The following is a 44,228-nucleotide window of genomic DNA, read 5'->3' as shown; positions in this document are numbered from 1 at the left end:
CATCCAGTAGAGCCGGCTGCAATGGTTTCTCTGTTACCGCGTCATGGCATTCGGATGACTTTATCCCAGAGGATATAACTTTGGTTTTAAGATTTATTGACAGCGAAGCGATCGCAGTAATTTGCTCGTTTCCTTTTGAGTTGAGCTACTTTACTCCATACAATAACCAATGGCACAATTCCCAATTCTACTCTCTAACTCTCACGGTGTAGCAGCGTCTACAAAGGAGTTGCATACATGAAAAACGCTACTATGCACACTAATCATAAGGAGCGACCATCCACAGTGTCCTTACCTAAACTAACTGCTCTGTTTCTAGTGCTGGAAGTTATCCTTTTTATGACTGCTTTTAGAGTGCTGTCTAACGCAGTCAATTGGCCAGCAGGTTTGGATGAACCCGCGGCTGTGGTCTTACCCTTAGTTGCTCAACGGCAAAGTGCTGTAATCGCGGGTTATTACAGCTACATGCTTTCAGCAATTTTGGTAATCCCGCTCTCCCTGTTGCTGCATCGCGTACTGGCTAGCGAGAATGGCCCATTATTGGCGATCGCTACCACATTTGGTGTGTTTAGCGGCGTCATGAAGAGTCTGGGAATCTTGCGCTGGCTTTTTCTTATGCCATTTCTGGCAAACACGTATGTCAATCCGGGAACAAGTCCCGCCACACGCGAGACTATTGCACTGGTTTACGACGCCTTCAATTTGTATGCAGGTAAAATTGGCGAGCATCTTGGGACGCAGATGTTCACCGCCTTATGGGTTGGATTGATTGGGATCGTGCTGGTGCGGTCTGGGTTAGTGTCACGCTGGATTGGCTGGATGGGCATGGTTGTTGCGATCGGATGGCTCGTGAGTTTAGTTAAAGACTTTGGCATATATGTGGGGCCAGTGGTGTTCATCAGCATGACGCTGTTAAACATTTGGTATCTCTCCTTGGCTGTAGGACTTTTCAAGTTAAGAAATGTCAAGTAATATGCATAAGAAGCAGCACTTTGTCAAATGTAATTCTCAAAACGCAAAATCTTTTAATTTCTTCTGCTCTGCGTTTTTCATTTTCTAGATTCATTTAATTTCATACAGCAATGCTCAAAAATAGAGCTTTCCATGAGAAATATTCAATAAAATTAAGTATTTCTTATAGTTTCTATAGCAATCAGATTTTAAATTTGAACAGAGAAAATTTGTAATGGTTATGAATAAAGCATCCTACAGAATGTACTATTTATAATTCATTTAGGATTGCTATAGAAAATAAATAAACTTTTCTATAAGATATACTGTAAAATTAACTCTGTTAACCGTAATTTTTGCTAAAAAAACGTAATAAAATGCTAGAGTGTTAAAAATTTCTCAGCATTTATTTAATCAACTCAAAAATAAACTAGCAAAGCAATTTTGCAGATTCTCTAAAAGCAAGATACGTTCTTTCAAACTTTTTCAAACTTAACCTATGCTTAACTACAACCCGCTAATAATTTTGGGGCTGACTACCACTATTTTAGTATCCGCACCTCTAGCTGTTCATGCTGAGTCCAGAGTCTATAGAGAAATAGGTGGCAAAGAAAGTATTAGGTTTGATCCTAATGGACTCGCTGTCCTAGAATCTCTAGGCTTATCTTTAGGCGAATCAGAAAATACAATTGAGCCAGATCCTGGTTTTACCTATGGCTTGGCTTTACTTCCTCCCAGTTCAGATCCTAATGTTCCAGGCACTGATTTTCAGTTCAGATATGATCCTGAAACAAAAGTCTATATCCCTCTGGGTGAAATAGAAAGGTTTTCAGGTAGGGTAGCTTTCAATGTAGATACAAGTAAGCTGGCTTTACCTTCTCAACGTGTCGATTTCAATGGTTTCGATATCGACTTTGATTCCGGATTTAATTTTTATGTAGAATCTAATGGTTTACGTTTGTTTGATGTAGAATCATCAGGTTCTCCTACTTTTGATCTTAATACTAATACTTGGACTCTCCAAAACATAGATTTGATAGCAAGTCAAGAGTTCAGCGATTTGCTTGTAGCTGCTGGAGCTAGTACACCAATTGTAGGTTTGAAGCTGGGCGAAGCTCAAGGAGAAAGAGCTTTCATAGATGTTGCTGCCACTCAAGTTCCTGAGCCTGGAAGTACATTGGCAATCTTAACTGCTGCCAGTGCAGCGCTAGCTGTAGGTAAACGGCGTAATCGTTCCACATTATAAGTTTGTATTGTCAATTTGTAAGGATTTAGGTATTTATGCGTTCCTTCAAGAGTTACTTTCAGAATTGACTTCAACCTATCAATACACTTGAAAGAATTTGGCATCACCTAAATTCTTACATAAGGCTTTATTTTATGTGTAGCTATCAATGCACTACGCCAAAGTCGAACCTATCCAAACGTGTTCAAAGGAGTTTGTTCAAACTATGGCTAATTCTAGACTTTCCGTATTTATAGGACTGATGGTTACTGCTGTAGCCTTGATCTGAGAAACAGTCTTTGATAATTACAGGCAAAAGAAAAATATTTCAGATTACTCAAACACTTCAAACTTGATTACAGAGATGCTTAATCACAAACTTTCAATATTTATTGGTTTAACCACCGCTTTTGCAGCGATCGCGCCTTTACCTGCTCAAGCTGTAAGCTTTAACTACGACTCAGCCCAGAATATTTCTGCACGACCAATTGAATCTAACAACAAGCTATTCTTTTTTGGAACTCCTTCCGATAACCAAGGATATACAGCTTTTTTCAACCTAAATCCCGATGCCGCAGATCGTGGTCACACTGAATTTAGCCTGAATTCACCAGGCAATATTGCCCCCTATTACACAACAGGTCGGGATAAAAGTCCTGAAGAGCCTGCAAGCGGTGCTACCAGATCGGCTACTTTGCAAAATATCACCGCCGGCTTCTCTAACTTTTCCAATTACCTGACCAATAATAATCTTTCCCTAGATGGCATTGGCTTTAGCTACGGACAAAAAAACGATCGCGATTTTACTACTACCTGGAACTTAGGGGATGACAAGCTAGGAAAGGATTGGTTTTCCAGCCCCGATTCATCACTTGAAGAAAGAATTTATACCGCCAATCCAGATGATGTCGAGTTATATCTAACTTATGACACCACCAAGATAATTGATTTCGGATATACTCCTTTTTATTCATTTCTCGAATACGGCGCTACTCCTACAACGGTGGATGATAGCGAAGCCATTCTTACTGACCTATTTAATGCGAGTAAACCTACTGGATTAACTTCCTTAACGGCAGGTTTAGCAGATGCTTTTTTACAAGATGTCGCTAGTGCTGGTGGCGCACTTCAAATAGTTTATGAAGACGTTCAAGTTGAAGATGTTGGCTCTACAAGTGGTAATGGATACGGTGTCATACGTATTCCCTTTCCATTATCTTTAAATGCCGTTCCTAATACAAAAGTGCCTGAATCTTCTTTAGCCATAGGTCTATTGATCTTTGGAGCTTTAGGTGCAGTTACTTCTCGTCTCAAGAACCAGAAAAGGGGATACATCTCTAGCCTTTGGGGGAGCGGGAACTAGTGTGTCAGGCTGCGAGTATATCTGTGTGGCTAAGACCTCAGCTTCTAGGTTTTCATTCTGGACAACGAGTAGATCGTAAAGAGTCCAATAATTAATCGTGCCAATAATGCTGTTGATAGCAATTTGAATATTAAGCGCAGGTGGATTGAGAAATGGTTCTCAGGGCATTCCGAAATTCCTGTTGCTTAAAATGATGGTAATTCCCATCGGTAAAGGGATGGCCATTTTGGAGAGAGGAAGCGATCGCCTCCTCTTTTTTGCATATTTAATCGATCATACTTGTCAGAAAACTTTTTATGAATTTATGCGAAAAAGTTGAACTTGAGTTTGATAACTAGATAATAAGCTCTAATAATCTAGGTATTAAACATCAAGTTATGGATTCGTATATTATAAATTTAAACAGTCAGAGGCATCTCTAGACTACTTCTGCAAGTATTCCATCAGGGGATTTTCTATGACAAACATCCACACGGTAAGTAATCTAAACCAACAACTCCAGCATCTCGTTGCCCAAGCTTGCTCGTATCCAGCAAAGAGTTTGATGCGGCGACAAAAACTTAGTGAGATAGTTAGAGTTGTAATGAAATCGGGCAAACTCTGGAAAGAGAACACACCTTATTATAATGATGCTCTGCAACAAACTTGGTTATATTTCTGCCGGAACCCAGAGCAGTATAACCCGGAGAGTTGTAGTGTAATCACCTGGCTTGACAATTGTCTCAAGTGGCGACTGCAAGATTTTCGCTCTAGAGAAGCCCAAATTCAAGCTAAGACTATTCCCCTATTTAGCTTTGAAATTGAAAATACAACCGGAGCAATCGAAAACTTGCCAGCAGCAGCTGATATTCCACCAATTTTGCAAGAGACTTACCAATGGGCTTCTACAGATCCAGACAATGACTTAGCTAGCACTTATGTTAAAGGACGCCCTGATGTAACTTGCCAAATATTAATCCTGCGACGCCTACCTCCAGAAACCCCCTGGAAAAACATTGCGAAGGAATTCAATTTACCCCTATCAACTGCGCCCAACTTCTATAAACGTGAATGCTTACCTCGCTTACGAAATTTTGCTCTCAGGCAAGGATATCACGAAATTTAGAATTAAAGCAGAGATATCTAAAGTAGAAAACTATCTATAAAATGGAAGGAAACTTATGATTCATAGCACTAAAAACTTAATAGAAAAATCTATTCCGGTAGCTATTACCCAAGCAGCACTCAAGGTAGCAGGCTTTTTTGCTGATGAACAGGTAACACCAGAAAAGAAAAAGCAGGTATTTCTTAATACTTTAGCTGTATGTGCGGTAAATGATTACATGGAAATGATGAACATTGCCACAGATCCAAGGACCAGCGATAGTTGGAATTGTGCCATGCGCTATTATGCAGATGTGGCAGACCTGAAGTTGAGTGGATTGGGTTACTTAGAATGTCGCCCTGCAAGCCCTCGCAATCTCTGCTATATTCCACCAGAAGTCCCGGATGATAGAATCGGCGTAGTTGTAGTTGAGCTAGATATAGAACATCAACAAGCAACTCTAATCGGGTTTGCTAAAACAGTAAAAACTGGTGAACTTTTATTGAATGAGTTACAGACTATTGAGGATTTACTTGCATATATTGATTCACTTGAAAGCAATGCCAGGGAAGTCAAGTTGAGCTACTGGTTACAAAATATAATTGATGCAGGTTGGCAGCCGATAGAGAAAATTTTAGCATCAAAAACACCACAATTAGCTTTTCGTTATCGAAACGGAGTGACGCGGGGTAAGCTGATTGACATGGGGATAGAACTTCCGGGACAATCGCTGGCATTAGTTGTTACACTCACACCTAAAAATTCCGTAGAAATCCAATTGAAATTGCAGGTGCATCCATCCGATGAGCAAGCCTACTTACCCACTAATCTTATCGTGAAAGTGTTAGATGAGAAAGGCACTAATGTTATGGAAGCCCACGCTAGAAGTGGCAGTACTCATGTAACATTAGAGTTTAATGCTCAAATAGGAGAACGTTTTAGCGTTAACTTAGAACTGGGAAACACTAATATTATTGAAAATTTTGTTATTTAAACACATACATTGGTTGATTCCTACCCATGCAGAAGTTGGTTGTGTTGAAGCTAGATGGTGATTTGAGCCAGGGGGTAAAAGTCACACTCGAAATTGGAACAGAAGGCGATCGCGCCAGTATAGAAGTTCAAGGCTATCTGACCCCAAAACCAGAGATCATTGCAGATTATGAGCTTTGGCGAATCACCTATCGCAGTTTATCAAATTTTCGCCTTACACCTGTGAATATTCATGTCGGAAGTTCTCTTAGTGAGCATCTTAAAAAATGCCGCGAGTTAAACGAAAAGTTAAGTCAGCAAATGAATAGTTGGCTCAACTGTAACTCATTTCGCCCACTCAAAGAGAAGTTACTTAAACAGCTAACATTAGATGATACAGTTCGCGTACTAATCAAAACGAGTGATATTTCGCTACGTCGTCTCCCGTGGAATTTATGGGATTTTTTTGAGGATTACTCTCAAGCAGAAGTTGCCTTAAGCGCACCAGAGTATGAATATCTGTCAAAATTAAAGACAAGGACTACTGGAGGGAAGGTAAAAATATTAGCAATTCTGGGTAATAGTGAGGGAATCTTAATTGATAAAGATCGAGAGCTATTGGAGATGTTACCAGATGCAGAAACAACTTTTCTGGTACAACCACAGCGCAACCAGTTAAATGAACAAATTTGGGAGCAAGACTGGGACATCTTATTTTTTGCAGGTCATAGTGAGAGTCTTGAGGATGGTAAGAGTGGCAATATTTATATTAATAGAACAGATTGCTTGACAATTGATGAGCTAAAGTATGGTCTTTTGAAAGCTGTCAGCAAAGGGTTGCAGTTAGCGATTTTTAATTCTTGTGATGGTTTAGGACTAGCACATCAATTAGAAGACTTGCACATACCACAAATTATCGTGATGCGGGAGGCGGTGCAAGACTTAGTAGCACAAGAATTTTTAAAGAATTTCCTCAAAAAATTTTCCAGTGGTGAGTCTATGTACTTAGCAGTACGAGAATCAAGGGAAAAATTACATGGCATTGAAGATAAATATCCTTGTGCGGTTTCCTTACCTGTAATTTGTCAAAATCCAGCAGCAATGCCACCGACTTGGAAAGATTTTCTGAGAAATCCCCAAACAGAAATTAGCAAGCCTCAAGTAAATAAATATAGAACTCAAGCGCAGTTACGATGGCGTAGTATTAAAGTAATACTGTTATCAAGTTTGGTTATTACTGGTTTGGTAATGGGGGTGCGATCGCTTGGATTATTGCAACCATCAGAATTAAAAGCTTTCGACCACATGATGGGGCTACGTTGGGAGGAAAAACCAGATTCGCGTTTTGTAATCGTCACTATTGATGAAGCGGATATCCAGTATCAGAACGACATGAATATGAACATGCGATGGTCACTTTCAGACCAAGCACTTGCAGAGTTATTAAAAAAACTAGATCAGTATCAGCCAAGCACTATTGGCTTAGACATCTATCGTGATTTTCCTGTAGACTCTAATAGTGCAGATTTAGCAACTAGGCTACAAAAAGATAAACGCCTTTTTACCGTATGCAAAGTTTCTGCGGCTCTTGATGGTGCGCCAGAAGGCATTTCTCCACCCCCTAAAGTTCCAGAAGAACGCCAAAGCTTTAGTGATTTTGTTGCAGATGATAATGACATAGCCCGCCGTCAGCTTTTGCATTTAACACCTCCTTTAACATCTCTCTGTGCCGCAGAATATGCTTTTAGCCTCCAACTCGCGCTTCATTATTTAGAGGCTAAAGGTATCAAATCATATATCAACTCACAAGGTAACTTGCAGATAGGCGACGTTGTATTTAAGCAATTAAAATCTCATACTAGCGGCTACCAAGGAATCGATGCATCGGGTTATCAAGTGCTAGCAAATTACCGTTCGCTTTCTTCTCCTCAAAACATTGCTCAACAAGTATCTCTCAGAGATATTCTTAACAATAAAATTAATTCGGAATTAGTCGAGTTATTGAAGGGGCGGATTATTTTGATTGGTGTTACTGCTCCAACTACTACTGATTACTGGAAAACTCCTTATAGTGCTAAAGCAGAGTCAAATCAAAAGCTGATACCAGGGGTATTTGTCCAAGCTCACATGAGCAGCCAGATCCTTAGTGCTGTTTTAGATCATCGACCTCTGCTTTGGTGGTGGCCGACTTGGGTTGAAGCACTCTGGGTATGGGGATGGTCATTATTAGGAGGAATTCTAGCATGGTATATTCGGCATCCTATACGTCTGGGAGCAGCTGGGATAATAATGCTATTTTCATTATTTACTATATGTTTTGCGATTTTTACTCAGGCGGGGTGGATACCACTTATCCCACCAGCATTAGCATTAATATGTACACAAGTAGCGGTTGTGTCTAGAGATATTCGTAATCAATAACTTTCGCAAAAAACTTTTTATGTATTTACATTGATAATGTTATTATATCAGTATTAACACGCTAAAAACCTTAGAATAACACTATGCAAAATTGTAAACAAATATATAACTTGTGATTCCCAACCTAGTAATATTATGTCTGCTTAAACACTGATCATTAAGACCGTAGGAGGCAGGAGCAGTTAAAAATAGGGTTTTCCGATTATTGCATAGATGTCGTAACCCTAACTTATTAACATGACATAATATAAAGAATATTTACAATTCTTTGCTTCGCTCAAAATTATATATTTGAGTGGAAATTACATGAAGCATTTTATAGTTTATATCTACCTACTAGTACATCAAGTTTAAATTGATGGATGAGCAATTACACTACCTCTGATCAAGATGATCATCTTCGTGTCAATAAAGCTGAAAGTAATATTAATAATGCTTACTTGTTGATATTATTTTAGGCGTACTTATTTATTGTGCAGCGTGAATCTAAGTGTGATAATAACATTTTTTTATAGGACAAGTGCTTGGACATCGCTTTAATCAGTGGGAAACAAACCAAACAGGAAACTTTAATTATTCGCATATCACAACTCATTGTTTTTGTCAAGATTAATTTAGATAAACTTACTTTCCGCAATCTTATATCTTTCTAGTGTAGTTAAGATTAGTAAATTACTGCAATGTCTTTCATAATCACGGTAAACGCATCTCAATAATAAAACCCCTTTAGTTTGGGCATTTTATGGTTTCGACTAGTTTAAATCAATATCCTTACACATTAAGGATATCCAAAATTACGTGTGTTTGCCCTGCTTTCATAGCTGTTTATTTTCTATTAGTGACGTTTATATTACTTTTGTCAAAGGAGTATATTGTTGATGAAACTTACTTACATTATGACATTAGTACTTCTTGGATTGGTAAGTTACCCCACAAGAGTTTCGGCACAGGTAGATCAATTACTTAACCAATCCTTTGTTAATACACCTAGCCAGACTAACCGTCCAAAATTTCCAGATAACGGCGCACCTATTGGACGTCGTAAAGGAGGTACAAGCCGTGATGGTTGCACTCCCTTGAACACGCCAATTACTGCTTTAGTTCCTGGTGAAGAAATTGGAGATGAATCAAAATCTTTTTTGGCATTCACAACTTCTGAATATCCAACTTTTTGGGTTTTTGTACCGGAGTTACCAAAGAATGCTGTTCTTGGAGAATTTCAATTTCAAGATGAAAATGGCAAACCCATCTACACGACATCTCTATCACTCCCACGAAAGGCTAGTGTTATTGGTATTAAGTTACCGCACAATTCACAGTATGCTCTAAAAGCAAACAAAAACTATCAGTGGTATTTTAAAGTTTTCTGTGGCAATCCCCAGCTAACATCAGAGTATTTTTATGTGAATACATGGATACAGCGTGTGCCGTTAAATTTTGATCTTGTGAAAAGGACACAATCACAAGAATATACTACCTATGCTCTTAACCAAATTTGGCAAGATGCTTTAACTAATTTAGCTACTCTGCGTCTTTCTAATCCCAACTCACGCATTTTTACAGAAGATTGGACACTTTTGTTAAAAGATGTTGGTTTGGCAGAACTTGCAACAGCACCGATTGTAGAACTTGAGAGTGACGAAAAGACCGTCACTCAATCAAATTAGTATAAGAGGGATGGTGAAATTGCCAGCATTATTGCGTATGCTACAATCTTGTTCGAGATTCTTAAAATTTTTCTTGCTGCTATTAGTAACAGCTATACTGTGCATTTTTAGTCCACCTGTTTTAGCAAGTTTTTCTCATATCAGCCTAAATATTCCACAAACTAAGATTCAAAACTCACCTGCCTTAGATATAAGCTTAGTAGAACAGGGTAAAACTTTGTATGAGGCTGGTTTATTTACTGAAGCACTTCAGGTTTTAGAACAAGCTGCTATTGGCTTTTACAACACAGGAGACAAACTTAACCAAGCTGTAGTGTTAAGCAATCTTGCCTTGATTTATCAACAGCTTGGCAAACAGACAGAAGCAGAACTTGCAATTAGTCAAAGTCTCGATCTGCTACAGAATTTAGATAACTCAAAAGATCGTGCTGCAATTGTAGCGCAATCTTTAGATGTACAAGGTAAGTTACAATTAGCCCAAGGAAAAACTGAAATTGCGTTGTCCACTTGGCAAAAAGCTGCTGATATATATAAGCAAGTAGGCGATCGCGCCACACTAACTCGTAATCAGATTAACTCTGCTCAAGCTATGCAGGCTTTAGGGCTTTATCGCCAAGCAGAAAAAACTTTAACTGAAGTTCAACAAAACCTTACTACTCTTCCAGATTCATCGCTCAAAGTTGCTGGACTAGATAGCCTTGGTAATGTCCTACGAGTTATTGGTGATTTCAATGAATCACGAAAAGTTTTAGAGCAAAGTTTAGCTCTAGCAACAGCTATAAAATCTCCAACAGGTATAGGTGATACCTTCCTCAGTTTAGGTAATACAGCCTCTGCCGAAGCAAAAACTCAACATGAGGTAGGGAATACAGACCTTGCTCAACAAGAATTTCAAGCTGCTTTAAACTTTTATCAGCAAGCGGCCAGAAACACATTAGGTACTACGCATATACAAGCACAGTTAAATCAACTTAGCCTACTTCTAGAATTTTTCTCTAAAAAAGAAGCCGCAAACACGTTTAAACAAGCTTTATCCTTGTCTGAGCAAATTCTGACTGAAATTAATAAATTGGTTCCTAGCCGAAACTCAATATATGCTCGGATTCAATTCGCCTCTATTTTAATGGATTTAAAACAAAAAACCAATACACCTATTTTATCAAATTTAAATATTGCCCAACTCTTGTCTACCGCAATACAGCAAGCCCAAAGCTTAAAAGACCAGCAAGCCCAATCTTATGCTCTTGGAACTTTGGGTCGTCTTTATGAAAAGAATAAGCAGTTAGGTGATGCTCTAGAACTAACAACAAAAGCTTTATTTATTGCTCAAAGTATTAATGCATCAGACATTCTTTATCAGTGGCAATGGCAGCAAGGACGTTTACTCAAGCAACAAGGAAATCTCAATGCTGCACTCAAGGCTTATGATACAGCTTATAAAACTTTAGAATCTCTTCGCGGTGATTTAGTTGCTACTAATTTAGATGTTCAGTTTTCTTTCCGAGAAAGTATAGAACCTATCTATCGAGAGTTAGTTGAATTACAGTTACTCACAGAGAATACTCAAGGGGATCAACAGAGTAGTCAATACAATCTTAAACAGGCACGTAAAGTCATTGAGTCACTTCAGGTTGCAGAACTGAATAACTTTTTTCGCTCACCTTGTTTAGAACCAATTGTAGAGATTGACAAAGTGGTGGAGCAGGATAAAAAGGCAGCAGTTATTTATTCAGTTATTTTGCCCGATCGTTTCGATATTATCCTTACCTTACCTAATCAACAATTACAGCACTATACCACTAAGATACCTCAAGAAAAAGTAGAGAGTACTGTTACTTCATTACGTAAATCTTTAACAGATGTCGCGGGTACTTATGAAGTAAAAGAACAGTCCCAAAAAATATATGACTGGTTAATTCGACCAGCCGAAACTGAATTAGTTAAAAGTGGCATCACTACTTTAGTTTTTGTATTGGATGGGGAATTAAGAAATATTCCAATGGGGGTTCTTTATGACCCGCAGCAAAATAAATATCTTATAGAGAAATATGCGATCGCTTTAACTCCTGGTTTACAATTGTTTAATCCTAAACCTTTGCAAAAAGTACAGTTAAATGTTTTAACTGCTGGAGTGGGAGAAGCGCGTTCTATAGGAGGTCAGAAATTTTCAGCCCTGAAAAATGTAGCACGGGAACTTAAAGAAATTCAAACTGAGATTCCTAGAAATGAAGAACTGTTAAATCAGCAGTTTCTCGATAGCAACCTGCAAAAACAATTGCTTGCAACTCCTTTTTCTATAATTCACTTAGCAACTCACGGTGAGTTTAGTTCAGATCCCGAAAAAACTTTTCTTCTCACTTGGGATAAGCTACTGAAAGTTAAGGAATTTGATAGTTTATTACGAGTTAGCGATAGAAATAGGTCTGGTAAGATAGAGTTACTTGTCTTGAGTGCTTGCAAAACTGCTCTTGGCGATCAGCGAGCTGCTTTAGGATTAGCTGGCATAGCTGTACGAGCAGGCGCACGCAGTACGCTAGCAAGTTTATGGTCAGTAGATGACCAATGGACTGCTAAACTTATGAGTGAGTTTTATCGAAACTTAAATACTGGGATCAGCAAAGCCCAAGCACTCCAGCGTGCTCAATTAACTGTATTTGCTAAACAAAAAAGCCCTTATTTCTGGGCACCTTATGTCCTAGTAGGAAATTGGCTTTGATAAACAAGTTGTAAATTTTTCCGCCCACCTACTTAAGTTAAATTTTAAGAGAGATTAGAAAACGATCGCAACCATGTAAATTTAGTCTAGTGAATGACAGACTTCAATACAACATTTGTCTTTTAACAAGAGCATGGCCAGATTGAACATCAAACCAGTGAATATCCTCAGGGGGCAATACTAGTGTAATATCTTCGCCACTCCAATTTTGGTCTGTTGGCAACAAAGCCCGTACTGTAATCGTTCCCGTTTGTGAACCCTCAATCTTGACACTGACCAAATAGTGCATACCCAAGTTTTCGACTAAAAACACTCTCCCTTGGATAGTCTGGGTATCACCTGGTTGAGCAATGCGGACATCTTCTGGGCGGATTCCCAAAACAATCTGCGGTGGTACTGTTGGTATATCTGGGAGAAGAACTTGGAAGTTACCTGCGATCGCATATTTTCCCCTACAAGGTAAAGTTAGCAAATTCATTTGCGGACTACCAACAAATCCAGCCACAAATAGATTAGCTGGATGGTTATAAATGCGGTCAGGCGGGTCAAGTTGCTGGACATAGCCATCGTTGAGCAATGCAACTTTCGTAGAGAGCGTCATTGCTTCGGTTTGGTCGTGGGTGACGTAGACAACTGGCACTTTTTGGGCTGCAAAAATTTGCTTGATATCGGCTCGGACTCTTTCCCGCAGTAGTGCATCTAGGTTACTTAAAGGTTCATCTAACAGATATACATCGGCATTACGCACCAAAGCACGACCAACAGCAACCCTCTGACGTTGACCTCCAGACATTTGTCCAGGCTTGCGGTTCATTAACTCTGCTAATCCTAAAACTTCTGCTACTTCTGCCACTCGCTGTTTAATTTCTGTAGGTGGTACTTTTTTCAGCTTGAGTCCAGAAGCAAGGTTTTCGTACACCGTCATGTGGGGATAAAGTGCATAGCTTTGAAATACCATTGCAATGTTGCGATCGCTTGCTCGTTTATAGGTAACATCCACTTCCCCAATCTTGATTTGACCGCGAGTAGGTTCTTCAAGACCGGCAATCATGCGTAGTACGGTAGATTTGCCACAGCCAGAAGGGCCAAGTAAAGTGAGAAACTCATGGTTATCTACAGTTAAACTAACGTCTTTGACAGGAATGACTTTAGGATTATAGGTTTTATTCAAGTTTGTGAGTTCAAGTTTAGCCATTTTTATTTTTATCCTTTGACAGCACCAGCAGTAAGACCTTGGACAATTCGGCGCTGGAAAAACAAAACTAGTAAAATCAGAGGTAACGTCCCTACAACAGTTGCAGCAGCGATCGGCCCGTAGGGAATTTCATATATTGTCGCACCACCCAACTGAGCAGCAGCAACGGGAATTGTCTTCAACTCTTCACGAGTCATAAACGTAAGAGCGAAAATAAACTCGTTCCAAGCAAAAATAAAGGTGAGGATTCCAGTAGTCACCAAGGCGGGAAGGGTCATCGGTAACACGATTTGCCATAGTAGTTGAAAGGTGTTGTAGCCATCGACCCTAGCAGAATCTTCCAAATCTTTTGGCAATTGTTGAAAAAAGCTTCTCAGTACTAAAATTGTTAACGGCAAATTGATGGCAGTATAGGGTATGATCAGCGCCAGATAATTGTTGCCCAATCTCAGCGCTTGGATAATTTCTAACAGTCCTAAGAACAACAGAATCCCAGGAAATAAGGTAACAATTAAAACGCTGGCGAGGATAAATCGTTCACCCCAAGGGCGTAACCGTGCGAGGGCATAAGCCGCAGGTGCGCCGATCGCTAAAGATACAGTTGTAGAAGTAATCGATACAAAGGCACTATTGAAGATATAGCGCCAAAATGGACGACGGGTGAATAACTCAATGTAGTGATTGAAAGTAAATCGTGTGGGAAAATAGACAGTAGGAACGGCGGCAATATCCTCATTCACTTTAAACGAGGTCAGTAATTGCCATAAAGCTGGGGATAAGCTGAATACCACCACTAATACAACTATTATGGGCAGTAAGATTTTTTTAAGAGAAAACTTGGTTTCTCCTTTTCGTTTTGGAGTCGTTGGCGCTGCTTGTGGAGTTACACTCATGGGTTAAATGGCTCCTGATGTTTTGGCACGGTATCTGTTAAGTAAGAAACTAGCGATCGCTACCGCAGCAATCAATATTAAAAATGTCACTACTACAAGGGCTGCTCCATAACCAAAATCTAAGTAGCGCATCACCGTAGAATAAATATACAATGACACCACTTCCGTAGCGCCACCAGGCCCACCCCCAGTCATCACAGCAATCAAGTCGAAAATCCCAAAAGCTTGAGCAAACCGAAATAGCACTGCAATTAAGATTTGTGGCAGCAGCAGTGGCAGGGTAATATTGCGGAAGCTTTGCCAAGCATTTGCCCCGTCGACTGAGTAAGCTTCATAAAGGTCTTGTGATATCGATTGCAACCCAGCTAGTAACAGAATGCTGATAAACGGCGTAGTTTTCCAAACATCAGCAAAAACTACTGCTATCATCGCCAGCGTTGGATCTCCTAACCAGTTAATCCCAGTCTCAATCAGCCCCAACCGCCGCAGAATATCGTTCACAACCCCAAACTGGTCGTTAAAAATCCAAGACCATGCCAGACCAATCAGAGCAGTAGGCAAAGCCCAAGGTATAATCGCGCTTGTACGCACTATACCCCGCCCAAAAAACGCCTGGTTGAGAACTAAGGCAACCCCCAGTCCTAGCAGTAGTTCTGAGATTACTGATGCTGTTGTGAACACGGTCGTCGCCCACAAACTCTGCCAGAAACGACCATCCCCCGCCATCCGCACATAATTGTCCAAACCAGAGAATACGGGTTGTAGCTCTGTTCCCAAATTTCTAGTAAATACGCTTAACCAAAATGCTCGTAAAATTGGGTAGGCAAATACAAACAACAACAACAGCAATGCTGGTGTTAGTAATATCCATGCTGTCTGTTGTTCTCGATTTCTTAGTGTATGTAAATTAGTCATTTGTCATTTGTCATTGGTCATAAGGCAGAATTGGGCATTGGGGATTTTGAACTCCGTTAATGAGTCTTTAAGGTGGATGAATGAGTATCCGAGGTGGATAAACAAGTCATTTAAGCCAATGCTTTAACTTCTAACTCCTCCTGCCCCCAAGAGTCGCCGCGTTTCAGCAGCAGCAGCTTGCATTGCTCGTTCAGAATTCATCCGACCAGATAACGCAGCGCTGAGATAACGCTGCAAAATATCTGATGTCTGAGCATATTGGGCGATCGGCGGACGTAAAACTGCATTGTCCACGACCTCCAATAATTGCGGATAGTGGGGGTATTTAGCAACAATCTCTGGGTCTGTAAATAAGTCCCGGCGACTTGGCACATAGCCTGCTGTCAAAATGAATCGGCGCTGTGCTTTTCGACTGGTAAAATACTGAATTGCTTTCCAAGCTTCTTCAGGATGTTGAGAAGATTTAGCAATTCCTAAACCCCAGCCTCCTAGACAAGCCGCTCCTGTCTTATCAGGAGCGTGAACCATCGGTTTAATCGCAATTTTGCCCCGGATTGGCGAATTTTCTGCCTGAGCTAAAGGCCACGCATAAGGCCAACTGCGTAAAAACGCTACTTGACCACTTTGAAACAAGCGCCGGGTATCTTCTTCTTGGTAAGTTGTGACTCCAGGAGGAGAAACGCCCTCCTTAACGGTACTACGCAGAAACTCAATGGCTCGTAATGTTTCTGGTCGATCTAGTCCAACTTCCAGAGTGTCGGGATTAACCCAGAAGCCACCAAAGCCACCGAGGATTTCTGCAAACATCGCCACAAGTCCTTCATATTGGCGACCCTGCCAAACATAGCCCCACTTCACCTGGTTTTTCTTTTGCAAGACTTGGGAAATTCGGATCAAATCATCAAAGGTTTCTGGCGGTTGCAATCCTGCTTGTTTGATTAAATCTTCCCGGTAGTAGAGCATTCCCACATCGGAGCGCACTGGAATGCGGTACAGCTTGTCTTGGTAACGCCCCCCTTCTACATCCTGCGATGAAAATGCTCCTAATTCCTGTTTAGAAATGCGATCGCCTAAAGGTAGCAACCATCCAGCAGCAGCAAACTTGGATGTCCAGATCACATCCATATTGATTAGGTCATAAGGGGATTCACCTAAGATAAAAGATGAGGTGTACAGGTCTTCGAGCAAATTTGTGGCATTCGGCCCTTCAACCAGGTTAATGCGAATACCTGGGTTCTCAGCCTCGAAGTCTTTAATCAAACCCTGCCTCCAAGGTTCGGCATCAGGGGCAGTCATTAACAGATTTAGGGTAACTGGTTGCTGTGAGAGTGCTACCCAGCTGAACAATATGATGCTCAACAGAGTTGCTAGGAAAACCCCTATATGTAAATAACTCTGTTTTTGGATAAATTTTTGTAACTTGTTTATTGGCTTTCGGTGCAACATTATAAATGTAGCGATCGCTAGTGGTAATTATTCAGAAATAAAAACATAAATTATTTGAAAAAAGATTGTTTTATATTATTCTTTATCAAAATTCTTGAGTAATGAACAAGCAAGTCAATAAACTTGTTTGTAGGGAAGGGATTGGAGGTTAGGTCTCTATTAAACTCAACTGAGAACCGCCATAGCCTCAAATCAACACCTCTGCAAACTAATCCACAATGCATCCCTCAAAAGAGAGAGATAGGAGGCTAAACCCTGTTATAAAATAGACATATAAGGATTCGGGGGGCCATTTAACTGGTCATAAACGCCTATAGAAACTATTTTTGGAAATCTCCAAGGTTTAAAGTCCAGCCAGCTTAAGCAACTACAGCGGCTGTATCACCAGCGTATACCGGGCGATCGCATCACCACGTCCGAGTTTTCCCAGCGTCTGGCAGCAATTAGCACAGAAGTCAATCAGCCTGTGTGCGCCTACGTCAACCGTCGCGGACAAGTGATTCGCGTCGGGGTAGGCACACCGCGTCAAACACAAATACCACCCCTAGAATTGCCCCGTTACGGTGCAGAACGACTCAGTGGTATTCGTTGCATCGCCACCCATCTCAAGGGAGAACCGCCAAATGAGGCGGCACTCACGGCTATGGCACTGCAACGCTTAGATGCCCTAGTAGTCCTAAACATTACCGGAACCGGATTCACACGGCGGGGAGGCGGCGCGACTGGATATGTCAAAGAAGCTTATCTAGCTCATCTGATACCCCAAGAGTCTCGCACGCTGATTACCAGTCCTGCTGCTTTCAAAGTAGAAGAGAGCCAAATTCAATCCCCAAGCTGGAATATATCGCCACCTCTGGGCTTGGATGATCTGGCAGAACAGGATTTAGTAGACTTGGTAGAAAATCTGGAAGCGGAATTCCAACGCGAATTTATCGCCCAGGAAGTAGACTCTGACAACGATCGCGTGCTAATTGTAGGGCTGATGACCAGTGAAATAACCCCCCTACAATTCCAAGACACCCTAGTGGAATTGGCGCGTTTAGTTGATACAGCTGGGGGAAATGTATTACAGACAATACAACAAAAGCGATCGCGCATTCATCCCCAGACAGTAGTTGGCGAAGGTAAAGTCCAAGAGATTGCCCTAACTGCCCAAACACTAGGAGTCAATCTCGTCGTCTTTAACCGCGACCTCTCACCCTCCCAAGTCCGCAACTTAGAAATGCAAATTGGTATCCGGGTGGTTGACCGCACCGAAGTAATTTTGGATATCTTTGCTCAACGCGCTCAGTCTCGTGCCGGTAAGTTGCAAGTAGAGCTAGCACAGTTAGAATACATGCAACCGCGACTGGCTGGTAGAGGTCGCACTATGTCCCGATTGGGTGGTGGTATCGGGACTCGTGGCCCTGGTGAAACCAAACTGGAAACTGAACGTCGTGCCATTGGGCAGCGTATTTCTCGACTGCAAAAAGAAGTAGACCAGTTGCAGGCACATCGTTCGCGGTTACGACAGCGACGACAGCATGAAGAAGTTCCCTCAGTGGCTTTGGTTGGATATACCAACGCTGGTAAGTCCACTTTGCTGAATGCTCTCACAAATGCAGAAGTTTATACAGCCGACCAGCTATTTGCCACTCTCGATCCCACCACACGCCGTTTGGTAATTCCTCATGGCGAAGCTGATAAACCTCAAGAAATTCTGATTACAGATACAGTAGGGTTCATACACGAACTACCTGCATCATTAATGGATGCCTTCCGCGCTACCTTGGAGGAAGTCACAGAAGCTGATGCCCTACTACATTTGGTGGATTTGTCTCACCCGGCTTGGTTGCGTCATATTCGCTCAGTCAGAGAAATCTTGGCGCAAATGCCAATAACTCCTGGTCCAGCGCTGGTTGTTTTTAACAAGATCGATCAAGCCAACAGTGAGACACTAGCTTTAGCTAGAGAAGAGTTTCCCCTAGCGGTGTTTATTTCTGCGAGTCAGCGCTTGGGATTAGAAACCCTACGTCAGCGCCTTGCCCAGTTGATTGAATACGCAGTTGACTTTCGGTAAAGATTGACAATAAATCTTGGAAATATAGTTAAGAATGCCGTGGTTATGTTAACTACGGCATTTATTAAAAATATTTATCATTAAGAAAAAATATAATTACACTCAGTATTAAATCTGGCTCAGTTAGAACTAGAATCCTTAACCTGCGTAGGTGGGGAGCCACCGAGTTTCTTGATTTGTTTGCCCTTGGCGTCCCGTGGCTTTGAGGAACGTAGCTTCCCGTACCCCTGCGGGTAAGCAAGCTATGTCTAATGTCTCCGATAAGAGAACGGTAAGTCAACGTTTTTCGCGGTTTGTTGGATTCCACCACCCTTTGGGTGTCTATGTTCAACCTAATCTACGATTATCTTTAGATGAACCTATAATTTCAGTATTAATACTAGAAATTTATAAAATCAAAGTCTTAATTAAAGATGTAATGAATATATGGTTAATAGCCTAGACAATCTCTTTTGCATTCAATTATTGTTGGTGTAGTTTACTACAATATTACAAGTCTGTAAATGTCTGTGAAAAACATCATTTTTAAACTATCAGCCTTCTACGCATTTGGCGCTTGTTTTATGGCTGTGGTTCCTTCAGCTTCAGCTTTTACTTTTTCCCCAAACAACGACAGTGTTACAGTTACTGCTACCGACCTCAATCAGTCTTTTGAAATTAACTTTGATGGTAACGTTAAGACAACAAATGTTGAAGGACTCTCATCTAAAGCTACCTTTACATTTTTAGGTTTTACTACGGTAGGTAGTAATACTGAGGCAAACTTTGACATTAGCTTATCTAATACATCCAGTAATGGTATCACTTCTAGGACATCTGCCCTAGGTTTTAACGTGGACAAAACGCTACTTGGAGTTGGAAACCCCGGCGGTTCTGGAAACACAAGAGTTTCTGGGCTTTTTGATAATGATAGAGAAGGTTCATTTCCCAATCAATTTGGCAACGTTGATGTGTGCTTCACTGACGGAAACACCTGCCAGGGAGGTAGCAATGGCGGTGTTAGTACTGGTATGACTGCTACTTTCTCTCCTGTCCTTGCTTTCACAGGCAATGTCACCAGCTTTACCCTGAGCAACTTGGGTGTGCGCTACCAAAGTATTACAGGCACAAGTCTGGGTACTAGCGGCACAGGTAGAGGATTCTATGTTGCTCCAACACCGCCATCAAAAAAAGTATCTGAGCCAACAACAGCAGTTGCGATCGCTTTATTTGCTGTGAGTGCATCGGTAGTTAAAAAGAAAAAGCAGCTGTTGCCAGCTTAACCCTTTTCTCTCAGAGTGGGAGAACCTGATTGCTCAAAGCTTTTCTGAGGTTTATTTTTCACTTTTTGGCTAAAAATTTTCATTCATGTTACAAAACGAAGCCTCAAAGCTTGGTTAAATCAAAGTTCCAAAGTGTGGATTAGATTCTTGTTTTCCTAGAGTGGCAGAAGGGGGTTAAATAAGAATTTTCGTAGATGATTGACAGTTATAAGTCAACAGTTCATTCAAGGGCGGTGTAGATTCCTTCTTTATTAGGATGAGTCAGCCGCCCTTTTTAATAAATTTCAAAAGTAAAGTTTTAGAATTATAGGTATTAAACTAAATTAAAAACTGTATGGCTGCCAAAGTAGAAATTTACACTTGGAGAACTTGCCCATTTTGCGTTCGTGCCAAAAGTTTGCTGAAGAACAAGGGCGTTGAATTTATCGAATACAGCATTGATGGAGATGAGGTAGCCAGAAATAAAATGGCTCAAAGAGCAAACGGACGGCGCTCTGTACCGCAAATTTTTATCAATGATGACCACATAGGTGGTTGTGATGATATCCACGCTTTAGACAGTCAAGGCAAGCTAGATGAGCTACTAACTTCTAGCAACGTGTAAGTTGAGAAAATATTGCTAGAAGCTAGCGACAAGGCGCTACACACGGCAGTCGCCACAACTCTGGAGAGCTACGCGCTGCCTTGTTTACAGGCTTTTTTCTCATAAAAGCCATATCTGTCCACAAGACTTTACCCATTAGGTTCCACTCAGCAGTACATATATACGTCAATTGGTGAGAGCATCAAGAGATAATAATTGAATAACCATTTAATTTCTTGGTGATTGAGGTATAAAGGGTGAAACTGGCTTTTATCATTGATCCCATCCATCTGCTTGACCCGTGTCATGATACCAGTGTTGCCCTAATTGAAGCAGCGCAAATCCTGGGACACGAAGTTTGGGTGACTCAGGCAAATCTGCTAAGTGTGGTGGAGAGCAAAGCTTGGGCTGTCCTACAGCGAGTCGAACTTGTACCAGTGCAGTTGCTGGAGGGACGCTGGGTAGCGGTGAATCCTTGGTATAAGTTGAGCGATTCTTGCTTAACTTCTCTAGAGACAATGGACGCCGTATTTATGCGGACAGATCCACCTGTCAATGATTCCTACCTCTATGCCACGTACATTTTGGATTACATTGACCAAAATAAAACCTTGGTGATTAACAGTCCTAGCGGCATCCGAGGGGCAAATGAAAAAATGTATGCCCTCCAGTTTACTAAAGCGATTCCAGAAACCATTGTCAGTGCTGATAAGCAGTTTATCCGACAATTTGTCGAAGCAAAGGGAGCAGCAGTTCTCAAACCACTGGGTAACAAAGCTGGGGAAGGTATTTTGTTTTTGCAATCAGGCGATCGCAATTTTAACTCTATTGTCGAACTCAGTACCTTCCAAGGTCGACTGCCTGTAATGGTGCAAACCTATTTACCGGAGGCAAAAGCAGGAGATAAGCGAATAATCCTACTCAATGGCGAACCAATTGGTGCGCTCAATCGCCTCTCTAGCGGAACTGATTTTCGCAATAATATGGCTACTGGTGGCACAGTCGCTCAAACTGAAATTACCCCAAGAGAGTATGAAATTTGTACTCAAGTAGCCGAACGATTACGCCAAGACGGCTTAATTTTTGTAGGTATTGATGTTATTGGTGGCTACTTAACTGAAGTTAACGTCACTAGTCCTACTGGAATTCGTGAGATTGATCGCCTAGATGGTACTCACCTTGGTCATCAGGTTATTCAATGGCTTGAACAGACAATAGAAAGCAAAAAATAATTTAAATTATTTTTGCTTCGAGTTTTGAGGGTTTGTAGTAAGCACGCTTTGTGCTTACTACATCAGTTTATTTGTTCCAAATGCATAGCTGGACAGGTGAGCCAGCAGACTCCTGCCCAAGTTCATTTTATTTCTATAAAGTAGCGTTAACGAGTTTTTACCCATTAGCAAGATTGGGGATGGCAACAGATTGCTTACCCCTGCTCTTAGTAAAACCCTGGAACTAGCAGATTTTATACAGCACTCAGCCTAACCTGAGACTGCTAATTTAATCTTAAACCTCAAATCCAAAATCTTTTAATTCCGTGGTGTACGTCGGTTTCTCAGAAAATCAGGTATATCTAATCCTGGTTTTTCTTTTGGTTCTGGAATTGGAGTTGGAGTTGGAGTTGAACTTGGAGTTGAGGTTGGCGGATTAACAGCTGGTTGCTGTGTTGCTGGCCGCTTCGAGGTAGTAGGTGCTACTCGAACGTTAGCCACGCTTTGTTGTACCGCAGCTTGCACTTCACCTGTAAACCCGGTGGCAATTACAGTAATTCTTACCTCACCTTGGAGTCTGTCATCAATTACAGCCCCAAAAATAATATTGGCGTTGGGATCAACTACTTCATAAATTGCTTCTGCGGCTGCATTCACTTCATGCAAAGTCAGGTCAGTACCACCAGTAATATTAAAGACTACCCCTCTGGCACCTTCAATAGAACATTCTAGTAATGGTGAAGAAATAGCTGCGATCGCAGCTTCTCTAGCTCTAGATTTTCCAGAGCTAACGCCAATTCCCATCAATGCCGATCCCGCATCTGCCATCACAGCTCGGACATCAGCAAAGTCAACGTTTACCAAACCGGGGATAGTGATGATATCAGAAATACCTTGCACCCCTTGACGCAGTACATCATCTGCATAACGAAAAGCTTCTTGCACAGGTGTTTGTTCGGGGATCACTTCCAGCAGTTTGTTGTTGGGGATAATGATCAGTGTATCTACCCTACTTTTTAGTCCTTCAATACCTTGTTCCGCTTGGCTGGTACGGCGGCGTCCCTCAAACACAAATGGACGTGTGACTACACCAACAGTGAGAGCGCCCATTTCCTTTGCTACTTCTGCCACGATTGGGGCTGCACCTGTCCCAGTACCACCACCCATACCAGCAGTGATAAATACTAGGTCTGCACCCTCTAAAGCTGTAGCAATTTCGTCTCGTGATTCCTCTGCTGCCTTTTGACCAATGGCAGGATTACCACCTGCTCCTAAACCCCGTGTTAGCTTCTGTCCAATTTGTAATCTACTGGGAGCGCCAGCTAAGGTAAGAGCCTGGGCATCAGTGTTAATTGACCAAAACTCTACCCCAGAGACATCAGATTCGATCATGCGGTTAACGGCATTCCCACCGCCACCACCTACACCAATCACTTTAATGTTGGCAACCCGGCCAGGAACGATCTCGCCAATTCGGCTATTTTCCGTAGAAATCTTCTTATTATCGTGATTTTGTCCGAAGTTCAACCCAGAGTTATTAAAGGGATTGGTCGAGTTAACTGCCAGAGAGAACCCCGGCTGTCCCGTAGATTGGGAATTTTTATAGTTAAGTCCTTGGTTATTATCAAGTGTCATTGGATTTGTCAAAGGGTAGATAAACGACTTTTTCAGGTGTTATTCACCTAAGAGTCAACTTTAGTTTGACAGTGCCACAATACTAGGGCACTGTTCTTTATTATTTTCACTACTGCCAAGCCTAACAGAATTGGCGGTGTGAAAATTTGCTATGGGATGAGCCTTCAAGGCAAGCGATCGCACAGCCAATTCTAGAGAAGTATACCTACATTTATCTAAAAGTGATCCGTATAACTTCAACCATACATTAATCGTTTCATTATTCTCAGCAGAGGGCAGAACTTGTAAAGACGCACTACAGCGCATCTTATCTACCTCAATAATATTGTTAATAGATTTCACCATTGGGGATAGCTGCAACTTTAGACACAAAATTTACCTTATACTTACTTATCCCTAAGGTTGAAGTAAGCAATAATTTACTTTGTCAGACTATACCTGATTAATTTGTTGTTTTGGGGGTTTTAATGGACACTTTGCTTGAGCAATAGTCTATCTTACGAGAACCCTTACTAGTGTGGTCAACAAATCAAGATTTTTCCAGAGGTTTCGTAACCCAACAGGAATTACAGCACAGAATAGTCTAAACTGATTGCCCAGAAGCAATGCTTACGCAACTTTGGGCGGCATTTTCCTTTACAGATTGAAACTTTGATATAACTGTCTTTGGAATAGAAGGCGTTTTGCCCGCCATAGCCCATCATTAGATTGTCGAACATCTTGCACCCTACTATTAGATGTTAGGGGTCATAATTGAAAGTGTTTTACTCGTAATAGAGATTTTAGGATTTATCTTCTCATTTTAATTAGAAGTTAATGCCGATTTTCGTGCGGTTTGCTCGAAAACTGAAAATAATAAATTTATTTATCAGCATAAAGCTTCTTAATTTACTAGGAGCTATCAATACATTAAACACTCTAGTAGTGCAAGGCGGAAGTCAAAAGTCACGCATTCGAAAGAATTGTATTCCAGGCTTTTACGCCATTTGAAATAGTATGTTTATTTACGCCATGCTGTACTAGATGTTTTTAGGAGTTTTGGAAGTTAATTTTTGTTCTTTTTGGTTCATCTGTACTAATGGAAATTCGGGATTTTTCAGATCAATATACTCTATTTGACCGGAATTTAGTTTTGCTGCTAAATGACGCATTTGGGCGAGTACTTTAATTTGTTCAGACAGTTGGGGGCCTGGAACGCCGAGATGCACATTTCCTAGTTCTGTTTTCAAAATTAAATTCGCTGGATTTTGGCAATCAATTTCCATCACCTTTATAGAACTTTGACTTACAGCTTGATGAAGTTGAGTCCAGTAGAGACAGTATTGTTTGGGCAATCCAATTACTCTGAGATTAGGTAATTTCTTAGTGGGATTGAGTGATGTGTATTTCTCTAAAGGCATCCAGGCCCCACTTGCATCTAGTAAGCCGATTGTGACTTTTTTGTTGCCAGCGCCTTGATTTTGCCCACTTGGTGTTTGAGTCACGGCTACAGGGACTCGTTCTTGGATTTCGATGTTTAATCCGGGAGGAAACAAGCGGCGTCTAACGATCGCTTCGGCAATAGTTGGTTGTTTCTTCAAAGAGTTAGCGATCGCTGCCGGTTCAATCCGCCATAAAGATTGGGGATAAGATAGCACCAATAGTGATTGAGTTGTCTCATCCGATAGGGACTGATTGCCTGATTTGATCGCTACTTGTTTAGGACTTTTTAGCACCCACACTGGTTGGACTGCCACCCACAGTAATCCAACCGCCAAACCGGTAATGGCAAAAGTTCGCCAAATAGCTTGAATAATTCTCATCTGCCTCTGCCGACGCAATTTCTTACGACGCTGGGCTAGATCGGTGCGGGAAACTGATATTATGCCAGCCATTCAAACCCCTTTCTAGTTACAATCCAAATTCCTTGACGTGCTTGTATCATTATTAATCTCAGTAAACACTGTCGGCACTTGTTAACCGTTGTCTCCAAAACTTTTTTATCGAAGAGGACAAGGGGATGGGGAGACTTGGGGAATTGTCTCCCCATCCCCAAGTCGTGCGGCAACGCCCAAGGATTTAAGACCCCCACCACTTTTCGGTGGACTTGAATCAGGTGGGGTCTGAATCCCCATCTGATTTCCTCCCCTTGTCCCCTTGTCCCCTTGTCCCCTTGTCCCCTTGTCTCTTTCTTCAATTTTAGTAACACTTTACAGGAACTACCTACACAACGAACTTGGCACTAGTCATCCTTGTAATTAAAGTTTCCGGTGTCCATTCTTAACTTACTGTTGTCTTTTCGACAAGGGATCGTCAAATATCTTGTCTCTAAAGATTACAAAATATTAATTTATATATTTCTAATTTTGCTGCCTTGACAAATAAAACATGAAATGATAAGCCAATATCATTAAACCTCTGTATAGATTGCTATAATTCATACCAGTCGTTATCATTAGCAATCAAAACTGGGAACTATATGATGTAGTAGCTTTTTTTACTGATAACTCAGCCATAAAGGTTTGTTCTAGGTCAAACGAAAGCTACAGATTGTCAAAAAGTCAATAGCAGGTGTAAAAAGGACAGATATGCTCAAGGTTACTAGGGTCAACTAAATCTCTACCATACTACTGACAGCGATCTGTAACAAGTGCTGTCTTTTGCAAGATACTACCAACTTGCGAAGTAATCGTGTGCCTACATCCAGGCTAGAGATTTTTGGTATAAAAAATATAAGTTAACTGCATCTCCACACACATCTACACACACATCAACATATACCTCTAGATACATGAAAACGACATTTAATTTGTCACGTTTTTATAAAGCATGTAATCCAAGCTACACGCTTAATATAAGCAACGTGCTAGATCGCCAGTATTACATAGATTTTGCTGATGTTCGTGGTTGCAAGATTGTCGAAGAATTGCAGCGAACTATCATTCGGATTTCTCCTGATGAGCCAACCTGCCAGTTATTTACGGGTCACATTGGCTGCGGGAAGTCAACGGAATTGCAGCGCCTCAAGACAGAACTAGAATTGGCGGGATTTCATGTGGTTTACTTTGAGTCCAGTCAAGACTTAGATATGGCAGATATTGATATCAGCGATATTTTGCTGAGTGTAGCCCGTCAAGTCAGTGCCAGTTTAGAAGGCATTAACATCAAATTCAAACCTGGTTACTTTAGCAATTTGTTTAAAGAAGTAGGCGATTTTTTGCAAAGCCCCATAGAGCTTTCTGGACAAGCAGAGTTATCGTTGGGTATTGCTAAAATTACCGCTAAAACCAAAGATAGCACCCAGACGCGGAATCAACTAAGGCAATATCTGGAACCACGTACCAATAGTATTTTGCAAGCGATTAATGAAGAAATTCTAGAAAAGGCTGTTGAACAGCTAAAACTACGTGGTCAAAAAGGATTGGTAGTAATTGTAGATAATTTGGATCGAGTGGATATGCGTCCCTTAGCATCGGGGCGATCGCAACCAGAATATCTCTTTATCGACCGAGGCGAACAACTACGGCGACTCAAATGCCACCTAGTTTATACAATTCCCCTAACGTTAATTTTCTCCAATGAGTATGAGACGCTGAAAAATCGTTTGGGGGGAGGGATTGCGCCCAAAGTACTACCGATGGTATTGGTGCGCCAAAGAGATGGCAGTGACTACGAACCAGGGATGTCACTAGTCCGCCAATTAGTTCTAGCAAGAGCTTTTCCAGAAATTCCTTTGAATCAAAGGCTTTCATTAATTACAGAATTATTCGATCACTCCGAAACTTTGGATCGTATATGTCGCGTTAGTGGTGGTCACATTCGTAATTTATTAGGTTTACTTTATAGCTGCCTTCAACGAGAAGATCCACCTTTTTCTAGGGACTGCTTAGAAGCCGTGATTAAGGACTACCGCGACGATCTGCTATTAGCTATTGATGAATGTCAGTGGGAATTATTGTTTGAAGTAGTGCAGCAGCAGAGAGTTAAAGGTGAGTCTGATTACCAAAGCTTACTAAGAAGCATGTATCTGTTTGAATATCGTGATCCTCAGGGGCGATGGTTTGGCATTAGTCCAGCCCTAGCAGAAACAGAAAAAGTTTTAGCTTGGCAACAAAAAAAGTAACACTTACGGTGAGTCATTAGTCATTAGTCCTTTGTCCTTTGCCATTGGGCTAATAACTAATGGCCAATTTCCCATTCCCCAGTCCCCATGTTCAATAACATATGACTACTGATAAGCAGCTACACATCTACACAAAAGAAAATCAGCATACTTTGCAAAGACTAATTAGAGCGATCGCACTTTCTGAAGATCAATTTGCCCTAATTTTAGTTCGGTGTAACTATAGGCAATTACGTGAGCAAATGTTAGAAAATATTCGCTCTATTAGCAAAGACATCTATCTCAGAGAAATCGTTCTGAATCCATCAACTACTTCTTTACATAATACAATAATCTCAGAACTATCTTTAGATAATCCTGCTGTCCTGACAGATTCTTTGCCATCAGCTGTAATGGTTTTTGGTATTGAGTCAACTACCGACCTAGAAAACTTACTTACAGGCATCAACCAAGCACGAGATATCTATGCCGCGACTTTTCCATTTCCAGTGGTGTTGTGGCTACAAGATGATGTAGCATCGTTGCTTTCAAGATTAGCACCTGATTTTAAAAGCTGGGCTGCAACCACGATTAAATTTGAAATGGCAAAAGCAGATTTAATTGCTTTGATCCAACAAGAGACAGAATCTCTATTTGCCAAAGTTTTAGAAGCAGGTGCCGAAACATTTTTATCTAACGCCTCCCTAGATTTAGATCCTAAGTCTCAACACCGCCACGAAATAGAATCAGCCCGTAATGATTTGCTGCGCTTGTATGGCGTTCAATTAACACCAGGATTAGAAGCTAGTTTAGAATTTGTTTTAGGGCGAGATAAATACGCCAACGATCAAATTAATGGTGCTTTAGGCAATTATCAAAGAAGCCTAGCATTGTGGCAGCAAGAAACGAGGAGAATAACAGAGTGGGAAAGTAATTCTTCTTTACCCCCCTCATCTTTACTCAAGCAAGCAATAGTAATATTTCATCTGGGGCTGTGTTATCACCGAATGGCGGACTTACATCAAAATAGTAACAGTAGTTATTGCGAACATGCTCTGTTGTGGTTTAAACAATGCCTAGAAATATTGGAGGAGGTGCAAAGAGAAGACTTAGTTGCTAAATTTATTTTGCCTGCTTGTGAAATGCTGCAACGTTTACAAGCCTGGGATGACTTAAAAGAATTAGCTCAAAAATCATTACATCTACATAAAACCTATGGAAGTCCTGCACAAGTTGCTCAAGATTATGGCTTTTTGGCAAATGTGGCAGTTTCTGAGTCGAATTGGATACTGGCTCATGAATTAGCGAATACAGCACTTTCTATCTCCGAAGAAGTAACACAAGCTTCTCTGCAAGATGCTTTGCGAAGACGACGACAAGAAAGTTGGTATCTTCTCTTGCTAGCACGTACACAGAGGCATCTCGGTGAGCCAGAGGAGGCTATCAATAATCTGGAATGGGCGAGGGTAGTTTGTGAGCTACAACATCAGCCATCTCTTTATTTAGAGATTTTAGAGGAGCTGCGATCGCTTTACTTTTTTGAGCGTCATGACTATACAGAAGCCTTTAAGCTCAAGCAAGAAAAAATACAAATAGAACATCAGTATGGCTTTCGTGCCTTCATTGGGGCAAGTCAATTGCAGCCGCAACATTCTAAAATTAACCCAGCACTAGAACCTCAAAAAATACCGTTTATTCCTGAGGGAGTTGCCCAAGAAATATCTGCTTCTGGACGGCAGCAAGATGTCAATCGTTTGATTGAAAGAATTAGTCGTGCAGACTACAAGCTTACAGTAATTTATGGCCCATCAGGTGTAGGTAAAAGTTCAACTCTCAAAGCTGGTTTAGTCCCAGCACTCAAAGGTAAACTTATCGGTGAACGCATTCCTATACCTATTGTTTTGTCTGTTTACACTGATTGGCTCACAGTCTTGATAAGCAGTCTAAATCAAGTGCTGGCATCCACAGGAATATCGGTTAATCTTGACTCTACACCCACTATACTCCTAGAAAAAATTCGGTTAGCAACCGAGCGCAATTATACAATAATTATTATCTTAGACCAGTTTGAAGAATTTTTCTTTATTAGTAATCTCCCCACTGAAAGAATAGAATTTTACCAATTTTTTAGTGAATGTTTAAATATTTCATTTGTCAAAATTATTCTGTCATTAAGAGAAGATTATCTACATCATTTATTAGAATTTGAACGGTTAAGCCAAAAAAATAGTATTGGTCTATATGATTTAGGCGTAATTAATAAAAACATTCTCGATAAGGATATTCGCTACTATCTAGGAAAATTCTCTAGCCAGGATGCTAAAGCCATAATTCATAGTCTTACTCAGCGTTCACATTCTGAACTAAGTGATGAATTAATTAACCGATTAGTCCAGGATTTAACAGGAGAACTAGACGAAGTACATCCAATTGAATTACAAATAGTTGGCGCTCAACTACAAATAGAAAACATCACCACACTCGGACAATATAAACTTTGCGGTGGCTCGGCAAAATTGGTAGAACGCTGGCTTGGAGAGGTTATTAAAGATTGTGGTCAGGAGAATGAAGAATTAACTTGGAAACTATTATTTGAGTTAACTGATGAAAAAGGCACGCGACCGTTAAAAACTAAAGCTGATTTAGCGGCTGCATTAGTTAATAATCAAGATATAGATACAATATCAAGCTTTGACACAGTTGGGGAACTGATTTTAGAAATATTGGTGGGTTCAGGTTTGGTGTTGCGAGTTAGAGAAGAGTTAGGCGATCGCTACCAGCTAGTTCACGATTATTTAGTTGAACCAATTCGCCAAAAGAATAATTATGGTATGCTCGCGGAATTAGAAAAAATTAAACTTGAAAAAACCAAAGCTGAAGTCGCCCAACAACTTAGTCAAAAGCAACTCAATTTGGTATTACAACGGCGACTGCGGGAAGCACGAATAGCAGGCGCAGTGCTGGCAATTATGGGGGGAACAATAGCAGCATTATGGTGGCAAGCCGACTTGCAAAAAAGAGCAGCAGTCCGCCAAACTTTACGAGCTGAACGCAGTGAAAGCAACTTAAACATTAGTGCGATCGCTGCTGCAAGCGAAGCTCTGTTTGCCTCTAATAAAGAATTTGATGCTTTATTAGAAAGTTTGCGGGCTTGGAGAGGACTTAAACAGGCAGATGTAGTGCAGCCAGATACCCGAATGCGGGTGGTGACAGCCTTGCAACAGGCAGTTTATGGGGTAACAGAGGTTAACCGCCTGGAAGGGCACACTGATGTTGTCTGGGGACTAGCTTTCAGTCCAGATGGTCAGTTACTAGCATCAGGCAGCCTAGATAAAACTGTGAAACTTTGGCGTCCTGACGGTACCTTACTCCAAACCCTTAAAGGTCACACTGATGCTGTCAACTGTGTAAGTTTTAGCCCTGATGGTCAAACCCTAGCCTCCGCCAGCCTTGATAAAACAGTGCAAATATGGCACAAAAACTCGGTTACAGGTGGATTTGACTCCAAACCATATAAAACCCTAAATGTACATGGAGATTGGGTTTATAGCGTTAATTTTAGTCCTGATGGTGAATTTTTAGCTACTGGTAGTAAGGATAAAACCGTAAAACTCTGGCGTAAAGACGGTAGCTTAGTAAAAATACTGAGAGGACATCAAGGGTCAGTTAATTGGGTAAACTTCAGTCCTGATAGTCAATTCATCGCCTCATCCAGCGACGACAAAACAGTGAAAATCTGGCGACGCGACGGTAGCCTTGTTACAACTTTGCAAGGACATCAGAAAAGTGTAACTGTAGCTGTTTTCAGCCCAGACGGTAAATTCTTGGCGTCAACAGGTCGAGATAAGACAGTGAAACTTTGGCGGCGGGAAAGTAACAGCACTAAAGACGGCTTTGACTTTCGCCTTTACAAAACTTTACGGCACCATGACAAGGCTGTGTGGAGTTTGAGTTTTAGTTCCGATAGTAAAAAATTAGCTTCCGCAGGTGAAGACAAAACCATAAACCTCTGGAGTACCAATGGTACTTTACTCAAAACCTTCAAAGGACACAGCGATTATGTTGTCAGTTTAGCTTTTAGTCCAAATAACAAATTGCTGGCCTCAGGAAGTTACGACAAAAGTGTGAAACTATGGAGTTTAGATGCCCCAACACCGTCTATTCTTCAAGGGCATCGGAAGCGAGTTTTAAGCGTTGCTTGGAATCCCAACGGTCAGATGCTAGCTTCTGGTAGTCGCGATCGCACTGTAAAACTTTGGCAACGATACACCAGTAGTGGCGAGGTCAAAACCCGACTTTATAAAACTTTAGTGGGGCATACGAATCAAGTTACTAGTGTCAGTTTTGACCCCAAAGGTGAAATTGTGGCCTCAGGAAGTTTTGACAAAACAGTGAAACTTTGGCGGCTTGACGGTACTTTAATCATGACTCTCCACGGGCATAGTGATAGTGTGATGAGCGTGAATTTCAGTCCTGATGGTCAGTTTTTGGCATCAGCTAGCAAAGATAAAACAGTGAAACTTTGGAACCGTGAGGGCAAGTTGCTCAAAACCTTAGTGGGGCATCAGGATTCGGTAAATAGCGTCAACTTTAGCCATGATAGTCAGGTTTTAGCCTCTGCCAGTGATGACCAAACTGTTAAACTTTGGCAACGAGATGGTACATTGTTAAAAACTTTCTCGCCCCTTGACAGCTGGGTGACAGGTGTCAGCTTTAGTCCCACTGACGAGTTACTGGCTTCTGCTAGTTGGGATAACACTGTGAAACTGTGGCGACGGGATGGGACGTTGTTAAAAACCTTATTAAAGGGGTACAGTGATAGCGTCAATGCCGTTACTTTCAGTCCCAATGGCGAATTGCTGGCCGCCGCCAGTTGGGACAGTACAGTGAAACTCTGGAGCCGTGATGGCAAATTAATTAAAAGTCTCAATGGGCATCGCGCTGGGGTATTTAGTGTCAGTTTTAGCCCAGATGGTCAAACACTAGCATCAGCGAGTGATGACAACACGATAATCTTGTGGAATTTAAATCTTGACGACCTACTTGTTCGTGGTTGCGACTGGGTGGGCAATTACCTCAAACACAACCCCAATCTAGAGGAGCGCGATCGCCTTCTTTGTGATGCTATAACTAGTAAAAACCTTTTTTAATTATGAGTTTGAATTACTTTAGCGTTAACGATAGTAAAGAACAAGCGTCTCTAAGAGCATCATTACGAATTAGCTTGAAGCCTCAATAACAACCGCTCTTAGTTTAGCGGTTGATGAGGCGATCAGAGTTATTAATTCACAGCTAGAAATTTATTTTAAGATCATCAGCCGCATGGGCGATCGCTCTCCAAAACTTCATGATTATTTTCTGCGGGAGCCTCTTGTGGCAAATTTGCTAAAAAGGCTTGTAGTCTCATACGCTCAATATAAGGCCAGCCTCCCTCAGACTCAATATCTTTCAGTAGTGAGTAGAGTTGCCGACGGTTAACGGGCAAACTCTCTTGAAAAACACCGTCTCGAATTTCTCGGTGTAAATGCTCCAATTGCCTAAGCATTGCCAAAAGAGCTACACTATCGCCTTGACAATCTTGAACTGCATCATCCACCACAGTTGCGATCGCTTGCAGTTTACAGGACAACTCTCCTGATTCAAGACTTTTATTATTGTTCATGCCATCCTTTCCGTATAAATGAGGTCAACTCAAATTTACCGGAGATTTTTAATTTTCCCTAGTTAGCTAATAGTTCCTCTAGAAATGAACCTTCTGTAAGCTTCTAAATGAGTTTTTTCTGGAATCTCCCTTTCCCCCTGCCCCCTGCCTCTTCGTTGAGTTAGGGGTGAGTATAACTAGATTTGTATCTTTATCAAAAGCAATTGCGATCGCCCATCAAAGAGCGTAGTAACCTTTACCATAGCCTCCACGCCAGCTAGATGCGATCAAAATGAGACTTTCTTGAATTTTGAGTACTTTGATTTTGAGTTAAAAAAAATCGTATGATCTGGCTGATTTACCCATCAAACAATGGGCTGTATGTAGTGGCGTCACATACATGATACAAAAAGACTTAGGCTACGCCGCTTTTGCTATATGCAAGAGCAAAGTGCAAAGCAGTGACACGTTTAAGTACGTTTAGCAGAGAAAAGTTTGAGTGGCGACTGCCAACCTATACGCCCGGACACTTGTTTCAACTCAAGAATTCAGAGCAATGCAGTGTCCGATAAAGGATGGCTTCTCGTCAAACATCAAAGCTTCGATGCAGTTTTACAACTTAGATATTAATTTTTGAGATTGAGGTTGACCATGAGGTATCGCGCTTTAATTGTTGCATTCTTGGCTTTGTGCCTGGGGCTAATAACTGCTTGTAGTGATGCTCCTGCTACTAGTAGTAGAGATGTACTCACTTACGATCAAATTCGCGGCACTGGCTTGGCGAATAAATGCCCCCAACTAGCAGAAACAAGCCGTGGCTCCATTCCCATTGATTCTAGCCAGTCTTATGCCATCAAAGAACTTTGCTTAGAACCAACTAGCTTCTTCATCAAAGAAGAACCTGCTAATAAACGCCAACAAGCAGAATTTGTTGCTGGCAAACTGTTGACCAGATACACTTCCACCATTGACCAGGTGCAAGGCAACCTAAAAATCAACCCAGATAATAGCCTGACCTTTGTGGAAACTGATGGTCTTGACTTCCAAGCTATCACTGTGCAACTTCCTGGTGGTGAGCGAGTACCTTTCCTCTTCACCATCAAAGACTTGGTTGCTCAAACCCAACCCAGTTTGAGCAGCATTAACACCTCTACGGACTTTGAAGGCACTTTCAAAGTTCCTTCCTATCGTGGTGCTGCTTTCCTAGATCCAAAGGGTCGTGGTGTCGTTAGTGGCTACGATAATGCTGTGGCTCTCCCCGCCCAAGCGGATGATGAAGAACTTACCCGCACTAACGTCAAGCGTGCTGAAAATCTTAATGGCAAGATTTCATTGCAAATCGCTAAAATCGATAGCTCTAGTGGTGAAATTGCTGGTACTTTCGAGAGCGAACAGCCATCTGATACTGATTTAGGTGCTGGCGAACCTAAAGAAGTTAAGATTCGCGGTCTATTTTTTGCACGGGTTGAACCTACTCGTGGCTAAACTCTCTAGAGTTAGGTAACTGACTGGCATTCAGAACTACAATTCTGTAAGCATCAGGTTTCATAACAAAAGTTAACTTTTTTGCCCCCATTTTCAGGGCTGTTTCATTCCTATAAAAGCATTACAGCAACGAAAAGAGACAAAGGTTCAAGGGGAGACAAGAAAAAAATTCTTCCTTCCCTTGTTCCAGCTTTTCAAGAGGCTTTTAAAGAATGAAACAGCCCTGCCTTTTTTTAGGCGTTTTTCACAAAGAGGGGAAAACTTTAAATACAACAAAGGGCGAGATGCCTTTTGTTGTATCTTTTTGAGTAAATTTACGTATTCTTTTCTGCAAATTATTAGTAATTTTTAATTATTGGATGAATTTTAGTTTAATGAACACGTAATTTTACTGTAAATCAAACTTTTGCTTATTCAACAAAATTGCGGCTACTGTTGTTTTGTTTATAGAAATTAGCTTCAGCATTAATTAATTAAAGTTAAGTACAATCTCGGTTTTAGATTTGGTAACTAATTTTATATTTTAGTTCTATGTAGTCCTAGAAACAGCTACAGATCATACCGATTTTGCTTATTTAAACTTTGCTCGATTGTGAAGCAAGTCTATGGAATTTTCTTTAGAAAAACGTTGTTATCTACCAGAGAATTTGCTAAGGCATATAGCACGACATTATCTTTGATATCGTGCGATCGCCTACGGCGGACGGGTATGCCATCGCAGCTGAGTTTAAAAGTGAGAAATTAATTGTTGATTTATTTAATGAACAAGGTGCTATGCCTACCACAACAACCAATGAACTGAAACATGAAATTTGGCAGTTGTTGCGAGAATATCAGCAATCTCCGTCAGGAAATATTCGCAATAAGCTGGTAAAACTCAATATTGGACTTGTGAGAAAAGAAGCTCACTACTGGACGAATCAATGTCATGAAACCTACGATGATTTGCTCCAAGTTGGATCTTTGGGTTTAATCAGGGCGATTGAAAAATTTGAACTTTCCAAGGGACATGCCTTTAGTTCCTATGCACTTCCCTATATTCGGGGTGAAATTCAACACTATCTCCGAGATAAAGGTGTCACCGTGCGAATTCCTCGCAAGTGGTTAGCACTGCAACAGCAAGCAATAGGAGTGTCACGTTCTTGGCGTGAAAAGCATAATCGCCAACCAACAGACTCGGAATTAGCAACAGCACTGGAAATTTCTCCAAACGAATGGCAAGAAATTAAATTAGCATGGATAAATCGCGCTCCCTTGAGTCTCGATGTGCCAATCCAAGATGGAGAAGAAGGCTCTACCTGTTTGGGAGAATTAGTTCCAGATCCTAATTATCGCAGCTTTCAACTAGTACAAGAAGACCAATTTCGCTTGCAACAAGCATTGGTACAGCTAGAACAACGCACCCGTGATGTGTTGGAATGTGTGTTTTTACAGGATTTAACACAAAAACAAGTTGCAGAACATCTGGGAATTAGTGTAGTAACAGTTTCCCGTAGAGTTAAGAAAGGTCTGGATTTGATGAAAGAGCTTATGGGTGTGGCAGAAGATTGACTGCAATATAAACACCAAGCCGCAGTTATGCTGAGTAAGCAGTGCTAAAAATAACCCTTAAAATTTAAAAAGTTAGGTTATAAAGAGAACATACTTTGCCTATGATACAAATTTTAGGCATGTTGATTTCCACTTTCCAATTTTCCAATGGCTTTTGAGAACAGCTCATGGGCAGAAATTTAAAAATTACAATTGCAGCTATTTTAACTTTGGCGATCGCTGGATGTGCTTCTGAAGATACACCACAAGCGATCAACCCTGTGCCGATTCCCAAAATAGCAGCAAAGTCGCCAGCAACAGATCAATCCTTTAAGAATCCAGTGATACCTGCCAAACAGGTTTCACAAGTTACTTCTGCGTCTGCTAATTTGATTCAATCCACTAATGCTACAGAGCGGATACCCCTAGTTCAGCTATCAAATCGAAGTGACCCGTTTGCACAACTTTTCGGGCAACCGGTTCTCGGAATGCCTAAAACATCTGTAAGACCTGTTCCCGTGGTGCCTAAGCTACCTACTCCATCGATAGCAGTCCGAAAACTTCCAACACGCAGCATAGCTTTAAATCAGAAAAAAAATAACATTGCTTCTATACCAAAAAAAGTTAATCCTACTTTGACTTCAGTCTTGCCTAAGGTTTTACCTCAAGTTGTCCCCAACCCCGCTTTAGTATCTGTATTGCCACCGCCAGCACAACCTGAGTTAGCAAAGGCAGTTGTTGTGACTGGTGTAGTTCTAATTAGTAAGGAACCACAGGCAATTATCAAAGTACCCGATGAGCCGACGAGTCGCTATGTGCAGGCGGGACAGCGATTAGCAAATGGCGTACTGGTTAAACGGATTGAAATGAATCAGGGCTACAACCCGATCGTGATTCTGGAACAATATGGCATTGAAGTTGCCAAAATGGTAGGGGAAGGGGCTGTCAATCCAACGCCGTCAGCTGCATCTGGTAGCGGCAATCCTGTTTCAGTGACAACGCCCCCCTCAAATCCTGTTAATGTTGGAGCTTCATAAAGATGGAGACTAAGGAAAAAATTGAATTCGCTGGTTTGCCTTTAGCTGTCTATAGAGAGATAGCAGCTCATTTACATCAAGTCGAAGGGGTAGAAGTGGAGTTAATTCCCCAGTCATCCCAAGAGTTTGATTACAATCAAAGTCAAATTGGTGGCTTGTGTATCTCATGGACAGCAAATTCTGGTTCAGAAAGTCGGCAACGAGTTAACCAAATTTTGGCTTACTATCAAAATCGCTATATGAATCCTATTTGATTTGTGAAAATTCAAACCTTAGATTCCCGATTTTTCCAAGAAGTCGGGAATTTTGTTGTTCACGAATGACTAAGTAGAGCTATAGTGTATGACGACTTCATACTAATTCTTTGTGAAACTGCACAAATAATTAGTAAGACAACTTGCTCTGAGCAAATTATTCGGGAGCAACCTCACAGATAATCGGTTTCAGTTAATATCAAAAAAGGTAGGAGGGAAGTCTCTCCCATAAAGGGAAGAGGTATGAAAGGGGCATATCTTTTCTCGTACTACACATCTTGCAAAGAATGTTTTTAATTTTTTGCCCACAATTCGGCTTGGTTTGTACCTTCTTCTTCCTCCTGCCTCCTGCCCTCTGCCTGTCTTCTCATCAAATTCTCGAATTTAGCTGAAAACTTGCGTACTCAAAAACTAGCAATCAGGACTAGCAGCGATGGCATCTGAAGGAGAAGGTCTAGCTGTTAACAGTGTTTTTATTGAAGGTGGCGAAATTGGCAGCTTGATGCGATCGCTCGATTGGTCGCAGACTGCTTTAGGTTCTGTGGCTGATTGGCCCCAGAGCTTACGGAGTGCCATTAGCATCTTGCTGGCTTCTAAAGCTCAGATTTGCCTCTTCTGGGGTTCGGAATTAATCACGATTTATAACGATGCCTATCGCCCTGCCCTTGCCTCAAAACATCCGTGGGCGCTTGGTCGCCCTGGCCATGAAGTGTGGAGCGAAGTCTGGAATGTTGTAGAACCTTCACTCAAGGGAGTTGTGGCGACAGGAGTTGCATTTTGGGCGCAAGATCATTTATTTTTCCTGAATCGACACGGTTACATTGAGGAAACTTACTTCGATGCCTCCTACAACCCCGTGCGAGATGAAAGCGGGAAAGTTGGCGGAGTCTTTTGCATTGTTAGTGAAACAACAGGACGAGTGCTGGGCGATCGCCGCTTACAAACTCTGAGCTTACTAAGTAGGGAAACGGCTCAAGCAAAGACAGTAGAAGCGGCTTGTCTCTCTGCAATTCAAGCCTTAGCAACTAATTCTCATGATATCCCTTTTGCCATGCTGTATCAGGTGGAGGCAGATGGCAGCAGTGCAAAGCTGGTTGGAACTACTCCAATCGAGGAAACAGGAACAATTCTATCGAGAGTGAATTTAATTCAACACAGCGATGCATGGAAACTCGTACAAGTTTATCATACCGGGGAAGCAGCAATCGTTGATGATTTGACAACTCGGTTTGGAGCTTTGCCCACAGGAGCTTGGGACAAGCCCCCGTCTGCTGCTTGGGTCGTGCCGCTAATCCCAGCTGGACAACAACAAATCGTTGGATTGCTGGTATTGGGTATCAATCCCCACAGGGCTTTTGAGGAGGATTACCGAAAGTTCTTCGATTTGCTAGTAGGTAACATGACGATCGCGATCGCTAATGCGCGTGCTTATGAAGAAGAACGCAAGCGACTGGAGGCATTAGCAGAACTGGATCGAGCCAAAACGACCTTCTTCAACAACATCAGCCACGAATTTCGCACTCCCTTAACGCTGATGCTGTCGCCACTCAAAGAGACGTTAAGTCAATTAGACGGAATTATTCCCCCTAAAGCGCAAGCGCAATTAGAGATGGTGCAGCGCAATGGCACACGGTTGCTTAAACTAGTCAATACACTGTTAGATTTCTCGCGCATTGAAGCCGGACGCACCATAGCTAGCTATGAGCCAATGGATTTAGCCGCGTACACCGCAGAACTGGCAAGTATTTTTCGGTCTGCTGCTGACTCGGCAGGACTGCAATTAATTGTGGATTGTCCTCCCCTAGCAGAACCCGTTTACGTAGACCGCGAAATGTGGGAGAAGATTGTATTAAATCTGCTCTCCAATGCATTGAAGTTTACCTTTGTTGGAGAGATTGCAGTTTCTTTGCGCCCGGTTGGCATGATGGTATCACTGATAGTGCGCGATACTGGTACTGGGATTCCGGCAGATGAGGTTCCCCGGTTATTTGAGCGGTTTTATCGAGTTAAAGGTGTTAAAGGTCGCACCTTTGAGGGTACGGGCATTGGGTTGTCGTTAGTGCAAGAATTAGTCCAGATGCATGGTGGGACAATCACCGTTGACAGCACCTTCGGTCAAGGCAGTACATTTACTGTTCAATTGCCAACTGGAACGGCTCACTTACCCCTAGATTGCATTAATGCTAGTCAAAGCAGTGTTTCTACTGCTTCTGGCGCAATGTCTTATGTTGAGGAAGCTTTAGGGTGGCTCCCAAAAGAAACTCTTGGAGAAGAAGAATTATCCCCTATTTCTTCTGCCCGGATTCTATTGGTGGATGACAACACCGACATGCGGAATTATTTGCGACGGATTCTTAGCGAGTACTACAAAGTGGACGTGGCAATTGATGGTGAAACCGCTTTAGCTGCGGCATACAACGATCCGCCTGATTTAATCCTCAGCGATGTCATGATGCCAGGAATGGATGGCATTGAGTTGCTGCGGCACTTACGGGCTGATTTAAGAACGCGCGAAATTCCCATTCTGCTACTGTCTGCCCGGGCTGGAGAAGAATCGGCAGTGGAAGGATTGGAATCTGGGGCAGATGATTATTTGGTGAAGCCATTCAGCCGGCGGGAATTACTGGCACGGGTTGCCGCCAATTTAGAGTTAGGACGAGTGCGCCTTGCTTCCAGTCAGGAACGTTTTCGTTTTCTGGCTGAATCCATTCCCCAAATGGTCTGGACGGCTGATGCAATTGGTTGGGTAGATTATTGCAGCCTTCGCTGCCTTGACTACAGTGGGTTGACGCTAGAGCAAATCCAGGGGTTCGGTTGGCAGAATCTCATTCATCCAGAGGAGCGAGAACACACTATCTCGGTGTGGACTCAAGCAGCTCAAACGGGCACAAGCTACGAGGTTGAACATCGCTTGAAACAGGCAGATGGAACCTATCGTTGGCATCTCACCCGTGCTTTACCAATGCTGAATGAAAATAGTCAAATTATTCGCTGGTATGGCACCTGCACAGATATCAGTGAGCGAAAACTTGCAGAATCAGCCTTACGCCGATCTGAGGAACGCTATCGAACGCTATTTGAGTCTATTGACGAAGGATTTTGCGTGATCGAAATGCTGTTTGATGAAAACGACACGCCGAACGATTACCGTTTTTTAGAAATCAATCCGTCCTTTGAGAAACAAAGCGGACTCAAAGACGTACAAGGCAAAAGGATGCGCGAGTTAGCTCCGAATCATGAAAAGCATTGGTTTGAAATTTATGGTAAAGTCGCCATAATGGGCGAACCCATCCGCTTTGAGAATCGCGCTGTTGCCCTACAACGTTGGTTCGACGTTTATGCATTCCGCATTGGGCAGCCGCAGCAGCGACAAGTTGCCATTCTTTTCAAGGATATCAGCGATCGCAAACTTGCCGAAGTCGCCCTGCAAGAAAGTGAAGAGTTAAAGCAACGAATTTTGGACAGCAGTCATGATTGCATCAAAGTTTTAACGTTAGATGGGCGGGTACTTTACTTAAATAAAGGCGGGCTGCATCTTCTAGAAATTGATGATCCTGCCTCCTTTCTTAACGCCGAGTGGATTAGTTTTTGGCAAGGCGAAGACCGAGAAAAGGCCAAAGCGGCGATCGCTACAGCCAAAATAGGTAATGTTGGTCAATTTCAAGGCTACTGTCCCACAGCCAAGGGCAAGCCGAAGTGGTGGGATGTAATTGTTACTTCCGTCCGAAATGCATCAGGAATTATTGCACAACTCTTAGTCGTCTCACGCGATATTACAAAGCAAAAGCAAGCAGAAGCAGAACGCGAACAACTGTTTTTGCGTGAGCAAGCTGCGCGTGAACAAGCTCAGACAGCGAATCGAATTAAAGATGAGTTTTTGGCTGTGCTATCACATGAATTGCGATCGCCCCTCAATCCTATTTTGGGTTGGTCTAGGTTACTTCGCAATGGAACATTAGATCCCGCAAAAACGGCTATTGCTTTGGAAACAATCGAGCGCAATGCCAAACTCCAAGCACAATTAATTGAAGATTTGTTAGATGTCTCTCGCATCTTGTCTGGCAAACTCAATTTACAAATGGCTCCTGTTAACTTGGTATCGACCATTGAAGCGGCTATTGAAACCGTGCGTTTAGCAGCAGAAGCGAAGTCAATTGAAATTCAGAGAGTATTTGACCCAAATATTGGGCAGATTTTGGGAGATTATGCTCGTTTACAGCAAGTATTTTGGAATTTGCTTACTAACGCTGTAAAATTTAGTTCCATTGGTGGACGGGTCGAAATTCGGTTAGAGTGCCGAGACTCGCAAGCTCAAATTACTGTTAGCGACACGGGTAAAGGTATTAATCCAGACTTTTTACCCTACGTGTTTGAATCTTTTCGTCAGGCGGATGCAACAACAACTAGGAAGTTTGGCGGGCTAGGGTTAGGGCTGGCGATAGTCCGTCATCTAGTTGAACTGCATGGAGGTACTGTTCAAGTAGACAGTGCTGGAGAAGGACAGGGAGCCATTTTTAATGTCAGGTTTCCCTTGATGAAAGCACAAGGTTATAGTCAGAAAGCTGAAGAGGACTCCTCATTATTGACTTTTAACACCTCACCTCTGATAGGAATACGGTTACTAATAGTTGATGATGATGAAGATATCCGTGATTTTTTGGGCTTTGTCCTTGAACAGGCGGGAGCAGAGGTTTGTATTGTGACATCGGCAATAGAAGCATTGCAAGCGGTAGAGCAATCACCACCAGATATTTTGTTGAGTGACATTGGAATGCCAGAGATGGATGGCTATATGCTGATTCGACAAATTCGAGCCATGCCACCCGAACAAGGTGGGAAAATTTTGGCTTTAGCTCTCTCGGCTTACGCTGGAGAAGTTAATCGCCAACAAGCTCTAGCCGCCGGATTTCAGCAGCACGTTGCCAAGCCTATAGACCCAGACAGATTAATTGCAGTCATTCTAGATATAATCGCCAAGAGAAATTAAATTTCAAGATAAGTGTGTAGATGCTTCTGCGGCTTTCCGCAGGGAGGGACGGCTTGCAATCCTCAATTGGGGATTTTAAATTTTTAATTGGAGCAAAGTAACTATGACGGCTGCTGTATTTTTAGAAAATGTCTACAAGTTTTACAATAATGTACCTGTAGTAAATGACTTATCATTCCAAATTGAAGCGGGGGAAATATTTGCTCTACTCGGCCCGAACGGTGCGGGTAAATCAACCACAATTCGGATGCTGACTACACTAACAAAACCCTCCCAAGGACGGATAGAAGTAGGTGGATATGATGTGATGAGCCAAGCAATGTTGGCAAAACAGAGTATTGGCGTAGTCTTGCAGCAAGTAAGTGTAGATAACGATTTAAGTGTTTGGGAAAATATGGAACTGCATGGCAGGCTACATCACATTAGCAACCCACAAAGACAAAAACTAATTAATCAATGGCTAGAGTATGTTGAGTTGGCAGAAAAACGTAATGATTTGGTAAAAACCCTGTCTGGGGGTATGAAACGACGATTGCAGATTGCCAGAGCTTTATTGCATCAACCGCAAATTCTGTTTTTGGATGAACCAACGGTAGGACTAGACCCCCAAACTAGGCGACGGCTTTGGGAAATTATTCGGGATTTGAATAAGCAGGGAATGACAATGCTACTAACGACTCATTATATGGATGAGGTCGAATTTTTGTGCGATGCTTTTGGTTCTACCAAGCCAGGACGTATCGGTATTATGGATAGCGGTAAGCTGATTTCTTTAGGAACTTTACAACAACTGCGTTCTGCTCACGGTGAAGGTTTGGTGATGAAACAATTAGGTGTATCTGAAGTGGGAAGTGATGGTGCTGGTAGTTGGGAATATCTGTTTTTCCCATCCTTAGAAGCAGCAAATATCTACTTGAATGAACAGCCCGATAAAACCGGAATGATGGTGCGTCCCTCTAATCTGGAAGATATTTTTGTGGAATTAACGGGACGCCAGTTAGATTAACCTCATCCTCCTAATTGTCGCAGCATGGCTCCTACCCTATTAACACCATCTGAGTCATTGCGCCGCTTGTATAAGTCACGGGCTTTCTGAAGCAAGCTGTTTGCTTGTTTGGTTTGTCGGCGTTGTTTATACATCGAACCCATTAACTCATAAGTCTGGGCGTTGTTCTTATCCAATTCGATTGCTTGTTGGTATGCCCAGCTAGCAGCAGTATAGTCTCCCATGCGAGATTGCGTCACAGCCAATCCTAAATAGGCATTAACGTTGTTACGGTTCAGCTGTATGGCCCGACGGTAGCCTTCCTTTGCCCCACGCGTGTCGCCTAAATTCGCTTTGATGTAACCCACCGCGTAATAAAAATCACTATTGTTAGGGTTGATGGCGATCGCACGACGATAAGCTGTTAATGCCGCCTGGTAATTTCCCTGTTGTGCGTATAAATAGCCAATACCTGAATGAATTTTAGCATTTTTGGGATCTAGCCTAGCTGCTCGCTGATAAACTGCGATCGCACCACCATAATCGCCCGTATCCACTAACCTCCGTCCTTCTTCTAGTAGTTGCTTTAACTCTGGGTTTTTGCTTTGCGCCACTAATACCTGAGCCTGA

The 44,228-nt window shown here is 41.8% G+C and carries 31 protein-coding genes; 21 read left to right on the top strand and 10 right to left on the bottom strand.

All coding sequences use genetic code 11. The features are described 5' to 3' along the window. From VE944_RS28345 to VE944_RS28305, 9 genes are all read left to right on the top strand, one after another. The coding region (locus VE944_RS28345) for a hypothetical protein (protein WP_324985262.1) at window positions 1-212 on the top strand (212 nt) is incomplete at its 5' end. 25 nt (window positions 213-237) lie between these two features. Next, entirely contained in the window at window positions 238-972 is a 735-nt protein-coding gene (locus VE944_RS28340; protein WP_324985259.1) for a DUF4386 domain-containing protein, read from the top strand. A 478-nt stretch (window positions 973-1,450) separates the two neighbouring features. Next, complete coding sequence (locus tag VE944_RS28335; protein ID WP_324985256.1) at window positions 1,451-2,197, top strand: PEP-CTERM sorting domain-containing protein; 747 nt, start codon at window positions 1,451-1,453, stop codon at window positions 2,195-2,197. Between the two features lie 343 nt (window positions 2,198-2,540). Then, window positions 2,541-3,539: a hypothetical protein gene (locus VE944_RS28330; protein ID WP_324985253.1), complete on the top strand. Its 999-nt coding sequence runs from the start codon at window positions 2,541-2,543 to the stop codon at window positions 3,537-3,539. A gap of 457 nt (window positions 3,540-3,996) precedes the next feature. After that, window positions 3,997-4,644, top strand: coding sequence for a sigma-70 family RNA polymerase sigma factor (locus VE944_RS28325; protein WP_324985250.1), 648 nt, complete (start codon window positions 3,997-3,999; stop codon window positions 4,642-4,644). Between the two features lie 55 nt (window positions 4,645-4,699). Then, window positions 4,700-5,617 (top strand): DUF1822 family protein, encoded by a 918-nt coding sequence (locus VE944_RS28320; RefSeq protein ID WP_324985247.1) that lies wholly within the window; start codon window positions 4,700-4,702, stop codon window positions 5,615-5,617. Window positions 5,618-5,643: 26 nt separating this feature from the next. After that, window positions 5,644-8,016: a CHASE2 domain-containing protein gene (locus VE944_RS28315; protein ID WP_324985245.1), complete on the top strand. Its 2,373-nt coding sequence runs from the start codon at window positions 5,644-5,646 to the stop codon at window positions 8,014-8,016. Between the two features lie 878 nt (window positions 8,017-8,894). Then, a complete protein-coding gene (locus tag VE944_RS28310) occupies window positions 8,895-9,683 on the top strand; it encodes a DUF928 domain-containing protein (RefSeq protein ID WP_324985242.1) in 789 nt (262 codons plus the stop codon). 73 nt (window positions 9,684-9,756) lie between these two features. Further along, the gene (locus VE944_RS28305; protein ID WP_324985239.1) at window positions 9,757-12,399 is read left to right on the top strand and encodes a CHAT domain-containing protein; all 2,643 of its coding nucleotides are present in this window, start codon (window positions 9,757-9,759) and stop codon (window positions 12,397-12,399) included. A gap of 103 nt (window positions 12,400-12,502) precedes the next feature. On the opposite strand, the gene VE944_RS28300 is transcribed toward VE944_RS28305, so the two are convergent. The 4 genes from VE944_RS28300 to VE944_RS28285 all read right to left on the bottom strand — a co-directional run bounded on the left by VE944_RS28300 (window position 12,503) and on the right by VE944_RS28285 (window position 16,848). Further along, window positions 12,503-13,594, bottom strand: coding sequence for an ABC transporter ATP-binding protein (locus VE944_RS28300; RefSeq protein ID WP_324985236.1), 1,092 nt, complete (start codon window positions 13,592-13,594; stop codon window positions 12,503-12,505). An 8-nt stretch (window positions 13,595-13,602) separates the two neighbouring features. Beyond that, entirely contained in the window at window positions 13,603-14,487 is an 885-nt protein-coding gene (locus VE944_RS28295; RefSeq protein ID WP_324985233.1) for a carbohydrate ABC transporter permease, read from the bottom strand. A gap of 3 nt (window positions 14,488-14,490) precedes the next feature. Next, window positions 14,491-15,402: a carbohydrate ABC transporter permease gene (locus tag VE944_RS28290; protein ID WP_324985230.1), complete on the bottom strand. Its 912-nt coding sequence runs from the start codon at window positions 15,400-15,402 to the stop codon at window positions 14,491-14,493. 123 nt (window positions 15,403-15,525) lie between these two features. Beyond that, on the bottom strand, window positions 15,526-16,848 hold the full coding sequence (locus tag VE944_RS28285; protein WP_324985227.1) for an ABC transporter substrate-binding protein: 1,323 nt from the start codon (window positions 16,846-16,848) through the stop codon (window positions 15,526-15,528). 313 nt (window positions 16,849-17,161) lie between these two features. Between VE944_RS28285 and hflX the strand changes: the two genes are divergently transcribed. From hflX to gshB, 4 genes are all read left to right on the top strand, one after another. Then, on the top strand, window positions 17,162-18,907 hold the full coding sequence (gene hflX / locus VE944_RS28280) for a GTPase HflX (protein ID WP_324985265.1): 1,746 nt from the start codon (window positions 17,162-17,164) through the stop codon (window positions 18,905-18,907). Window positions 18,908-19,416: 509 nt separating this feature from the next. Continuing rightward, entirely contained in the window at window positions 19,417-20,169 is a 753-nt protein-coding gene (locus VE944_RS28275) for a cistern family PEP-CTERM protein (RefSeq protein ID WP_324985224.1), read from the top strand. 334 nt (window positions 20,170-20,503) lie between these two features. Further along, window positions 20,504-20,773, top strand: coding sequence for a glutaredoxin 3 (gene grxC / locus VE944_RS28270; protein ID WP_324985221.1), 270 nt, complete (start codon window positions 20,504-20,506; stop codon window positions 20,771-20,773). A gap of 236 nt (window positions 20,774-21,009) precedes the next feature. Then, a complete protein-coding gene (gshB, locus tag VE944_RS28265) occupies window positions 21,010-21,984 on the top strand; it encodes a glutathione synthase (protein WP_324985218.1) in 975 nt (324 codons plus the stop codon). A 297-nt stretch (window positions 21,985-22,281) separates the two neighbouring features. Here gshB and ftsZ read toward each other — a convergent pair whose 3' ends face one another. The 4 genes from ftsZ to VE944_RS28245 form a co-directional block, all read right to left on the bottom strand. After that, window positions 22,282-23,598 carry a cell division protein FtsZ gene (ftsZ, locus tag VE944_RS28260; protein WP_324985215.1) on the bottom strand — a complete coding sequence of 439 codons (1,317 nt, stop codon included), beginning with the start codon at window positions 23,596-23,598 and terminating at the stop codon, window positions 22,282-22,284. A 60-nt stretch (window positions 23,599-23,658) separates the two neighbouring features. Continuing rightward, a complete protein-coding gene (locus VE944_RS28255) occupies window positions 23,659-23,943 on the bottom strand; it encodes a hypothetical protein (RefSeq protein WP_324985212.1) in 285 nt (94 codons plus the stop codon). A gap of 674 nt (window positions 23,944-24,617) precedes the next feature. Beyond that, a complete protein-coding gene (locus VE944_RS28250; protein ID WP_324985209.1) occupies window positions 24,618-25,472 on the bottom strand; it encodes a cell division protein FtsQ/DivIB in 855 nt (284 codons plus the stop codon). 105 nt (window positions 25,473-25,577) lie between these two features. Further along, complete coding sequence (locus VE944_RS28245; RefSeq protein WP_324985206.1) at window positions 25,578-25,712, bottom strand: hypothetical protein; 135 nt, start codon at window positions 25,710-25,712, stop codon at window positions 25,578-25,580. Between the two features lie 656 nt (window positions 25,713-26,368). On the opposite strand from VE944_RS28245, the gene VE944_RS28240 reads away from it, so the two are divergent. After that, window positions 26,369-27,700 carry a P-loop NTPase fold protein gene (locus tag VE944_RS28240; RefSeq protein ID WP_324985203.1) on the top strand — a complete coding sequence of 444 codons (1,332 nt, stop codon included), beginning with the start codon at window positions 26,369-26,371 and terminating at the stop codon, window positions 27,698-27,700. 101 nt (window positions 27,701-27,801) lie between these two features. Further along, the gene (locus tag VE944_RS28235) at window positions 27,802-32,829 is read left to right on the top strand and encodes a WD40 domain-containing protein (RefSeq protein WP_324985200.1); all 5,028 of its coding nucleotides are present in this window, start codon (window positions 27,802-27,804) and stop codon (window positions 32,827-32,829) included. 164 nt (window positions 32,830-32,993) lie between these two features. Here VE944_RS28235 and VE944_RS28230 read toward each other — a convergent pair whose 3' ends face one another. Beyond that, complete coding sequence (locus tag VE944_RS28230) at window positions 32,994-33,341, bottom strand: hypothetical protein (protein ID WP_324985198.1); 348 nt, start codon at window positions 33,339-33,341, stop codon at window positions 32,994-32,996. 630 nt (window positions 33,342-33,971) lie between these two features. On the opposite strand from VE944_RS28230, the gene psbO reads away from it, so the two are divergent. The 6 genes from psbO (at window position 33,972) to VE944_RS28200 (ending at window position 43,619) form a co-directional block, all read left to right on the top strand. Then, window positions 33,972-34,805, top strand: a complete 834-nt coding sequence (psbO, locus tag VE944_RS28225; protein WP_324985195.1) for a photosystem II manganese-stabilizing polypeptide — start codon at window positions 33,972-33,974, stop codon at window positions 34,803-34,805. A gap of 774 nt (window positions 34,806-35,579) precedes the next feature. Further along, entirely contained in the window at window positions 35,580-36,356 is a 777-nt protein-coding gene (locus tag VE944_RS28220; protein WP_324985192.1) for an RNA polymerase sigma factor SigF, read from the top strand. Window positions 36,357-36,523: 167 nt separating this feature from the next. Beyond that, on the top strand, window positions 36,524-37,372 hold the full coding sequence (locus VE944_RS28215; protein WP_324985189.1) for a hypothetical protein: 849 nt from the start codon (window positions 36,524-36,526) through the stop codon (window positions 37,370-37,372). Between the two features lie 2 nt (window positions 37,373-37,374). Further along, window positions 37,375-37,626: a hypothetical protein gene (locus VE944_RS28210; RefSeq protein ID WP_324985186.1), complete on the top strand. Its 252-nt coding sequence runs from the start codon at window positions 37,375-37,377 to the stop codon at window positions 37,624-37,626. 433 nt (window positions 37,627-38,059) lie between these two features. Further along, a complete protein-coding gene (locus VE944_RS28205) occupies window positions 38,060-42,613 on the top strand; it encodes an ATP-binding protein (protein ID WP_324985183.1) in 4,554 nt (1,517 codons plus the stop codon). A gap of 103 nt (window positions 42,614-42,716) precedes the next feature. Next, window positions 42,717-43,619: an ABC transporter ATP-binding protein gene (locus VE944_RS28200; RefSeq protein WP_324985180.1), complete on the top strand. Its 903-nt coding sequence runs from the start codon at window positions 42,717-42,719 to the stop codon at window positions 43,617-43,619. A 2-nt stretch (window positions 43,620-43,621) separates the two neighbouring features. Here the strand turns inward: VE944_RS28200 and VE944_RS28195 are convergent. Further along, a partial coding sequence (locus VE944_RS28195; protein ID WP_324985177.1) for a tetratricopeptide repeat protein occupies window positions 43,622-44,228 on the bottom strand: 607 nt, incomplete at its 5' end.

Source organism: Nostoc sp. (genome assembly GCF_035638895.1).
Taxonomy (GTDB): Bacteria; Cyanobacteriota; Cyanobacteriia; order Cyanobacteriales; family Nostocaceae; genus Nostoc.
This window is presented reverse-complemented; position numbering and strand designations above follow the sequence as displayed.

Bases quoted from the DNA above. Each gene is read 5' to 3' on its own strand.
- VE944_RS28340 (WP_324985259.1), top strand. From the start codon at position 238: ATGAAAAACGCTACTATGCACACTAATCATAAGGAGCGACCATCCACA.
- VE944_RS28335 (WP_324985256.1), top strand. From the start codon at position 1,451: ATGCTTAACTACAACCCGCTAATAATTTTGGGGCTGACTACCACTATT.
- VE944_RS28330 (WP_324985253.1), top strand. From the start codon at position 2,541: ATGCTTAATCACAAACTTTCAATATTTATTGGTTTAACCACCGCTTTT.
- VE944_RS28325 (WP_324985250.1), top strand. From the start codon at position 3,997: ATGACAAACATCCACACGGTAAGTAATCTAAACCAACAACTCCAGCAT.
- VE944_RS28320 (WP_324985247.1), top strand. From the start codon at position 4,700: ATGATTCATAGCACTAAAAACTTAATAGAAAAATCTATTCCGGTAGCT.
- VE944_RS28315 (WP_324985245.1), top strand. From the start codon at position 5,644: ATGCAGAAGTTGGTTGTGTTGAAGCTAGATGGTGATTTGAGCCAGGGG.
- VE944_RS28310 (WP_324985242.1), top strand. From the start codon at position 8,895: ATGAAACTTACTTACATTATGACATTAGTACTTCTTGGATTGGTAAGT.
- VE944_RS28300 (WP_324985236.1), bottom strand. From the start codon at position 13,594: ATGGCTAAACTTGAACTCACAAACTTGAATAAAACCTATAATCCTAAA.
- VE944_RS28295 (WP_324985233.1), bottom strand. From the start codon at position 14,487: ATGAGTGTAACTCCACAAGCAGCGCCAACGACTCCAAAACGAAAAGGA.
- VE944_RS28290 (WP_324985230.1), bottom strand. From the start codon at position 15,402: ATGACTAATTTACATACACTAAGAAATCGAGAACAACAGACAGCATGG.
- VE944_RS28285 (WP_324985227.1), bottom strand. From the start codon at position 16,848: ATGTTGCACCGAAAGCCAATAAACAAGTTACAAAAATTTATCCAAAAA.
- grxC (WP_324985221.1), top strand. From the start codon at position 20,504: ATGGCTGCCAAAGTAGAAATTTACACTTGGAGAACTTGCCCATTTTGC.
- ftsZ (WP_324985215.1), bottom strand. From the start codon at position 23,598: ATGACACTTGATAATAACCAAGGACTTAACTATAAAAATTCCCAATCT.
- VE944_RS28255 (WP_324985212.1), bottom strand. From the start codon at position 23,943: ATGGTGAAATCTATTAACAATATTATTGAGGTAGATAAGATGCGCTGT.
- VE944_RS28250 (WP_324985209.1), bottom strand. From the start codon at position 25,472: ATGGCTGGCATAATATCAGTTTCCCGCACCGATCTAGCCCAGCGTCGT.
- VE944_RS28245 (WP_324985206.1), bottom strand. From the start codon at position 25,712: ATGGGGATTCAGACCCCACCTGATTCAAGTCCACCGAAAAGTGGTGGG.
- VE944_RS28240 (WP_324985203.1), top strand. From the start codon at position 26,369: ATGAAAACGACATTTAATTTGTCACGTTTTTATAAAGCATGTAATCCA.
- VE944_RS28235 (WP_324985200.1), top strand. From the start codon at position 27,802: ATGACTACTGATAAGCAGCTACACATCTACACAAAAGAAAATCAGCAT.
- VE944_RS28230 (WP_324985198.1), bottom strand. From the start codon at position 33,341: ATGAACAATAATAAAAGTCTTGAATCAGGAGAGTTGTCCTGTAAACTG.
- psbO (WP_324985195.1), top strand. From the start codon at position 33,972: ATGAGGTATCGCGCTTTAATTGTTGCATTCTTGGCTTTGTGCCTGGGG.
- VE944_RS28220 (WP_324985192.1), top strand. From the start codon at position 35,580: ATGCCTACCACAACAACCAATGAACTGAAACATGAAATTTGGCAGTTG.
- VE944_RS28215 (WP_324985189.1), top strand. From the start codon at position 36,524: ATGGGCAGAAATTTAAAAATTACAATTGCAGCTATTTTAACTTTGGCG.
- VE944_RS28210 (WP_324985186.1), top strand. From the start codon at position 37,375: ATGGAGACTAAGGAAAAAATTGAATTCGCTGGTTTGCCTTTAGCTGTC.
- VE944_RS28205 (WP_324985183.1), top strand. From the start codon at position 38,060: ATGGCATCTGAAGGAGAAGGTCTAGCTGTTAACAGTGTTTTTATTGAA.
- VE944_RS28200 (WP_324985180.1), top strand. From the start codon at position 42,717: ATGACGGCTGCTGTATTTTTAGAAAATGTCTACAAGTTTTACAATAAT.